This is a genomic window from Pseudomonas sp. CCNWLW23 (genome assembly GCF_037095675.1).
GTDB classification, from domain to species: Bacteria; Pseudomonadota; Gammaproteobacteria; order Pseudomonadales; family Pseudomonadaceae; genus Aquipseudomonas; species Aquipseudomonas atacamensis.
The window spans coordinates 56,937-114,187 of sequence record NZ_JBAWKM010000012.1 but is presented as its reverse complement, the minus strand read 5'-3'; the positions used below and the strand labels follow the sequence as shown (position 1 = coordinate 114,187).

The 57,251-nt window shown below is 60.2% G+C and carries 51 protein-coding genes, 2 tRNA genes, 1 pseudogene and 1 riboswitch (2 of these 55 cut by a window edge); of the genes and pseudogenes, 28 read left to right on the top strand and 26 right to left on the bottom strand.

All coding sequences use genetic code 11. The features are described from left to right. Together V8J63_RS16555 and V8J63_RS16550 are read left to right on the top strand one after the other, a co-directional pair. Positions 1-200 carry the 3' portion of a hypothetical protein gene (locus V8J63_RS16555; RefSeq protein ID WP_071174681.1) on the top strand. It extends 25 nt beyond the left edge of the window, so the window shows 200 of its 225 coding nt (coding positions 26-225); the start codon falls outside the window, past its left edge; the stop codon is at positions 198-200. Positions 201-249: 49 nt separating this feature from the next. Next, entirely contained in the window at positions 250-771 is a 522-nt protein-coding gene (locus V8J63_RS16550; protein ID WP_177433318.1) for a DUF4142 domain-containing protein, read from the top strand. 14 nt (positions 772-785) lie between these two features. Here the strand turns inward: V8J63_RS16550 and V8J63_RS16545 are convergent, their stop codons facing one another. From V8J63_RS16545 to V8J63_RS16535, 3 genes are all read right to left on the bottom strand, one after another. After that, a complete protein-coding gene (locus tag V8J63_RS16545) occupies positions 786-1,763 on the bottom strand; it encodes an SDR family oxidoreductase (RefSeq protein ID WP_197890366.1) in 978 nt (325 codons plus the stop codon). A gap of 19 nt (positions 1,764-1,782) precedes the next feature. Beyond that, positions 1,783-2,013 carry a hypothetical protein gene (locus V8J63_RS16540; protein WP_071174678.1) on the bottom strand — a complete coding sequence of 77 codons (231 nt, stop codon included), beginning with the start codon at positions 2,011-2,013 and terminating at the stop codon, positions 1,783-1,785. Positions 2,014-2,103: 90 nt separating this feature from the next. Next, positions 2,104-3,687, bottom strand: coding sequence for a histidine kinase famiy protein (locus V8J63_RS16535; RefSeq protein ID WP_336464333.1), 1,584 nt, complete (start codon positions 3,685-3,687; stop codon positions 2,104-2,106). Positions 3,688-3,883: 196 nt separating this feature from the next. On the opposite strand from V8J63_RS16535, the gene V8J63_RS16530 reads away from it, so the two are divergent. Continuing rightward, positions 3,884-4,873, top strand: a complete 990-nt coding sequence (locus V8J63_RS16530; RefSeq protein WP_122700043.1) for a ribonuclease Z — start codon at positions 3,884-3,886, stop codon at positions 4,871-4,873. Between the two features lie 48 nt (positions 4,874-4,921). Here the strand turns inward: V8J63_RS16530 and V8J63_RS16525 are convergent, their stop codons facing one another. The 8 genes from V8J63_RS16525 to dapA all read right to left on the bottom strand — a co-directional run bounded on the left by V8J63_RS16525 (position 4,922) and on the right by dapA (position 11,803). Further along, positions 4,922-5,431, bottom strand: coding sequence for a ferritin-like domain-containing protein (locus V8J63_RS16525; protein ID WP_024012005.1), 510 nt, complete (start codon positions 5,429-5,431; stop codon positions 4,922-4,924). Positions 5,432-5,508: 77 nt separating this feature from the next. Continuing rightward, a complete protein-coding gene (locus V8J63_RS16520; protein WP_125925300.1) occupies positions 5,509-6,393 on the bottom strand; it encodes a manganese catalase family protein in 885 nt (294 codons plus the stop codon). Between the two features lie 238 nt (positions 6,394-6,631). Beyond that, positions 6,632-7,987, bottom strand: a complete 1,356-nt coding sequence (gene chrA / locus V8J63_RS16515; RefSeq protein ID WP_130887223.1) for a chromate efflux transporter — start codon at positions 7,985-7,987, stop codon at positions 6,632-6,634. A 120-nt stretch (positions 7,988-8,107) separates the two neighbouring features. Then, positions 8,108-8,197 (bottom strand) — tRNA-Ser (locus V8J63_RS16510). Positions 8,198-8,281: 84 nt separating this feature from the next. Continuing rightward, the gene (purC, locus tag V8J63_RS16505) at positions 8,282-8,995 is read right to left on the bottom strand and encodes a phosphoribosylaminoimidazolesuccinocarboxamide synthase (RefSeq protein ID WP_016771262.1); all 714 of its coding nucleotides are present in this window, start codon (positions 8,993-8,995) and stop codon (positions 8,282-8,284) included. A gap of 28 nt (positions 8,996-9,023) precedes the next feature. After that, positions 9,024-9,785, bottom strand: a complete 762-nt coding sequence (locus tag V8J63_RS16500) for an MBL fold metallo-hydrolase (RefSeq protein WP_024012002.1) — start codon at positions 9,783-9,785, stop codon at positions 9,024-9,026. Positions 9,786-9,791: 6 nt separating this feature from the next. Next, positions 9,792-10,907, bottom strand: a complete 1,116-nt coding sequence (bamC, locus tag V8J63_RS16495; protein ID WP_016771264.1) for an outer membrane protein assembly factor BamC — start codon at positions 10,905-10,907, stop codon at positions 9,792-9,794. Between the two features lie 17 nt (positions 10,908-10,924). Further along, positions 10,925-11,803, bottom strand: coding sequence for a 4-hydroxy-tetrahydrodipicolinate synthase (gene dapA, locus V8J63_RS16490; protein ID WP_016771265.1), 879 nt, complete (start codon positions 11,801-11,803; stop codon positions 10,925-10,927). Positions 11,804-12,131: 328 nt separating this feature from the next. Between dapA and V8J63_RS16485 the strand changes: the two genes are divergently transcribed. Next, complete coding sequence (locus tag V8J63_RS16485) at positions 12,132-12,692, top strand: glycine cleavage system protein R (protein ID WP_071174673.1); 561 nt, start codon at positions 12,132-12,134, stop codon at positions 12,690-12,692. A gap of 10 nt (positions 12,693-12,702) precedes the next feature. Continuing rightward, on the top strand, positions 12,703-13,176 hold the full coding sequence (locus tag V8J63_RS16480; protein ID WP_041478861.1) for a peroxiredoxin: 474 nt from the start codon (positions 12,703-12,705) through the stop codon (positions 13,174-13,176). Between the two features lie 120 nt (positions 13,177-13,296). On the opposite strand, the gene V8J63_RS16475 is transcribed toward V8J63_RS16480, so the two are convergent. Beyond that, positions 13,297-14,367: an AI-2E family transporter gene (locus tag V8J63_RS16475; RefSeq protein ID WP_016771268.1), complete on the bottom strand. Its 1,071-nt coding sequence runs from the start codon at positions 14,365-14,367 to the stop codon at positions 13,297-13,299. A gap of 31 nt (positions 14,368-14,398) precedes the next feature. Continuing rightward, entirely contained in the window at positions 14,399-14,638 is a 240-nt protein-coding gene (locus tag V8J63_RS16470) for a sulfurtransferase TusA family protein (RefSeq protein ID WP_016771269.1), read from the bottom strand. Between the two features lie 98 nt (positions 14,639-14,736). Here V8J63_RS16470 and V8J63_RS16465 point away from each other — a divergent pair, with 98 nt between their 5' ends. Further along, on the top strand, positions 14,737-16,170 hold the full coding sequence (locus V8J63_RS16465) for a M48 family metalloprotease (protein ID WP_024011999.1): 1,434 nt from the start codon (positions 14,737-14,739) through the stop codon (positions 16,168-16,170). Positions 16,171-16,252: 82 nt separating this feature from the next. On the opposite strand, the gene V8J63_RS16460 is transcribed toward V8J63_RS16465, so the two are convergent. The 4 genes from V8J63_RS16460 to rpoE all read right to left on the bottom strand — a co-directional run bounded on the left by V8J63_RS16460 (position 16,253) and on the right by rpoE (position 20,068). Further along, positions 16,253-17,686: a DegQ family serine endoprotease gene (locus V8J63_RS16460; RefSeq protein WP_125925297.1), complete on the bottom strand. Its 1,434-nt coding sequence runs from the start codon at positions 17,684-17,686 to the stop codon at positions 16,253-16,255. A gap of 208 nt (positions 17,687-17,894) precedes the next feature. Beyond that, entirely contained in the window at positions 17,895-18,860 is a 966-nt protein-coding gene (locus tag V8J63_RS16455) for a MucB/RseB C-terminal domain-containing protein (RefSeq protein ID WP_197890362.1), read from the bottom strand. An 8-nt stretch (positions 18,861-18,868) separates the two neighbouring features. Continuing rightward, a complete protein-coding gene (locus V8J63_RS16450) occupies positions 18,869-19,456 on the bottom strand; it encodes a sigma-E factor negative regulatory protein (RefSeq protein WP_008077804.1) in 588 nt (195 codons plus the stop codon). Positions 19,457-19,486: 30 nt separating this feature from the next. Then, on the bottom strand, positions 19,487-20,068 hold the full coding sequence (gene rpoE / locus V8J63_RS16445) for an RNA polymerase sigma factor RpoE (protein ID WP_003172477.1): 582 nt from the start codon (positions 20,066-20,068) through the stop codon (positions 19,487-19,489). Between the two features lie 557 nt (positions 20,069-20,625). On the opposite strand from rpoE, the gene nadB reads away from it, so the two are divergent. Next, on the top strand, positions 20,626-22,242 hold the full coding sequence (nadB, locus tag V8J63_RS16440) for an L-aspartate oxidase (protein ID WP_125925295.1): 1,617 nt from the start codon (positions 20,626-20,628) through the stop codon (positions 22,240-22,242). Here the strand turns inward: nadB and V8J63_RS16435 are convergent. Together V8J63_RS16435 and V8J63_RS16430 are read right to left on the bottom strand one after the other, a co-directional pair. Next, positions 22,211-22,663: a protein YgfX gene (locus V8J63_RS16435; protein WP_125925294.1), complete on the bottom strand. Its 453-nt coding sequence runs from the start codon at positions 22,661-22,663 to the stop codon at positions 22,211-22,213. The two genes, nadB and V8J63_RS16435, sit on opposite strands and share 32 nt — an antisense overlap. After that, a complete protein-coding gene (locus V8J63_RS16430) occupies positions 22,647-22,901 on the bottom strand; it encodes an FAD assembly factor SdhE (protein ID WP_007911418.1) in 255 nt (84 codons plus the stop codon). The genes V8J63_RS16435 and V8J63_RS16430 overlap by 17 nt, the downstream gene beginning before the upstream one ends. Positions 22,902-23,051: 150 nt before the next feature. Here V8J63_RS16430 and ygfZ point away from each other — a divergent pair, with 150 nt between their 5' ends. Beyond that, entirely contained in the window at positions 23,052-23,993 is a 942-nt protein-coding gene (gene ygfZ / locus V8J63_RS16425) for a CAF17-like 4Fe-4S cluster assembly/insertion protein YgfZ (RefSeq protein WP_197890361.1), read from the top strand. 34 nt (positions 23,994-24,027) lie between these two features. Continuing rightward, positions 24,028-24,849: an HDOD domain-containing protein gene (locus tag V8J63_RS16420; protein WP_016770675.1), complete on the top strand. Its 822-nt coding sequence runs from the start codon at positions 24,028-24,030 to the stop codon at positions 24,847-24,849. A gap of 128 nt (positions 24,850-24,977) precedes the next feature. On the opposite strand, the gene V8J63_RS16415 is transcribed toward V8J63_RS16420, so the two are convergent. Then, complete coding sequence (locus tag V8J63_RS16415) at positions 24,978-26,363, bottom strand: sensor histidine kinase (RefSeq protein WP_024011993.1); 1,386 nt, start codon at positions 26,361-26,363, stop codon at positions 24,978-24,980. After that, complete coding sequence (locus V8J63_RS16410) at positions 26,356-27,027, bottom strand: response regulator (RefSeq protein WP_024011992.1); 672 nt, start codon at positions 27,025-27,027, stop codon at positions 26,356-26,358. The genes V8J63_RS16415 and V8J63_RS16410 overlap by 8 nt, the downstream gene beginning before the upstream one ends. 444 nt (positions 27,028-27,471) lie before the next feature. Here V8J63_RS16410 and V8J63_RS16405 point away from each other — a divergent pair, with 444 nt between their 5' ends. Genes V8J63_RS16405 through V8J63_RS16390 form a run of 4 tightly spaced genes read left to right on the top strand, consistent with a single transcriptional unit; the run spans position 27,472 to position 31,509 of the window. Further along, entirely contained in the window at positions 27,472-28,449 is a 978-nt protein-coding gene (locus V8J63_RS16405) for a Bug family tripartite tricarboxylate transporter substrate binding protein (protein ID WP_130903196.1), read from the top strand. A gap of 55 nt (positions 28,450-28,504) precedes the next feature. Continuing rightward, on the top strand, positions 28,505-28,963 hold the full coding sequence (locus V8J63_RS16400; RefSeq protein ID WP_130903197.1) for a tripartite tricarboxylate transporter TctB family protein: 459 nt from the start codon (positions 28,505-28,507) through the stop codon (positions 28,961-28,963). Position 28,964: 1 nt separating this feature from the next. After that, positions 28,965-30,479: a tripartite tricarboxylate transporter permease gene (locus V8J63_RS16395; RefSeq protein WP_336464332.1), complete on the top strand. Its 1,515-nt coding sequence runs from the start codon at positions 28,965-28,967 to the stop codon at positions 30,477-30,479. After that, positions 30,472-31,509 (top strand): AbrB family transcriptional regulator, encoded by a 1,038-nt coding sequence (locus tag V8J63_RS16390; protein ID WP_123442926.1) that lies wholly within the window; start codon positions 30,472-30,474, stop codon positions 31,507-31,509. Before V8J63_RS16395 ends, V8J63_RS16390 begins: the two co-directional genes overlap by 8 nt. 112 nt (positions 31,510-31,621) lie before the next feature. Here V8J63_RS16390 and ung read toward each other — a convergent pair whose 3' ends face one another. Beyond that, positions 31,622-32,317, bottom strand: coding sequence for a uracil-DNA glycosylase (ung, locus tag V8J63_RS16385; protein ID WP_016771280.1), 696 nt, complete (start codon positions 32,315-32,317; stop codon positions 31,622-31,624). A gap of 132 nt (positions 32,318-32,449) precedes the next feature. Here ung and V8J63_RS16380 point away from each other — a divergent pair, with 132 nt between their 5' ends. After that, a complete protein-coding gene (locus V8J63_RS16380; protein WP_206420905.1) occupies positions 32,450-33,562 on the top strand; it encodes an enoyl-CoA hydratase/isomerase family protein in 1,113 nt (370 codons plus the stop codon). Positions 33,563-33,626: 64 nt separating this feature from the next. Here V8J63_RS16380 and V8J63_RS27825 read toward each other — a convergent pair. The 4 genes and pseudogenes from V8J63_RS27825 to V8J63_RS16355 all read right to left on the bottom strand — a co-directional run bounded on the left by V8J63_RS27825 (position 33,627) and on the right by V8J63_RS16355 (position 41,861). Further along, positions 33,627-39,157: pseudogene (locus V8J63_RS27825) on the bottom strand (calcium-binding protein). A gap of 2 nt (positions 39,158-39,159) precedes the next feature. Then, positions 39,160-40,014 (bottom strand): hypothetical protein, encoded by an 855-nt coding sequence (locus V8J63_RS16365; protein ID WP_125925290.1) that lies wholly within the window; start codon positions 40,012-40,014, stop codon positions 39,160-39,162. 1 nt (position 40,015) lies between these two features. Continuing rightward, positions 40,016-41,260 (bottom strand): glycosyltransferase family 4 protein, encoded by a 1,245-nt coding sequence (locus V8J63_RS16360; RefSeq protein ID WP_125925289.1) that lies wholly within the window; start codon positions 41,258-41,260, stop codon positions 40,016-40,018. A 196-nt stretch (positions 41,261-41,456) separates the two neighbouring features. After that, a complete protein-coding gene (locus V8J63_RS16355; RefSeq protein ID WP_039760873.1) occupies positions 41,457-41,861 on the bottom strand; it encodes a hypothetical protein in 405 nt (134 codons plus the stop codon). Between the two features lie 349 nt (positions 41,862-42,210). Continuing rightward, a riboswitch (guanidine-I (ykkC/yxkD leader) is annotated at positions 42,211-42,311 on the top strand. Between the two features lie 63 nt (positions 42,312-42,374). Here V8J63_RS16355 and V8J63_RS16350 point away from each other — a divergent pair. From V8J63_RS16350 to V8J63_RS16285, 14 genes are all read left to right on the top strand, one after another. Beyond that, entirely contained in the window at positions 42,375-43,442 is a 1,068-nt protein-coding gene (locus tag V8J63_RS16350) for a putative urea ABC transporter substrate-binding protein (RefSeq protein WP_016771287.1), read from the top strand. A gap of 18 nt (positions 43,443-43,460) precedes the next feature. Next, a complete protein-coding gene (locus V8J63_RS16345; protein ID WP_336464329.1) occupies positions 43,461-44,276 on the top strand; it encodes an ABC transporter permease in 816 nt (271 codons plus the stop codon). Continuing rightward, positions 44,273-45,061: an ABC transporter ATP-binding protein gene (locus V8J63_RS16340; RefSeq protein WP_336464328.1), complete on the top strand. Its 789-nt coding sequence runs from the start codon at positions 44,273-44,275 to the stop codon at positions 45,059-45,061. Before V8J63_RS16345 ends, V8J63_RS16340 begins: the two co-directional genes overlap by 4 nt. Positions 45,062-45,074: 13 nt before the next feature. Then, positions 45,075-45,800, top strand: coding sequence for an urea amidolyase associated protein UAAP1 (locus tag V8J63_RS16335; RefSeq protein ID WP_336464327.1), 726 nt, complete (start codon positions 45,075-45,077; stop codon positions 45,798-45,800). An 11-nt stretch (positions 45,801-45,811) separates the two neighbouring features. Beyond that, entirely contained in the window at positions 45,812-46,453 is a 642-nt protein-coding gene (locus V8J63_RS16330; protein ID WP_130903204.1) for an urea amidolyase associated protein UAAP2, read from the top strand. A 283-nt stretch (positions 46,454-46,736) separates the two neighbouring features. Beyond that, the gene (gene uca, locus V8J63_RS16325) at positions 46,737-50,384 is read left to right on the top strand and encodes an urea carboxylase (protein ID WP_336464326.1); all 3,648 of its coding nucleotides are present in this window, start codon (positions 46,737-46,739) and stop codon (positions 50,382-50,384) included. Between the two features lie 25 nt (positions 50,385-50,409). Then, positions 50,410-52,182, top strand: coding sequence for an allophanate hydrolase (gene atzF / locus V8J63_RS16320; RefSeq protein WP_130887233.1), 1,773 nt, complete (start codon positions 50,410-50,412; stop codon positions 52,180-52,182). Positions 52,183-52,462: 280 nt separating this feature from the next. Next, positions 52,463-53,950 carry a sensor domain-containing diguanylate cyclase gene (locus V8J63_RS16315; protein ID WP_016771292.1) on the top strand — a complete coding sequence of 496 codons (1,488 nt, stop codon included), beginning with the start codon at positions 52,463-52,465 and terminating at the stop codon, positions 53,948-53,950. Beyond that, the gene (locus V8J63_RS16310; RefSeq protein ID WP_016771293.1) at positions 53,943-54,173 is read left to right on the top strand and encodes a cysteine-rich CWC family protein; all 231 of its coding nucleotides are present in this window, start codon (positions 53,943-53,945) and stop codon (positions 54,171-54,173) included. The genes V8J63_RS16315 and V8J63_RS16310 overlap by 8 nt, the downstream gene beginning before the upstream one ends. A gap of 33 nt (positions 54,174-54,206) precedes the next feature. Then, positions 54,207-54,899, top strand: a complete 693-nt coding sequence (locus V8J63_RS16305; protein ID WP_123442935.1) for a pseudouridine synthase — start codon at positions 54,207-54,209, stop codon at positions 54,897-54,899. 316 nt (positions 54,900-55,215) lie between these two features. Then, positions 55,216-56,100 (top strand): alpha/beta fold hydrolase, encoded by an 885-nt coding sequence (locus tag V8J63_RS16300; RefSeq protein ID WP_016771295.1) that lies wholly within the window; start codon positions 55,216-55,218, stop codon positions 56,098-56,100. 158 nt (positions 56,101-56,258) lie between these two features. Beyond that, a tRNA-Gly gene (locus V8J63_RS16295) sits at positions 56,259-56,332 on the top strand. 436 nt (positions 56,333-56,768) lie between these two features. After that, complete coding sequence (locus V8J63_RS16290; protein WP_016771297.1) at positions 56,769-56,948, top strand: type II toxin-antitoxin system HicA family toxin; 180 nt, start codon at positions 56,769-56,771, stop codon at positions 56,946-56,948. A gap of 35 nt (positions 56,949-56,983) precedes the next feature. Beyond that, on the top strand, positions 56,984-57,251 hold the 5' portion of the coding sequence (locus V8J63_RS16285; RefSeq protein WP_024011974.1) for a type II toxin-antitoxin system HicB family antitoxin. The gene runs 140 nt beyond the window's last position; the window shows 268 of its 408 coding nt (coding positions 1-268); the start codon lies at positions 56,984-56,986; the stop codon falls past the right edge of the window.

Sequence of the window (57,251 nt, the reverse complement as noted above, 5' to 3'; positions counted from 1 at the left end):
TCAGTTTCATCGTCGACAACCAGCCGCAAAGCCGCACGCTGATCCACGATGGCGAGACCCTTGATCCGGGTCTCGCTGAAACCCTGGTCAAGACCGCTTTCGCCGAATTGAAGACCGCTTCACTGAGCGACGTCCAGGTGCAGAAACGCACCAGGCCCGACGAAGGCGACAACGTCCCCGGCCACTATCAGCAGCCATGAGCCGATCCCGGGCCGCCACCATCCATCGATGCTGCGGAGGTTACGCGCCATGAAATCACTCGCCGCGATCTGCCTTGCGGTCTTGGCTATGAGCGTCCAGCCAGGCCATGCAGACACTATCGACGCCTTCATCGAAGAGGCGGCACAGCAAAGCCTGTTCCAGCACAACAGTTCGCGCATCGCCTTGGAAAAGGCAACCTTGCCCGAAGTCAAAGCGTTCGCCAGACAAATGATCTCCGACCATGAGCGTTTCGATAAACAAATCAGGCAGCTGGGGCAAAGCCAGCATATGGTGGTTCCCGCCGAACCCTCGGTGGCATCCAAAGCCAAGCAGCTACGCCTTGAATCAAGGGATGACTCGTTCGACCGCATTTACATCGACAGCCAGGCCGAAACCCTTGAGCAAAAGCTGATGCTGTTCAAGAAAGAAGCGATGTCATCACAAAATCCGCAGCTCAAGGCTTTCGCCCAATCCGCATTGCCGGACATCGAGAAACAGGCAAAAACTGCCCGCGACCTGCAGGAAAAACTCAAGCCCTCCGCTGGCGCACTGAAATCCGTCAACCCCTGACTAACGGGGAACAATCAAAGCTGTAATAGAACCACGGCCACCAGTACGGCAATTACTGCCGATACCGCCAGCACTTGAGTCGAAGTCAAGGCCAGCGCCGCGTCCTTTGAGCGGCCGATAAAGCGGCCACGGGTCTGATGCCGATCCGGCTGCGCTTCGAACAGGTTGTCCGGGTGCTCGTTGTCTTCAGGCTCATTGGTCTGCTGACCGGACCATGCACTTCGCGCCATCAAACGGTCGAGCAGACCGGGCATGACCGATTGGCCGACAACCGCTTTGATCGTCGACCACCCCAGCCACAACTCTCGCGGCGGGTGCTTTACCACACTGAAGATCGCCCGTGCTGCCACGTCGGGGTCGTGAATCGGTGGCACCGGTTGGGGACGCTTGGGCAATTTGTTGCGTGCCCAATCGAACTGCGGGGTATTGATCGCCGGCAATTGCACCATGCACACGCGAATATTGCGGCGCTCATGCAGCAACTCACAGCGCAATGAATCAGTAAAACCGCGCACAGCGAACTTCGCCCCGCAATAGGCGGCCTGCAACGGAATGGCGCGATAGGCCAGTGCCGAGCCGACCTGGATGATCAGGCCCTTGTTGCGCGGACGCATCAACGACAGCGCCGCCAAGGTGCCATGAACCGTACCGAGATAGGTCACCTGAGTGACGCGCTCGATCTCGGCGGCGGACAATTGTTCTATCGGCGAGAGCACCGTGACCATCGCCGCGTTGACCCACACCGCCAGCGGCCCAAGCGTGGCTTCCAGTTGCTGCGCGGCCTGCTGCACGGCGAGCGCATCGGCGACATCGACGCTAACCGCTTCGACCTGAACGCCATACGCTTGCAGCTCTTCTTGCGTGGCGGCCAGTCCCGCCGGATCACGCGCCAACAGGCCGATACGGTAGCCGCCAGCGGCAAACCGGTGGGCCACCGCGCGACCCACGCCAGCACTGGCGCCGCTTATCACCACCAAAGGTTGCTCCTGCATGAACCGTTCTCCCTGATGCTCAGTCGATCGGCCCGATGTTGATCATCAGGTCATCGCCCAGTCCTTGCACCTTGGCCAGTACGTCCACCGGCGTTTCGCTGGAAAAATGCACGACGTAGCCCATGCCGCTGCCGTCCTCTTCGATTGCACTGACCCACGACTCCACCTCGTCAGCATCCAGCCCCAGCGCCTGACCGAACTGGCGGTTGCGGTGATCGGAATCGGTTTCGTCCATCGGATAATCACTCATAGCAAACATCTCCTCGGGGATCGTCCCCTCACTGGTTGCTCAATGTGGTCTTAAGGATGGACGCCGAACGTTCACTGACAGTTCGTTTTTTCAGCCGAGCATCGAGCGCAGCTTGCGCAACAGATCCACCGGCGCGTAGGGCTTGGCGATCAATTCGAACTCATTGTCAGCCAGCTCATTGGGCGTCGACTCGTCCGCGCAGTAGCCGGTCGTCAGCAGGATCTTCATGGTCGGATAGCGCTGGGTGATTTCCCGCGCCAGTGCCAGCCCGTTCATCTCACCGGGCATGACCAGATCGGTGAAGACCAGCTCAAAGTCGCTACTCTGCAACATCGCCAGTGCCTCGCTCGCGTCTGCAGCGATGGTGGTCCGGTAACCCTGTTCGGACAGTACGAAGCGCGCCAGTTCAGCAACTTCGGCGCGATCCTCGACGATCAGGATGCGCTCCGTGCCCTTGAGATTTTCTGCGGTTTCAGCGGAGCCAGGTGCCGATAGCTGACTGTCATCCGCCGGGAAGAACAGGCGCACCGTGGTGCCGAGCCCCAGTGTCGATTCGATTTTGACCACACCGACGGATTGCTTGACGAAGCCGTAAACCATCGACAAACCGAGGCCGGCACCGTTGCCCTCCTCCTTGGTGGTGAAAAACGGTTCCATGACCTTTTCGAGATCGTCAGCGGCAATGCCCACGCCGTTATCGGCGATTGCGATGCAGACGTAACGCCCCGCCGCCAGTCCGCCCTGGTGCGGATCGGTCGCGTCCGGGACAACGACGTTGCGCGTCTGCACGGTGATCACGGGCTGTTGCTGTTGCTGCTGCCCCAATGCATCGCGGGCATTGGACAGCAGATGATTCAGTGCCATCTCGGCCTGCGCCGGGTCGAGCCGGCAGTTCCACAAATCCTCGGCCAGTTCGAATCGCGGTTCCAGATCGGCGGATTCATGCGTCGGCAGCGCAGAGCGCTCAAGCAAGGCATTGAGATTGATCACCCGGCCTTCGAGCCGCTGTCGGCGGGAGAATGCCAGCAGATGCTGGGTCAGCAAACGTGCTTTTTCCGCCGCCGCGCGAGCGTGGCCGGCGCCGACCACGATGCGTTGCGGATCAATGCTCGGCCGCTTGGCGGTGTGCTGGATCAGCTCGATGTAGCCGATCATCACTTGCAACAGATTGTTGAAATCGTGAGCGATGCCACCGGTCAACTGGCCCAGCGCTTCCATGTTCTCGCTGTAGCGCAAACCGTCCTCGGCGTCGCGTCGGCGGCTGACGTCCATTTGCGAGGCGAAGAAATACACCAGTTGCCCGCGCTCGTTGAATAGTGGCGCGATGAACAGCTCGTTCCAGAACGACGAGCCATCCTTGCGATAGTTGAGTACCTCCACGCAGGTTTCGTGTTGATGTTTGAGCGCTTGCTTGACCTGTTGCAAGACGGAACGATCAGTCTGCTCGCCTTGCAGAAACCTGCAGTTGCGCCCGAGCACTTCTTCCAGCTCGTAGCCGCTGAGTTCAAGAAACGCATTGTTGGCAAAAATGATGGGATCGTCGGGCTGCGCTGGATCGGTGACAATCATGGCCATACGGCTGACCTGCACCGCCGCGAAAAACACATCTTTGCGTTCTTGCGAAAGGGTCGCCGCATCGGCGCGGTCGACGATCGGCCTGGATTTTCTGGGCAAGTTGACCTCCGCTAAGTGACTCCGTTTCGCTGTGACCATCATCAGCGAGCGAAGTGCCAAGGCCGCACACCGCAACGGCGGGTGTCCGATGAATTGTCCCGGTACTTCGATGGATCCGAATCGCCTCGCTGATTGTCGAAAGCTCACCGAGAACTGCACGCAAGATCTGAAATCCGATCCGCCAGGGAGAACCACCGTGGATTTGTTGTTTCTGGGCACGTCTGCCGGCGTGCCGACCCGCCAGCGCAACGTCAGCGCAACAGCATTGATCGCCTCTGCCGGCAAGGGCTGGTACCTGATCGATTGCGGTGAAGGCACTCAGCATCAGGTGCTGCGCACGCCGCTGTCACTGAGTGAATTGCGGGCGATTTTCATCACTCATGTGCACGCCGATCACTGCCTGGGCTTGCCGGGTCTGCTGGCGAGCACCGGCATGTCCGGACGCACGCGGCCGCTGGACATTATTCTGCCGGCGGCGCTGCAGCCATGGCTGAGAATGAGCCTCGAGGTGACGCAATCGCATCTGCCCTTCGAGATCAACCTGCACGCCGTGGAAACGCTTACCGAATGGCGCAACCTCAACGTCCAGGTGCAGACCGTCGAGTTGTCGCACCGTGTGCCGTGTCACGGTTATGTATTTACCGAGTCCGATCCGGAACCGCGTCTCGACGTGCAGCGACTCGACGCTGAAGGCATCGAACGCGGCCCGCTCTGGGGTCAGTTGGCCCATGGTCAGGACGTGGAGGTTGACGGGCGAATGCTGCACGCTCGCGACTATCTGCTGAGCGCGCGACCTGATCGGCGCATCATCGTCTGCGGCGACAACGATCGGCCGGCACTGCTGGCAGAAGTGGCGCAATCGGCGGACGTGCTGGTGCATGAAGCGACATTCGTGCAGGCAGCAATCGACCGCGCTCGAGCCAGTTACGGCCACAGTAGCGCCGCCGCTGTCGCCGGTTTCGCCGAATCCGCTGGGGTGCGCAACCTGGTGCTGACGCACTTTAGCGCGCGCTATCAGGCCAACCCGGCGCTGAGTCCATCCATCGAAGATGTGCGCAGTGAAGCGGCGGCGCTGTATGACGGCCACCTGATTCTGGCGCGGGATCTGCAACGCTATCACTTGGATCGGCTGGGTCATTTGCAACCGGTGGAGATCGAGCGCAAGCCGCTGCAGGTCGCACCGTAATTTGATAGCGCGTCCGCCCGTCTGGCAGGCGGACGCCGGTGGCAAGGGTTACTTCTTGGCTTCTTTGTCCGGATCCGCCGAGCGTTCCAGAAACGCGTCGGTCAGTTGCGGCAAATGCTTGAGCAGCCATTCAGCCATGGCCACTTCCTGCGGCAGAATCTGTTCGCAGGCCTTCTGCGTCTGCGTGTCCCCCGCCGCTTTCGCCGCTGCGATCAGCACGGTATAGCTGGCGACCTCCATGTTCTCGAAAACGTAGCCGGCCATGGCGCCCTTGATCACTTCATCGCTCATCAAGGAGCCGCCGACAGCCTGACCGAACGCCATCAATTTGCCGCCCAGGTCTTTCATCGTCGAGGATTCACCGCCCAGACGTTGCAGGCATTCGTCGATGAGTTTCTGCTGGCCGAGGGTTTCTTCGATGTGCTGATCGATGCGCGCCTTGAGCTGCGGGTAATGTTCCAGACGCTTGGATTGTGCCTTGAGCATTTGCTCGGCCTGTTGCTCCATGGCATGGGCATCACGCAGCCAGTCGAGCAGGTTTTCCTGTGGAGTAGCCATTGTCGAGTCCTCTTCTTGATGATTTCACAGTGATCAACCGGGGCGCGCCGCTCGATGTCCGGCGCGCCCCACGTGCCTTACAAACCAGGCTTGGCCTGCGCGCCGGAGCCCAGATCCGCACCGGTGACCGGCTCGCTGTTGGGGTCGGACATGGTGCGCATCTTCATGTTTTCCAGCAGCGCTTCGTCGGCGCTGTCCAGTTGCACGGTGGCCAAGCCATCGCCGCCGTCGACCGCTGGCGTCGGGGTTTCGACGAACTCCCAATCGTCGCCCTGATTCCACGGGCCGCGCATGCTTTCGGTGCCTTGCGACATGTTGAAGTAGACGTTGGTGAACTCAGGCATGCCGGGCAGCTTGCCTTGCGGGAAGTTTGGCTGAATCGAATGCAGGGCTTTTTCGAACGACAACTGGTGGGCGATCTCACGGGTCATCAGAAAGCCCAGAGCCTCTTTCACGCCGGGGTCATCGGTCACGTTCATCAAGCGCTCATAAACAATCTTCGCCCGTGCCTCAGCAGCGATGTTGGAACGCATGTCGGCGGTCGGCTCACCGATGGTATCGACGTACGCCGCCGTCCATGGCACACCGGCAGAGTTGGTCAGCGGCGAACCGGCACCGTAGAGCAGGCTGGTGATGTGCGAGTCATTGCCGTTGCCATTGAGCGAGCGATACAGCTCGCCCTCCTGCTCGACGCCTTCGGCCATCCGGCCTTTCGCGCCCTTGTTGAGCATGACGATGATCGAGCCAATGATTTCCAAATGGCTGAGTTCTTCAGTGGCGATATCCATCAGCAAGTCCTTGCGTCCCGGATCGTCCTCGGCCAGGGCTTGAGTGAAATAGCGCGAAGCCGCCGCCAGTTCACCTTGTGCGCCGCCAAACTGCTCGAGCAACAGATTGGCCAGCCCCGGATTGGGCTCGGCGACACGAACGGTGTATTGAAGTCGCTTGTTATGTAGAAACATGACAAATCTCCTCAGTCGGGTAAGCGTGGCAAGTTCTGGGTAAAAGTTTGCCTACCCTTTTGTGAAGCATTGTCGTTGCGGAAATTTCAAAAAATTTGCGGCGACAGGACAAATGGTTTGAACCGCGCGAACAAGCGAAACGGGGTTATACCGCTGGGGATATTCGCACTGGAATGACCGGAACTTATTGCCGGAATCGAGTCTCCAGCGCGCGATTCGATTTCCGGCGCCGCGATCACTAACGCAGCAAATGCACCACCAACCCAACCAACGCACAGCCCAGCAACACCTGAATCACTCCGCGCTTGAAGCGAAACAGGGCAATGGCCGCGGCAAGCGCAATCAACGCCGACGGCCAATCCAGGCTGCCACTGAAGCCTTGCGGCCAGAGCACGTGGTAGCCGAAGAAACACGCCAGATTGAGAATCACCCCAACCACCGCAGCGGTGATCGCGGTCAGTGGGGCGGTGAATTTGAGTTCGTCGTGCGTCGACTCCACTAGCGGACCGCCGGCGAGGATGAACAGGAAGGAAGGCAGAAAGGTGAACCACGTCACCAGCGCGGCGGCGACCGCTCCGGCGAAAAACACCTGATCGGCGCCGAACACCTGCGACACATAAGCCCCGACAAAACCGACAAACGCCACCACCATGATCAGCGGCCCCGGTGTGGTTTCGCCCAGCGCCAAGCCGTCGATCATCTGCGTCGGGGTCAGCCAGCCGTAGTGACCGACCGCACCTTGATAGACATAGGGCAGCACCGCATAAGCTCCACCGAAGGTGAGCAGCGCTGCCTTGGTGAAGAACCAGCTCATCTGCGTCAGTGTGCCCTGCCAGCCGAATAGCGCGGTCAACACGCCCATCGGCAACGCCCACAGCGCGGCGCCAATCACGGCGAGCGTGGCCAGTTTCGTCCAGCTGAAACGGGCATGGGCCGGGGTTGGCGTGTCGTCGTCGATCAACGCCGCGCCGAAAGACTTCTTCGCTGCGCTATGCCCGCCGGCCCTGAATTTCTCCGGCGCCAGTCGACCGCCGAAATAGCCAATCACCGCCGCACCCAGCACGATCAACGGGAACGGCACATTGAACGCAAAAATCGCCGTAAACGACGCCGCCGCAATCGCCCACAGCCAATTGTTCTTCAGCGCCCGCGAACCGATGCGATGCGCCGCCTGCACGACGATGGCCGTCACCGCAGGCTTGATCCCGTAAAACAGCCCGGCGACCATCGGCACTTCACCGAAGGCGATATAGAGCCACGACAGGAAAATCAGGATGAACAGCGAAGGCAACACAAACAACGCCCCGGCCACAATCCCGCCCCAGCTCCGATGCATCAGCCAGCCAATGTAAGTCGCCAACTGCTGCGCCTCAGGCCCGGGCAGCAACATGCAATAGTTCAAGGCATGCAGAAAACGCCGCTCGGAAATCCAGCGCCGCCGCTCGACCAACTCCTGGTGCATGATCGAAATCTGCCCGGCCGGCCCGCCGAAACTGATGAAGCCCAGCTTCAACCAGAACCAGAACGCCTCGCGCAGACTCACGGCCTGCGGCCTAACGTCGTCATCACTCACCAACGGCTGAACTTCACTCATCGAGCTGTTCCTTTTATGCAGTCGGCAGGTTGTACCCGAAAAGCCTCACGAACGAAACGCCAGAAACGAAAAAACCCCCGTAATCATCAATGATTACGGGGGCTTCGTCTTGTTCAATAATGGCGGAGAGATAGGGATTCGAACCCTAGGTACCGGTGAAGGTACAACGGATTTCGAATCCGTCCCATTCGGCCACTCTGGCATCTCTCCAACGGCGCGCATCATAACAACACTTTCGTTGGTTGCGAACCCCCCAAACGAAATTTTTTCCGTGCTATCAGATGCTTGCGTCGATTAAAGCGGTACGCCCAGACGAGCGGCGACTTCTTCGTAGGCTTCGATGACGTCACCGAGGCCTTGGCGGAAGCGGTCCTTGTCCATCTTCTTCTTGGTGTCCTTGTCCCACAGACGGCAGCCGTCCGGGCTGAACTCGTCGCCGAGGACGATGGAGCCGTCGCTGAACACGCCGAATTCAAGCTTGAAATCGACCAGCAGCAGGCCGGCGTCGTCGAACAGTTTGCTCAGGACTTCGTTGACCTTGAGCGACAGTTCTTTCATGCGCGCCAGTTGCTCGGCGGTGCCCCAACCGAATGCCACGACGTGGGATTCGTTGATGAACGGGTCGCCCTTGGCGTCGTCCTTCAAGAACAGTTCGAAGGTGTACGGGTTGAGCTTCATGCCCTCCTCGACGCCCAGACGCTTGACCAGGCTGCCGGCGGCGTAGTTACGCACGACGCATTCGACCGGGATCATGTCGAGCTTCTTCACCAGGCATTCATTGTCGCCCAGCAGTTTGTCGAACTGGGTCGGCACGCCGGCCGCTTCGAGTTTTTGCATGATGAAGGCGTTGAACTTGTTGTTCACCATACCTTTGCGATCAAGCTGTTCGATGCGCTTGCCGTCGAACGCCGAAGTGTCGTTGCGAAACAGCAGGATCAAGCGGTCAGCGTCGTCGGTCTTGTAAACCGATTTGGCTTTGCCGCGGTAGAGTTCTTCACGTTTTTCCATGATGGGCTCCGCTTGCTAAGTAGGTGGGCTAGGCGATGTGGCGCCAGTCGAGCCCTGAATCTTGATCGGCCAGTTGCAGCCAGTCCGGGTCGCACCCGAGGGTGTCGACAAAACATTGCCGGGCCAGCTGCGGCAGGTTGTTCTTGCTGCTCAGATGGGCCAGCACCAGGTGTTGCAAACCCTGCCAGCCCAACTCGGCCACCAGGAATGCCGCCTGATGGTTGTTCAGATGTCCGCGTTCGCCGCCCACCCGTTGCTTGAGAAAGTACGGGTAGTGACCACGGGCCAGCATGTCGCGGCAATGGTTCGACTCGATCATTAATGCATCGAGGTCCCGATAGCCATCCAGCACCCGCTCGCAGAACGATCCCAGGTCGGTCAACAGGCCGAAGCGCCGCTGTTCCTGATCGCTGAAAACGTACTGGGTCGGCTCCTGCGCGTCATGGGCCACGGCAATGACCCCAACGTTCAGTGCGCCGATCTGCAGTTGCTCGCCGCCGGCCAGAAAGCCTGCCGGTTCAAGCGGTTTGCGCATCCCGCGCAACGTGCCACGACTGAGGTAGACCGGCAGATTGTAGCGCCGAGACAGTAAACCCACGCCATGCACGTGGTCGGCATGTTCGTGGGTCACGAGTATCGCGCTCAGTTGCGCCGGGTGAACACCCAGGCGCAACAGACGTCTTTCGGTTTCCCGCAGGGAAAAACCACAATCCACCAGCACGTACGTATCAGCACTGGCGATCAGCGTGCCGTTCCCTTGGCTACCGCTGCCGAGAACGGCAAAACGCATATCGGATCAGCCCAGGTTGTCCTGAATCACGCTCAACACTTTACGCGCGACATCGGCCGGCGCGACGGTGTTGATGTTCTTTTCGACGGTAACCTGGATGTTCTCGCCCACCTTGCTCAGGCGAACCTGATAACGCTCGGCGCGGGCTTCGACTTCTTCCTTGCTCGGCGCACTGCCGAACAGGCTGCTGAAGAAGCCAGGCTTGTCGTCTTTCTTCTCGGCTTTTTCGGCCAGGTTGATGTAGTACAGGCCCAGGCTGCGGTTGATGTCTTCAACGCGCCATTCGCCCTGTTCCAGCGCACGGCCGACGCTCGACCAGGCGCGGTCCAGATCGGTACCGACGTTCAACACCGGGTTGCCGCTGCCGTCTTCGTTCAGGCTGACACGGCTCGGCGCATCGAAATCACGCGAGGCCAGCATCGACACCGAACCGCCCTTCTCGGAGGTGCGGCTCATGCTCGCGAGCATGTCGTCGACCAGCGCAGCGTCCAGGCCAGTGTTGACCGAACGGTTGGTGAAGGCCACGTCGGCCGTACTGCCGGCAGGACGCTCGGCGCTGACCACGTAGATTTCACTGGTGTTGCGCTGCACGCCCGGCTCGATGCGCACACGCACGCGGGTTTCGCTGTCGCTGGCGATACCGGCCGCACTCAGGCGCTTGGCCATCGACGCGGACAACTCGTCGGAGTGCTGCCAGGTGGTGGTGAACTCACCGGTCTGCGGACGCTGTTCATCCAGACGGAAACCGTTGTCCTGGAAGAACTGCAGCGCCACTGGCCAGACTTCGGCCGGCGGGTGCTGGGCCACGACCCAACGCGAATCACCGCTCTTCTGCAGCGAGTAATCCGTGGCATCGGCAACCGCCGAAAGCGGCTGAGGACGCGGCACGACGTATTCGCCCGTCGCGGTGTCATCGGCCACGTTGCGCGGGATCGGCAACAGCGGATCGAGACGTTTGGCAGTGCTCACATCCGGTGGCAATTGCATCGGTGCAGTCTGTTGCGCTTGCAGGTAATCGCTTCCACGGTCGCGGAAATAACCTTCCGGCCCCCAGACCCATCCGCAGCCACTGGTGCTGGAGATAATCAAGGCAAGTGCGGAAAGTCCGGCCATTCGCTTCATGCGTTGTACTTCCTCAATTAAACCAGGACGTTGCACTGGCGCAGGGCCGAGCGCAGCGTTTCATGACAAGGGGTGCTCAGCCAGGTCAGTGGCAGGCGGATGCCTTCGTGCATCAGGCCCATTTCGACCAAAGCCCACTTCACCGGAATCGGGTTGGCTTCGATGAACAGGTCCTTGTGCAGCGGCATCAGTTTTTCGTTGATTGCGCGTGCGGTATCGGCGTCGCCCTTGAGCGCGGCCTCGCACAGGTCAGCCATTTCGCGCGGGGCGACGTTGGCGGTGACCGAGATGTTGCCTTTGCCGCCCAGCAGGATCAGCTCGACAGCGGTCGGATCATCGCCGGACAGGACGATGAAATCCTTGCTCACGCCATCGATGATCGCTTTGGCGCGCTTGAGGTCGCCGGTGGCTTCCTTGATGCCGATGATGTTCGGCACGGTGGAAAGGCGAATCACCGTCTCGGCCTGCATGTCGCAGGAGGTGCGGCCGGGAACGTTGTAGAGAATCTGCGGAATGTCGACCGCTTCAGCGATGTGCTTGAAGTGCTGGTACAGGCCTTCCTGGGTCGGCTTGTTGTAATAAGGAACCACCAGCAGGCAGGCATCGGCGCCGGCGGCCTTGGCGTTGCGAGTCAGCTCGACGGCTTCGCGGGTCGAATTGGCGCCGGTGCCGGCGATGACCGGAATGCGCCCGGCAACCTGTTTGACCACGGCTTTGATGACGGCGATGTGCTCTTCTACATCAAGGGTGGCCGACTCGCCGGTTGTACCGACGGCGACGATGGCATGGGTGCCGTTCTTGAGGTGGAAGTCCACGAGTTTGCTGAGGCTGTCCCAGTCAAGACGCCCTTGTGCATCCATGGGAGTGACCAGTGCCACCATACTGCCCGCAATCATGAAACCGCTCCTGCCGGAAAAAGAGAGCGGTAATGGTACTGGCGCCAAGATGCTTGCACAAGCGAAGTACTGCGCCGCCGCCATTCCCCTTGGCGCCGCTTTTCGCTACCCTTCAGACTTTGATCGGTACAGATCAGCTTGTACGCCGGGTTTCAGCCTCCCCTTTCGGCCTCCCAGGCCCCGTTCCTGCGTCGCATCGACGCGCTCCCGCACAGCGGAGCGAGCCGCGAACGCTGGCCGGGGCTCTTTATACGGACCGCCAGAACAGGCACTCCCGGCCGCCAATGCCCGTCAACCTACCGACCGCTCATCGCTTTAGGAATGCTGCATGTCCACCCCCACAGTTCGCGAACAATTCCTTGTCATCAGTGCCCTCGGCGCCAACCCCATGGAGCTGACCAACGTCCTGTGCCGCGCCAGCCATGAAAACCGCTGCGCCGTCGTCACCTCTCGCCTGACCCGCCACGGCGAGTGCAGCGCCCTGGTGCTGGAAATTTCCGGCAGCTGGGACGCCCTCGCGCGCCTCGAAGGCAGCCTGCCATTGCTGGCCAAGCGTCACGCATTCACCGTCAACGTGGTGCGCAGCGCCGCTCTGGAAAATCGCCCGCAAGCGCTGCCTTACGTGGCTTACGTCAGCTCGGCGTATCGCCCGGACATCATCAATGAGCTGTGCCAGTTCTTCATGGACCACAACGTCGAGCTGGAAAACCTCACCTGCGACACCTATCAGGCGCCACAGACCGGCGGCACCATGCTCAACGCCACGTTCACCGTGACCCTGCCGGCCAACACCCAGATCAGCTGGCTGCGCGATCAGTTCCTCGATTTCGCCGACGCGATGAACCTGGATGCCCTGATCGAGCCTTGGCGCCCACAAAACCCAATGTAAGGAAGCTTTCATGGCCGTTGTCATCGACCAACCGGTTGCGGATTTCACCGCACCTGCGACCAGCGGGCAGACCGTCAGCCTGTCCGAACTCAAGGGCAAGCAAGTGGTGATCTACTTCTACCCGAAGGACAGCACCCCGGGCTGCACCACTCAGGGCCAGGGCTTTCGCGATCAATATGCGGCGTTCAAGGCTGCCAACACCGAAGTCTTCGGCATTTCCCGCGACAGTTTGAAGTCGCACGAAAACTTCAAAGGCAAACAGGAGTTCCCCTTCGAACTGATCAGTGACAAGGACGAAGCGGTTTGCCAGTTGTTCGACGTGATCAAGCTGAAAAAACTGTATGGCAAGGAATACCTAGGCGTTGATCGCAGTACTTTCCTGATTGATAAGGACGGTGTGCTGCGTCAGGAATGGCGTGGCGTGAAAGTGCCGGGGCATGTTGATGCCGTGCTGGCGGCGGCTGAGGCTCTGAATAAAGCCTGATGTTTTTGCTGCGTCTGTAAAGACGCCTTCGCGAGCAGGCTCGCTCCCACAATTGAAATCTAATCACCGTGGGAGCGAGCCTGCTTGCGAATAGCCTCTCTGTAAAATCCGGATCAACCGCTAAAGCAACGGCGCCACCACCGGCTCCTTGCGAGGCCACGCATCCAGCACAGCCTTGAACAGCGTCGCCAGCGGGATCGCGAAGAACACACCCCAGAATCCCCACAACCCACCAAACAACAGCACCGCGCAGATGATTGCCACCGGATGCAGATTCACTGCTTCCGAAAACAGCAACGGCACCAGCACGTTGCCGTCCAGCGTCTGAATGATTCCGTAGACCGCCATCAGGTAGATGAACTGATCGCTCCAGCCCCACTGGAACAGCGCAATCAGCAGCACCGGTACGGTCACCACTACCGCACCGACATACGGCACCACCACCGACAAACCGACCAGCAACGCCAGCAGCGCCGCGTAGTTCAGGCCCAGCGCGATGAAGGCGATGTAGGTCACGCCGCCGCAAATCACGATCTCGATGCCTTTGCCACGTATGTAATTGGCGATCTGCCGGTTCATTTCCTGGGCGACGCGGGTGATCAGCGCGCGCTCGCGAGGCAGATAGCCGCGCACCCACTCGCCGATCATCGCCCGATCCTTGAGGAAGAAGAACACCAGAATCGGCACCAGCACCAGGTAGATCATGATGTTCACCAGCAGTGGCAAACTCGACAATGAGAAAGTCAGAGCCCACTGACCGAACTTGCCAATCTCGCCCCGCGCCGCTTCGATCGCTTGCAGGACTTGCTCGTCAGACACCAGATGCGGATAGCGCTCGGGCAATAGAAGCAGCAGCGATTGCCACTTGGCGAGCATGCCCGGCAACTCGTTGAACAGGGTGATCAACTGATGCCACAGCAATGGCAGCACCACGACGATAAACAGCATCAGCGCGCCCATGAACAGCGCAAACACCAGCCCCACGGCCACCCCGCCGGGCACACGCAGCCGCTCGAGCGTCACTACCAGGCCCTGCATCAGATACGCCAGCACCATCCCGGCCAGAACCGGCGCAAGCATGCCGCCGAGGGTAAGCACGGCGGTGAAGGCGAGAAACAGCAGCACTGCCAGCACCACCGCTTCTTCATCGGAGAAGTAGCGCTGAATCCAGTCGCGTAACACTTTGAACATCAATAATCCCTTCGATTTTAGGCGCGGCGCTTCAGGCTTTTTTCAACCAGTAACGGTAGACGCCAGCCTCGTCTTCTTCGCGCAACAGCGCATGACCGGCGAGTTTGGCAAAGGTACGGAAGTCGCGTTGCGAGCCGGCATCGGTAGCGATCACCTTGAGCACAGCGCCACTTTGCAGTTTGTTGAGTTCCATTTTTGCCTTGAGCAACGGCAACGGACAGTTCAGGCCACTGGCGTCCAGTTCCACGTCATGGGCTACAGCGTCAGTCATTGCGTCACTCCGGTTCGGGTTGTCGAGCTGCCTAGAATATCTGGTCGCGGCTTCGGTGTCCGGCTACAGTAAGGTCTTTGTCCTCCAAGGCTTTGTGCATGACTTTTCTGCGCCCTACCCTGCTGACGCTCGCTTGCCTGCTCGCCTCACCAGGCTTTGCCGACGATCTGCCGTCACTCGGCGACGCCAGCTCTGCCATTGTCTCGCCGCAACAGGAATACCAGCTCGGCCGTGCCTGGCTGGCCATGCTGCGCAGTCAGGTTTCCCAGCTCAACGATCCGCAGCTCAAGGATTACGTCGAATCCAGCGTGTACAAGCTGGTGGAGACCAGCCAGGTCTCCGACCGCCGCCTGGAATTCATCCTGATCAACAGCCCACAACTCAACGCCTTCGCAGCGCCGGGCGGCGTGGTCGGGGTCAACGGCGGCCTGTTCCTCAACGCCCAGACCGAAGGTGAATACGCCTCGGTGCTCGCTCACGAACTGGCGCACTTGTCGCAACGTCACTTCGCTCGAGGCGTCGAAGCCTCACAAAGAATGCAGGTGCCGATGATGGCCGCGTTGCTGGCGGGTATCGTCATCGCGGCGGCAGGCGGCGGTGATGCCGGCATCGCCACCATCGCTGGCACCCAGGCTGCGGCGTTGCAGGAACAACGGCGCTTCTCGCGGCAGAACGAACAGGAAGCGGACCGCATCGGCATCCTCAACCTGGAAAAGGCCGGTTACGACCCGCGCTCGATGCCGACCATGTTCGAGCGCCTGATGCGCCAGTACCGTTTTGACGCCAAACCGCCGGAATTCCTCCTGACTCACCCGGTCACCGAATCGCGTATCGCCGACACTCGCAACCGCGCCGAGCAGGCGAAACCGGGCGGCATCGAAGACAGCATGCGCTACCAGTTGATTCGCGCGCGGGTGCAGTTGATCTACGAGGAAACCCCGGGGCTGGGCGCCAAGCGTTTCCGCGCCCTGCTTGATGAGAACCCGAAAAACGATGTGGCGCGTTACGGCCTCGCCATCGCGCAGATCAAGGGCGGCCAGCTCAACGAAGCGCGAGAGAACCTCAAGCAATTGTTGGCCAAGTCGCCGAACGAGATCATCTACAACCTCGCGCAGGTCGATCTGGACATCACCAACAATCGTCTGCCCGATGCGCAGTCACGGGTCGACCGCATGCTTACGCAGTTCCCGGGCAACTACCCGCTGAATCAGGTGCGCGTCGATCTGCTGTTGAAACAGAATCGCGCTGCCGATGCCGAGAAGGCACTCGACAGCCTGCTCAAGTCACGCCCGGATGATCCGGACGTCTGGTATCAGGTTGCTGAAACCCGCGGCTTGTCGGGCAACATCATCGGCCTGCATCAGGCGCGCGCCGAGTATTTTGCACTGGTCGGCGATTACCGCCAGGCCATTCAGCAGCTGGACTTCGCCAAGCGCAAGGCGGGCAACAACTTCCCGCTGTCCTCGCGCATCGATGCCCGCCAGCGCGAGTTGATGGAGCAGGAGCGCATGGTCAAGGACATGATGGGCTGAGTCTTTCCCGACAAAGACAAAAGCTGCAGACACAAAAAAACCGCCTCTTTCCGAGGCGGTTTCTTTTTACCTGCCTGCTGGCTTATTCAGCCAGTTTGAAGGTGATGAAGCTGGCACGGCCCTGACGCAGCACGCGCATCGACACCGAACGGTTCTTCGGCAACGCCTTGGCGATGTCGGTGAACTCCTTGGCCGAGCCGATGGCTTGATTGTTCAGGTGGGTGATCACGTCACCCGGTTGCAGACCGATCAGGGCCGCAGGACCGTCCTGCACTTCCTTGATCACCACACCACCTTTGAGGTCGTAGGTTTTCTTCTGCTCGTCGGTCAATTCACCGACCGCAACACCGAGGCGGTTGCTGCTGCTTTCAGCGCCGGATTTCGGCAGACCTGCCAGCTCCTTGTCCTCGTCCGGGATTGCGCCGACGGTCAGCTCGACGTTCTTGCGCTTGCCTTCACGAATCACTTCCAGATTGGCTTTGGCGCCAGCCTTCAGCGCGCCGACCAGATGCGGCAGATCGGCGGACATGACGATCGGCTGACCGTTCATGCTCAGGATCACGTCGCCAACCTGCAGGCCGCCCTTGGCCGCAGGGCCGTCATCCTGGATCTGCGCTACCAGCGCGCCAGCTGGCTTGTCCAGACCGAACGACTCGGCCAGATCCTTGTTCACTTCCTGAATGACCACGCCCAGCCAGCCGCGGCTGACTTTGCCACCGCTTTTGAGCTGATTGGAAACATCCATCGCCACGTCGATCGGAATGGCGAAAGACACGCCCATGAAGCCACCGGAGCGGGTGTAGATCTGCGAGTTGATGCCGACCACTTCACCGTTCAGGTTGAACAGCGGGCCACCGGAGTTGCCCGGGTTGATCGGCACGTCGGTCTGAATGAACGGCACATAGTTTTCGTTTGGCAGGCTACGACCGACGGCGCTGACGATGCCTTGGGTCACGGTGTGGTCAAAGCCGAATGGCGAACCGATCGCGACGACCCACTGGCCGGCCTTCAGGTCCTGGGACTTGCCGAGCTTGAGCACCGGCAGATCCTTGCCTTCGATTTTCAGCAACGCCACGTCAGAGCGTGGATCGGTGCCGACCAGCTTGGCTTTCATCTCACTGCGGTCAGCCAGACGGACGAGGATTTCGTCAGCATCGGCGATCACGTGGTTGTTGGTGAGGATGTAGCCATCCGGCGAAATGATGAAACCCGAACCCAGCGATTGCGCTTCACGCTGGCGGCCATCGCCACGTGGCGAGCGCTGCTGAGGCGGCATGCCGCGCTCGAAGAATTCGCGCAGCATCGGTGGCAGGCCTTCCAGATCCGGCATCTGCTGGTTGACCCGACGGTCCGGCAGTTTCTGCGTGGTACTGATGTTCACCACCGCTGGCGACGCTTGTTCGACCAACTGGGTGAAATCAGGCAGATCGGCCGCTTGCGCAGCAGGCACCGCCTGACCGAGCAACAGCACGGTGGCGAGGATGGAAAGATAAGACTTCAAACTTGGTATCGACATACAGCTCCCGTTACGACGAGCAGGGTTAAGCGATATGGAGCAAAGGAACACCGGAAACCACAGACCGGCATTTTTGTTCCGGGAACAACAAACAAGGCCAGAGCCGTGAGGCTCTGACCTATAAAAAATTTTCAGGGGTTTTGCAAATGAAAATGCTCAGCAAACATTTCGACGTCTCGACGACGAAGTGGAAATGACTGAAATCAGCTCACTGCTTGCTGGTCGCAGCGCCATCGTTGTTACGCATCGATAGAGCGATTCGTTCGGCGGTGCCAATCGGGATTTCGCCGACCACCGTGACCATCATTTCGCCTTGCGGCGTGGTCAGGCGCCGGGATACCGCGACGGTCGGGCCCAACTGAGTGCGGGTGTCAGTGGCCGTTGCGCCATTCAACGGTTCAAGGAACACCGAGAAACGCGCCAGACCATCGTCATACATCAAGCTGCTGACTTGGGTCTTGGTCTGCGCATCCTTATGCGAACTGCTGCTGGTCAGCTCAAAGCCTGGCGGGAGCCAGTCCGAACGCCAGTTTTGCACGGTTTTAGCTGCAGAAGCCTTGTTGCTTGCGATATTGATCGGCTTACAATCCGGGTCCGCCAACAAGTCCTTGTCCGACGGGATTTCATCCGTGTCGAGGCTGGTGAACTGGAAACGCTCGAGCAACTGCCCTTTGTCGTTCAACAGTAACGACTTGAGCGGCAGCCCGGTTTTCTTGTCCAGATGCAGCTCGAAGCCGTAACGGTGCTGATCACGAGGGGTCAGCGACACGATCACTGCATCACGACCGGCCACGCGCGACTTGCCAATGACGGCAAGGTCATACCAATTCTTCAGCTTTTTGGGATCCAGCGCACGGGCGGCAGCGTTGGGTGAATCACCCAATCCCGCAATCAGGGTGCCGCTGACGCATTGAGTACGTCCATCAATGCGCACGACTTCCTGAGCCGAACCGTCGAGCTGCAATAACCGCTCGCGGACCTGGCCATTCTGGACGCGATGCCAGATGTTGTGCGTGGAAAAACTGCCGTTGCGCTCGTAAACGAAAGTACCGTGAAAGCTTTGCTGCTGCTCGGCCTGGCCCAGACGGGTCAACCAGTCCTGGGCCTCGTCAGCGTGGGCTGGAACTATGAACCAGCCACTGAGCAGAAGCGAAAGTAGAGGGATGGCGCGCATGATCCTCCTTAACGGTTTTCCAGGCTTGCGGCACGTGCGTATGGCAGCGCGCTTTCAGTTCCTTTGAGTGCAGCCTGCTGAGCATGCTGACGCAGGTAGCCTGGCAGACGCTGATCATGCCAGCCTGGCTGACCTTGCAGAACGCCGTTGGCCATAGGGCCAGTCGCTTCCGAGCTTTCGCTATAACCAGCCAGAACTGCCGGACCCTTGACCTGTGGAGTAGCCAGAGTAGGCTGATTCGACTGCTGCGCCAGCTCAACACCAGCGATTTCGTCCTGGTTGTACAGGCGAACACCGGCCAGAACGGCCACGGTTACCGAAGCGGCAACAGCGAGGCGACCCAGGTTACGCCATGGGCTGCGGGATACTTTGGCCGGAGCCGTTTCGTCTTCCAGCGCAGCGGACACTGCCGCAGCGATATCCAGACGCGGAAGCAGCAGATCCTTGTGCATGGCTGCCCGAGCGATCTGGTAACGAGCCCAGGTCTCACGGGTATCAACATCATCCAGTGCGCTGAGCACTCGACGCAATTCCAGTTCGTCCGCTTCGTTATCCATCACTGCGGACAGCGATTCCTGCAGGGCTTCACGACTCATGGCGTTCCTCTCTTGGCTGTCGCCGCTGTCTCAGTTTTCCTGCAACAACGGTTGCAGGGCTTTGTCGATGGCCTCCCGAGCGCGGAAAATCCGGGAGCGCACGGTACCCACCGGACACTGCATGACGCTCGCAATGTCCTCGTAACTCAGACCATCGAATTCACGTAAAGTTAAAGCCGTACGCAAATCCTCTGGCAGTTGCTGGATGGTCCGATGGACAGTGCCTTCGATCTCATCCCGCAGCAATGCACGTTCTGGTGATTCGAGATCCTTGAGGCCGTGATCGCCATCGTAGAACTCTGCATCCTCCGAACTTACATCGCTATCCGGCGGCCGACGGCCGCGGGAAACCAGGTAGTTCTTTGCCGTGTTAATGGCAATACGGTACAGCCACGTATAAAACGCACTGTCACCGCGGAAATTTCCAAGTGCCCGATACGCCTTGATAAAGGCTTCCTGAGCAACGTCCTGGGCTTCATGGGTGTCGTGCACAAAACGCACGATCAACCCGAGAATTTTGTGCTGATATTTCAGCACCAGCAGATCGAAAGCTCGCTTGTCGCCACGCTGTACGCGTTCGACCAGCTGCTGATCCTCTTCCTGGGTTAGCATGAACACTCCTCGATAAGCCCGGAGGAGACTTGCATTACTAAACGACCAGACTTGCAAACATAGACTCGGGCTTTTCGCAAAAGTTCTCCCCCTCCAAGCAAGTTTCCTGCGGGCTCTGATTTGGCACGCACGAAAAACGCAGCGCGGGATAAACCGGCTGCGCGAATAATCTTGTTATCGGTTTCGCCGGCAGGAATCCAAACGCAGATTCCGCACTGAAGCCGACACTGTCCCTGGTTTCTGGCACCGTCTATTGATCTTGGGCCTTTGGCAAAAGTTCCAATTATTTATAGCCGTACCCACCTGACATTGCGCAACCCTGCTCGGAAAAGACTGTTTCAGCGCCGATACAGGTGTCATTTTTCAAAACCGATGAAAAAAACTTCCGACGAAGCACTGCGCTTTTTACTGCGCAGTAGTCTCACAATGCCATCTGGGCCCGGCTATTGTGCCGCCCAACCCCTCTATATACTAGTGGGCTGTGTGGCTGTCTTGACTCGCCGATCCAGCTGTCTTGCGCCAACCCCGACCCGGGTCGCTTTGAGCGGAATCCTGAAATGAGCCAACAGTTCCAACACGATGTTCTGGTGATTGGCAGCGGTGCTGCCGGTTTAACTCTCGCTTTGACCTTGCCCGGTCATCTGCGCATTGCCGTATTGAGCAAAGGCGATCTCGCCAACGGTTCGACCTTCTGGGCCCAAGGCGGCGTCGCTGCGGTGCTCGACGATACCGACACTGTCGAATCCCATGTCGACGACACCCTAAATGCGGGCGGCGGCTTGTGCCATGAAGACGCCGTACGCTTCACCGTCGAGCACAGCCGCGAAGCCATTCAATGGCTGATTGACCAGGGCGTGCCGTTCACCCGCGACGAACAGTCCGGCACTGAAGACGGTGGTTTCGAATTTCACCTGACCCGCGAAGGTGGCCACAGCCATCGACGGATTATCCATGCTGCCGACGCCACCGGCGCTGCGATCTTCAAGACCTTGCTGGCCCAGGCCAAAGAGCGCGATAACATCGAATTGCTGGAACAGCGCGTCGCCGTCGATTTGATCACCGAACGCCGCTTGGGCATGGAAGGCGATCGTTGCCTGGGCGCTTACGTGCTGAACCGCGCCACCGGCGAAGTCGACACCTACGGCGCACGCTTCGTGATTCTGGCTTCAGGCGGCGCAGCCAAGGTCTACCTTTATACCAGCAACCCCGACGGCGCCTGCGGTGACGGCATCGCCATGGCTTGGCGCTCCGGCTGCCGCGTAGCCAATCTGGAATTCAACCAGTTCCACCCGACCTGCCTGTATCACCCGCAAGCCAAGAGTTTCCTGATCACTGAAGCGTTGCGTGGCGAAGGCGCGCATTTGAAGCTGCCCAACGGCGAGCGCTTCATGTATCGCTTCGATAAACGTGCCGAGCTGGCGCCTCGTGACATTGTCGCGCGGGCCATCGACCATGAAATGAAGCGTCTGGGTGTCGACTGCGTATATCTCGACATCAGCCACAAGCCTGAATCGTTCGTCAAAAGCCACTTCCCGACTGTTTATGAGCGCTGCCTGGGCTTCGGCATCGACATCACCAAACAACCGATCCCGGTGGTCCCCGCCGCGCACTACACCTGTGGCGGGGTGATGGTTGATCAGCACGGTCGCACCGATGTACCCGGCCTCTACGCCATCGGCGAAACCAGCTTCACCGGCCTGCACGGCGCCAATCGCATGGCCAGCAACTCACTTCTGGAATGCTTCGTTTATGCCCGTTCGGCAGCGGCGGACATTCTTGCGCAACTCGATGACGTCGCGGCACCAAGCGCCCTGCCCGTCTGGGACGCCAGTCAGGTGACCGACTCGGATGAAGACGTGATCATCGCGCACAACTGGGACGAATTGCGCCGATTCATGTGGGACTACGTCGGCATCGTGCGCACCAACAAACGCCTGCAACGGGCGCAGCACCGGGTGCGTCTGCTGCTGGATGAGATCGATGAGTTTTACAGCAACTATAAAGTCAGCCGTGACCTGATCGAGTTGCGCAACCTGGCACAGGTTGCCGAATTGATGATCAGCTCAGCCATGGAACGCAAGGAAAGTCGCGGGCTGCATTACACCCTCGACTATCCGGATATGCTGCCCGAAGCGCTCGACACTATTCTGGTGCCGCCCACCTACGCCGGCTGAACTTGAGCCGCACTCGCAGGCGTCGGTGCAGATCCGCCGCTTGCGAGTCACGTGGCACGCAGATTGACCTGACCCGCCACTCTCCGCGCAGGCGAAAGCGCAGCACTACGATCAATGGCAGCGCCAGACTGTCCGGTCGTAACTGCGCAGCCTGCCAGCCATCAGCCTGATTCCACACCTGCCAGCCATCGCCGTCGCGCCGCAACCCGCAAAATGCTTTCGGATGACTCAGCAGAATCTGCCGTGGCAGCATCCAAAAACCGTGCAGCGCACAGGCGCAAGCGCCGAGCAGACTGGCCCAGAGCGGAATCGACAGCAGACACAGCGAACCCATGGCGAACGCCTGGGCCAACAGATACGCCGCCAGCAACTGCCGTGAGGCATGCCAGCGGCATTCGAACGTATTACTTGGGCTGGACACGATCCAGAATCATCCGGACCATGCGTTGCAGCTCGGGATCTTCCGACTCGCTGCGCTCCATGAACCAGCCGAACATGTCCTGATCCTCACAGGTCAGCAAACGCACGTACAGATCGCGATCCACTTGATTCAACGTCGCGTAAACCTCCTGCACGAACGGCACCAGCAGCACGTCAAGCTCAAGCATGCCGCGACGGCTGTGCCAAAAGAGGCGATTCAGTTCAACTTGTTCGACCATGGAGCCCTCCTCGAATTTGCCGGGCAGTATACAGCCCCGGCGCGGGCCGCACAGTCGGCTTTGGTCGGGCACCCGTGATCCTTTATCAACTACCCATTTCAACCCTGCCCCCTTATGATGTGCCCCAGTCTATTTACCCTGCGATGACCCATGGCCGATTCTGCTTTTTTCTGCACCCTGTCTCATGAAGGCGTACTCGCGGTTCGCGGTGCGGACGCCGGAAAATTCCTGCAAGGCCAGTTGACCTGCAATATCAATTACCTGAGCGACACCCGCGCCAGCCTCGGCGCCCGCTGCACGCAGAAAGGCCGGATGCAGTCGAGCTTCCGCATCCTGCTTGAGGGCGACGGCGTGGTGATGGCGATGGCCAGCGAGCTGCTCGAGCCGCAACTGGCCGACCTGAAAAAGTACGCAGTGTTCTCCAAATCGAAACTGACCGATGAAAGCGCCGCCTGGGTGCGCTTCGGTCTGGCGCATGGCGATGCAGCCCTGACCAGCCTCGGTCTGGCACTGCCCGCCGAAACCGACAGCGTTGTGCGCCATGAAGGCCTGATCGCAATTCGCGTCTCGCCCGAGCGCGCCGAACTCTGGGTGCCTGCCGCTCAGGCGCCAAACATTCAAAGCCAACTGTCGACTGCGCTGCCTGAGGCCGAACTGAATCAATGGCTGCTGGGCCAGATCCGCGCCGGTATCGGCCAGGTCATGCCTTCCACTCGCGAACTGTTCATCCCGCAGATGCTCAATCTGCAGGCGGTCGGCGGCGTGAGCTTCAAGAAAGGCTGCTACACCGGCCAGGAAATCGTTGCGCGCATGCAGTACCTGGGCAAGCTCAAGCGGCGCCTGTACCGCCTGCGCCTCGACGCGGCCGAGTTGCCGGAGCCCGGCACTCAACTGTTCACCCCCAGCCACAACAGCTCAATCGGCGAAGTGGTGCTGGCGGCCAATGCCGAGGGAAACATTGAACTCCTAGCCGTGTTGCAGGCCGAAGCTGCCGAAGCCGGTGATTTGCGTCTGGGCGCCCTCGAAGGCCCCGCGTTGCACGTGCTCGACCTGCCTTACGAACTGGATCGCGACCGCGAAATCCAGCGTTGATCGCAGCATTGTTGCAACACCCTAGAGAGTCCAAATGAGCGAACTGGCGGAAAAGGTCCAACAGGATTTGGTTGCGGCCATCGATAACGATGACCTGGTTCTGCCAACGTTGCCGGAAGTGGCCCTGCAGATTCGCAAGGCCGCCGAGGATCCGGAAATCAGCGTCAGCGATCTGAGCAAAGTCATCGGCCGCGACACCGCGCTGTCGGCGCGCCTGATCAAAGTGGTCAACAGTCCGCTGCTGCGCGCCGCGCAGGAAGTCACCGACCTGCACACCGCCATCACCCGTTTGGGCATCAACTACAGCAGCAACCTGGCGATCGGTCTGGTGATGGAGCAGATCTTCAATGCCCGCTCCGAGGTGGTCGAACAGAAGATGCGCGAAGTCTGGCGCAGCAGTCTGGAAATCGCTGGCGTCAGCTATGCGCTGTGTCGTCGTCACACTCAGCTCAAACCCGATCAGGCGGCACTCGGCGGGCTGGTGCATCAGATTGGTGTGTTGCCGATCCTGACTTACGCCGAAGACCACAATGAACTGCTCTCGGATGCGGTCAGCCTGACCCATGTGATCGAGCAGATTCACCCATTGCTGGGCGAGAAATTGCTGCGGGTCTGGGAGTTTCCCGAGCGCCTGGTGCATTTGCCGTTGCTGTATCAAGACTTCAGCCGCGACTCGACGCGCATCGATTACGTCGATGTCGTGCAGGTAGCCAATTTGTATTGCCGCAAGGACACCGATCATCCGTTTGCGCGGATTGACCCGTTTAGCGTGCCGGCGTTCAGGAAGCTGGGGATTGATCCGGAGAACAAGCAGTTCTGCGCGGATCTGGAAGAATCGCGGTCGATGTTCTACTGACCTGTGGTGAGGGGATTTATCCCGTTGGGTTGCGAAGCGACCCTAGACTCTGCGATCCGAACCGCGACTGCTGCGCAGCCGAGCGAGGATAAATCCCCTCGCCACAAAAACCCCTTGCCACAAAAGTATTACCCGGCAATAAAACTGACCCGCACCTTCAACCCTGCCTGCTCGCCATCATGCAAGGTGATCTGCGCCAGATGCGCGCGACAGATCTCGCCGACAATCGCCAAGCCCAGACCTGAACCGGCAACCTGCTGATTGCGCCGATAAAACCGTTCGAACACCCGATCACGCTCGTGCAGCGGGATGCCCGGCCCGTCGTCCTCGACCTCAAGCACCGCCGGGGCCGTGACCCGCAGAATCACATTGCCGCCCGATGGCGTATGCGCCAGCGCGTTGTCGACGAGATTGCTCAGCAGCTCATTGAGCAGCGTCGGCTCACCGCGCAGCCACACCGGTTCATCCGCTTCAAGCGCCAGCGCCACGCCGCGCTTGTGCGCCAAAGGCGCCATGGCCATGCCCAGCTCTCGGGCCAATTGACTCAGATCGAGCAACTGCGCGCCGCCCTCGGCAATCGCCCGCGCGCCGTTTTCGACCCGGGCCAGCGATAGCAGCTGATTGGCCAGATGGGTCAGGCGATCGGTGCTTTGCGCGGACGATTCAAGGGTGGTGCGCCAGGTCTCCGGCTCGTTCGAGCGCAGGCCCAGTTCCAGGCGTGCCTTGAGTGCGGCCAGCGGCGTACGCAACTCGTGAGCGGCATCGGCGATGAACTGCGCCTGCCGCTCGAACTGGCCGCGCAGACGCTCGGTGAAATGATTGAGCGCGCGGACCAAGGGCCCGAGTTCATGCTGCACTTCCACCAGCGGCAGCGGCCGCAAGTCGTCGGGCTGGCGTTCCTCAACAGCGGTTCTTAACCGCTCCAGCGGGCGCAACGCCGCACTCACCGCGAACCACACCAGCAGCAATGCACCGACAGCCAGCATGCCCAAGCGCAACAGGGTGTCAGCCGCCAGACTGCGCGCCATGCTGACCCGCGCTTCGTCGGTTTCAGCCACGCGGATTTCCGCCATGCCGTTCATGTTCGGCTCGCTTACGGCCTTGAGCAGACTGACCACACGCACGTTCTGGCCGTTGTACTTCGCGTTGTAAAAGCGCGCGAGCGCCGGATAGCTGTCGGTACGCGGCGTGCCGGGCGGCGGCCCGGGGAGATTTTCGTAGCCGGAAATCAGCTTCTGGTGAATGTCGTTGACCTGGTAATAGATGCGCCCGGCGCTGTCGTAGGCGAAGGTGTCCAGCGCCACGTAAGGCACGTCGGCGCTGAGACTGCCGTCGCGCTGCGACAATCCGGCAGCGATGGTGCGTGCCGAGGCCAGCAGCGTGCGGTCATACGCGGTGTCGGCGGCTTCGCGACCGTTCCAGTAAGCGCTCAAACCACTGGCAAGCATCAGCACCACCAGCAACCATCCAAGGTTCCACAGCAACCGCCAGCGCAGGCTGCTGGGCTTATGCATCGCGGCTTTCCAGCAGATAGCCGAGGCCACGGAAGGTGACAATGGCCACGGGCTGGCCATCGAGCTTCTTGCGCAAGCGGTGCACGTAGATTTCGATGGCGTCGGGGCTGGCTTCTTCGTCGAGGCCGAACACCTGCGCGGCCAGTTGTTCCTTGCTCATCACTCGCCCCGGCCGCGCGATCAACGCTTCGAGGACGGCTTGTTCGCGGGAGGTGAGGGTCAGCAGTTCGTCGCCGAGGGTGAAGCGCCGCGTATCGAGGTCGTAAGCCAGCACGCCACAGCGCTGCTGACGCTCGCCGCCCAGCACACTGCGGCGCAGCAAGGCTTTGACCCGCGCTTCCAGTTCCGTCAATTCGAACGGCTTGGCCAGGTAGTCGTCAGCACCGAGATTGAGGCCATGCACGCGATCCTTGACGTCACTGCGCGCGGTCAGCATCAACACCGGCAGGTTCTTGCCCCGCGCACGCAGCCGCGCCAGCACCTCGAAACCGTCCATGCGCGGCAGGCCGACATCGAGGATCGCCACGGCGTATTCCTCACTGCCCAGCGCCAGGTCGGCAGCTACGCCATCGTGCAACACATCCACCGTCAGACCGGTGCTCTTGAGCGCCTGAGCCACGCTTTCGGCCAGTTGCAAATGGTCTTCGACGAGCAGGACACGCATGGATTTGTACCTCGTTCAGGGTTGGCCGACGCCGCGCTTTGCCGCGGAGTTTACAGCCGCAACCGCCGCTGTGAAGCCCGAAAACCGTGAAAGACAACTGAAAGGTTGTTGAAAGGTTAGCCGGTTAGAGTCGGCCCACGGACAGTTTCGACTGTCGCCGCTGCCGCCACACAGCGCAACGAAAAACGCCATGAAGCGTTTTCGACTCATAAGAACAATAACGGAGTACCCCAGCATGCCCTCCATGCGCACCAAGGCTGTAATGCCTGCTCGCCTTGCTCGATTCCACCGTTGCACTGTCGGTTTTTCGCCGCAGTCCTGTTTCCCCTCCGTTGTTTCAGTCGTTGCGCTCGCGCCGCGAGAGAACTGCGCCTGCCGCTAGGTTTTCGCGTTGCCCTTTGGTCATTCGGTCCATCCATAACAACAACTCCTCTGGAGACTCAAATGAACGTATCACTGCGTAAAGTCGCTCTCGCCGCTGGCGCGATGCTGTTTGCCGGCCAACTCATGGCCGAGCCGAAACGTCCGGAATGCATCGCCCCCGCCTCCCCCGGCGGTGGTTTCGACCTGACCTGCAAACTGGTGCAGAGCGCACTGGTCAACCAGAAGCTGTTGAGCAAACCGATGCGCGTCACCTACATGCCCGGCGGTGTCGGCGCGGTGGCGTACAACGCGGTGGTCGCGCAACGTCCGGCGGACGCCGGCACTCTGGTGGCGTGGTCGAGCGGTTCGTTGTTGAACCTGGCCCAGGGCAAGTTCGGCCGCTTCGATGAAACCAACGTGCGCTGGCTCGCGGCCGTCGGCACCAGCTACGGCGCCATCGCAGTGAAAAGCGATTCGCCCTACAAGACCCTCGACGATCTCGTTCAGGCGTTGAAGAAAGATCCAGGCTCGGTGGTTATCGGCTCCGGCGGCACCGTCGGCAGCCAGGACTGGATGCAGACCGCACTGATCGCCAAGGCTGCCGGGATCAACCCGCGCGAACTGCGTTACGTGGCACTCGAAGGCGGCGGTGAAATCGCCACGGCCCTGCTCGGCGGCCACATCCAGGTCGGCAGTACCGACATCTCCGACTCCATGCCGCACATCCAGAGCGGTGACATGCGTCTGCTCGCAGTGTTCGCCGAAAAGCGTCTCGACGAGCCGGAAATGAAGGACATCCCGACCGCTCGTGAGCAAGGCTACGACATCGTCTGGCCGGTGGTGCGCGGCTTCTACCTCGGGCCAAAAGTCAGCGACGAAGACTACGCCTGGTGGAAAGACGCGTTCGACAAACTGCTGGCTTCCGACGAGTTCGCCAAGCTGCGCGATCAGCGCGAGCTGTTCCCGTTCGCCATGACCGGCCCGGAACTGGACACCTATGTGAAGAAGCAGGTCGCCGACTACAAAGTGCTGGCCAAAGAGTTCGGCCTGATCCAGTGATCGTCTCTGTCTAGTGGCTGCGTCTCCTACGCGGGGACGCAGCACAGGAGCTCCCATGCTTATTCAACGCATTTTCGCCTCGGTGTTGCTGCTGGTGTGTGCCGGCCTGGCACTGATGGCGTGGCCGTACCAAGCGGCTTTTTCCTATGAACCGGTCGGCCCGCGCGCCTTTCCGCTGCTGATGCTCGGCCTGATGGGGCTGGCGCTGCTGTACATGGTGTTTCGCCCGGCGCCGATCAAACACAACCCGGATGAGCCGCCGCTGGATCGCGAAACCCTGACCAAGATCGGTCTGTGCGTGGTGTTGCTGCTGGTGTTTGCCGGCACCTTCGAACCCCTTGGCTTCATCATGGCCAGCATCATTACCGGCGTACCGATGGCCCGTCTCTATGGCGGCCGCTGGCTGCCGAGCGTGGTGATCATCAGCCTGATGGCGGTTGGTCTCTATCTGCTGTTCGATCGCTTGATGGATGTTCCGCTGCCCCTCGGCCTGCTCAGCGTCCTGGAGAACTGATATGGATACCCTTGGCTATTTGGGTCAGGGCTTCGGCGTCGCGCTGAGCCCGTACAACCTGGTGACCGCACTGTGCGGCACCCTGATCGGCACCGTCGTCGGTCTGCTGCCGGGCCTTGGTCCGATCAACGGCGTGGCGTTGCTGATTCCGATCGCGTTCGCACTCGGCCTGCCGCCGGAGTCGGCGCTGATCCTGCTCGCGGCGGTCTATCTGGGCTGCGAATACGGCGGCCGGATCAGCTCGATCCTGCTGAACATTCCGGGTGAAGCCTCGACTGTAATGACCACCCTCGATGGCTACCCGATGGCCCGCAAAGGTATGGCCGGTGTCGCGCTGTCGCTGTCGGCGTGGAGTTCGTTCATCGGCGCGTTCATCGCCACCTGCGGCATGGTCCTGTTTGCGCCGCTGCTGGCGAAATGGGCGATTGCCTTCGGACCGGCGGAATACTTCGTGCTGATGGTGTTCGCGATTGTCTGTCTCGGCGGCATGGCCGGTGATCGACCGCTGAAGACATTTATTGCGGCGCTGATCGGTCTGTTCCTTTCCACCGTCGGCATCGACGCCAACAGTGGTGTGTACCGTTTCACCGGCGACAACATTCACCTGACCGACGGCATTCAGTTCGTTGTGCTGGTGCTGGGTCTGTTCTCGATCAGCGAAATCCTTCTGCTGCTGGAAAAAACCCACCACGGCCAGGAAGCGGTGAAAGCCACCGGCCGGATGATGTTCAACTTCAAGGAAGCGGCGTCGGTTTTCGTCGTCAACGTCCGCTGCGGCGTGCTCGGTTTCATCATGGGCGTGCTGCCCGGTGCCGGCGCAACGCTCGCCAGTGCCGTGGCCTACATGACCGAGAAGCGCATCGCCGGCACCAGCGGCAAATTCGGTGAAGGCGATCCCCGTGGTCTGGCCGCGCCGGAAACCGCTATCGGCGGCGCGGCGTGCGGCGCTCTCGTTCCGATGCTGACCCTCGGCGTTCCGGGTTCGGGCACCACGGCGGTGATGATCGGCGCGCTGTCGCTGTACAACATCACCCCGGGTCCACTGCTGTTCCAACAGCAACCGGACATCGTCTGGGGCCTGATCGCGTCGTTGTTCATCGCCAACGTGATGCTGGTGATCCTCAACATCCCGATGATCCGCGTATTCACCCGCATCCTCGCCGTGCCGAATTGGGCGCTGGTGCCGATCATCGCGATCATCACCGGGATCGGCGTTTACGCTGTGCACGCGACCACCTTCGATCTGTTCCTGATGATCGGTATCGGCATCTTCGGTTACATCCTGCGCAAGCTGGATTTCCCGCTGTCGCCGCTGCTGCTGGGCTTCATCCTCGGTGGCCTGATGGAGCAGAACCTGCGTCGCGCCCTGTCGATCTCCAATGGCGCGCTGGAGATTCTCTGGTCGAGTCCGATCACCTTGGGTTGCTGGATCCTCACCGCGATCATGCTGCTGATGCCGCTGATCCGCATCTGGCGCAAGCGTTCGGCGGCACGACGCGTCATTGCCGATGTTTGATCGCTTGTCCCTGAAAGCCTGGTGGGGCACCCCGCTGGTCGGTCTGCTTGGCGGTTTCATCGCCAGCCAGATCGGCTGGCCGCTACCGTGGATGGTCGGCTCGTTGCTGGCGATCATCCTGGTGCGCTGCCTGACGCCGTGGCAACTGGCGGAAATCCCTGGCGGGCGCAAGTGCGGCCAGTGGATCGTCGGCATCGGTATCGGCCTGCACTTCACCCCGTTGGTGATGGAACAGGTGCTCAGTCATTTCGGTTTGATCTTCTTCGGTGCGCTGGTCACGAGCCTGTCGGCGGTGGTCGGCGTGTGGCTGATGCGCCGCACCGGCGAGGATCGCGCCACGGCTTTTTTCTCAAGCATGCCCGGTGGTTCCGGGGAGATGGTCAACCTCGGCGCGCGCAACGGTGCTCTGCTCAGCCATGTGGCGGCCGGGCAGAGTCTGCGGGTATTGGTGGTGGTGTTGTGCGTGCCGGCGGCGTTCAAGTATCTGCTCGGTGACGGCACGCCGATTTCTCACGCCGGCAGTGTCGATTGGCGCTGGCTGGCGATTCTGTTTCCGGCGGGCGCCCTGCTCGCCTGGCTCTGGCAGCGGCTGCGCCAACCCAATCCATGGCTGTTCGGGCCGTTGCTGGTCAGTGCGGCGGTGAGCATTACGTGGGATCTGCACATCGGTTTGCCCAATGGCGGCAGTCAGATCGGTCAATGGCTGATCGGCAGCGGTCTGGGCTGTCACTTCAATCGGCAGTTCTTCCGCCGCGCGCCGTCGTTCATGGGCCGGACGTTGATCGGCACCGCGCTGACCATGTTGATCGCGTCGCTGGCGGCGCTGGGCTTGAGTGCATTGACCCATCTGGATCTGCGTTCACTGACTCTGGGCATGATGCCGGGCGGGATTGCCGAAATGAGTCTGACGGCGGAGACCCTGCAACTGTCGGTGCCGCTGGTGACGGCGATGCAGGTGATGCGGCTGTTGTTTGTGCTGTTTCTGGCGGAGCCGTTGTTCAGGTATTGGAATCGTATTCCAGAGTCCTGACTGACTGATCGTTCCCACGCTCTGCGTGGGAATGCCTCAATGGACGCTCCGCGTCCGCTTTGGGACGCAGAGCGTCCCGGGCTGCATTCCTTTGCTGCGCGTGGGAACGATCTCAGGCGAGAGGTGGCAAGCGCCAGTCGATCGGCGTTTCGCCATTCTGTTCGAGAAACTTGTTGGTCCGGCTGAAATGCCCACAGCCCAAAAAACCCCGATAGGCCGACAACGGCGACGGATGCACCGAGGTCAGCACCAGGTGTTTGGTCGCGTCGATCAGCTTCTGCTTGCTCTGCGCATGGGCGCCCCAGAGCATGAACACCAGATGCGGCTGCCGTTCGCTGACCACTTCAATGATGCGGTCGGTGAAGTGTTGCCAGCCCTTGTCCTTGTGCGCGTTGGCGTTGGCGCGCTCAACCGTCATGGTGGTGTTGAGCAGCAGCACGCCCTGTTCGGCCCAGCTCTGCAGGTAGCCGTGGTTGGGAATGTCGATGTTGAGGTCGCGTTTCAGCTCTTTATAGATGTTGACCAGCGACGGCGGCGCCGGCACGCCCGGTTGCACCGAGAAGCACAGACCGTGGGCCTGGCCCGGGCCGTGGTAAGGGTCCTGGCCGAGAATCACCACTTTCACCTTGTCCAGCGGCGTTGAGTTCAGGGCATTGAAAATCATCGGTCCCGGCGGATAGATCTCCTTGCCGGATGCCCGCTCCTGCTGCAGAAAGCTGCGCAACTCTGCCATGTAAGGCTGGTCGAACTCAGCACGCAGTGCCTCCTTCCAGCTCGGTTCGAGTTTGATACGGTCGTCAGCAGTCATGGTCATTTCCGGCAAAAACAATGGGGCGAACCCTAGGAAAGCCGACCACGCTTGTCAATTGATCTGACGCAGATCCGGCACTTTCCCCCATAGCGATCATACTGTTCGCTCAAATTCCCGATCGAGGTCACGATGAATCTGCACTTCGAAGAACTAACCGGTACCGACGGCGCCCGCATCGGCATCGCCAGCCTGGATGCCGAAAAATCGCTGAACGCACTGTCCCTGCCGATGATCAATGCGCTCAGCGACAAATTGAACGCCTGGGCCACTGACCCGCAAATCGTCTGCGTGCTGCTGCGCGGTAACGGCAGCAAAGCCTTCTGCGCCGGTGGCGAAGTGCGCAGCCTGGTCGAAGCCTGCCGCGCTCACCCCGGCGAAGTGCCGCCGCTGGCCGCGCAATTTTTCAGCGCGGAATATCGCCTTGATTACAGCCTGCATACCTATCCGAAGCCGCTGATCTGCTGGGGTCACGGTTATGTGCTTGGCGGCGGCATGGGCCTGTTGCAGGGCGCGAGCACGCGGATCGTCACGCCGAGCAGCCGTCTGGCGATGCCGGAAATCACCATTGGACTGTATCCGGACGTTGGCGCCAGCTGGTTTCTTGCGCGGTTACCGGGCAAGCTCGGCTTGTTTCTCGGTCTGACCGGCGCGCACATCAACGGCCGTGATGCGCTGGATCTGGATCTGGCCGACCGCTTCCTGCTCGACGAACAGCAACCGCAATTGATCGAAGGCTTGCTGCAATTGAACTGGCAGGAACAGACCGCCATGCAGCTCAACAGCCTGCTCAAGGCTTTGCAGCAGGAAGCACTCGAACAAATGCCCGAAGCGCAGTGGCTGCCGCGTCGTCAGCAGATCGACGAACTGCTTGATGTCAGCGACGTTGCCTGTGCGTGGAAAGCCATCAGCCTGCACCGCGACAGCAGCGATCCGTTGATTGCCCGCGCGGCGAAAACCATGGCCGAGGGCTCGCCGCTGACCGCGCATCTGGTCTGGGAACAGATCAGCCGCGCGCGGCACATGTCGCTGGCCGAAGTATTCCAGATGGAATACACCCTGAGCCTCAATTGCTGCCGTCATCCGGAATTCAGCGAAGGCGTGCGCGCGCGTTTGATCGACAAGGATCAGAAGCCGCACTGGCACTGGCCGGATATCAATAACGTGCCGGATGCAGTGGTCGAGGCGCACTTTCATAAAGTCTGGGAGGGGCGGCATCCGTTGGCGGATCTGACCCAGTATTGAGGTGACGCGAGGCCCGCGCTGGCGACTGGATTGCCATCGCGGGCCGGCTCAATCGGTCATCTTGTCAGACATTCAGTTCGTAGAACTCAATGATTTCCTTGATTGCCCGCTGCGCTGCATCGTCGCCCTTTATCAAAATATCCTCGACATCCCTCAGTGGCGGAAGCGGGTGCAGACGCTCGGCAATCTGCGTCGCGCTGTAGTCTTGAATCGCTGTTCCTTCGCTGACTCTTATGAAGCCAATAGCGCTTTCACCAGCAGCAAAATGACTGGAAACCCGGATTTTCGGCGCCATGCCGTAATCCACCACGATCACCAGATCATCGCGCTCACGATGAAACTTGAGGTTGTCGATCGTCAGCCTGCGCTCGGAAAAATCGATTCCGTCCAGGCCGCCTCCGTTGTTGATGATCACGTCTCTGCCGAGGCCATCGTATCGGTAGATATCATTTCCAGCACCGCCGGTCAGCGTGTCATTGCCCGGCCCACCCAACAGCAGATCATCACCGAGGCCGCCGGTGAGCACGTCATCCCCGTGCATGCCTCGGATCTCCCCCGCGCCGCTTATCGTGTCGTTGCCGCGACCGCCCACGAGTGGCAGCGCTCGTCCGTCTCGCAAGGAAGTTGAAAGGGTGGGATGGTTGACGATGACACCCGTACGAAAAGTCTCGGGCGCAGGGCCGAGCTGACTTGATTCCAGGAGCTGCTTCAAATTTTCGACCGACCCATCGGCGAACTTGACGAGCTCAATACCGGCGCCCTCAAGTTCACCGTTGAGGGGCAAGACGATGCGGACTTTCTGTGTCCCGCCCCATTGGATATCGAGTGTCGGGTGAAGCATTTTCGCTCTCGGCGGGTTGCGGTAAGCCCCGCGACCCGGGTTGGGCTCCAGCTCGACATGGGTGCTCTCTATCAGCGCAGCACCCCAGCTCAATTGCAGTGCATCGCGCTGCGCATCTGCTGGAAGAACGACCGTGTCCTGATCGATCAATCCGTACTCGTCTTTCCACCCCGCTACGCCAACTTCTGCTCGGTGGAAAACAGGGTTGAGCACGTCCGCAATCGTGGTTGTCGCTCCGGCATGCGCTTGCACGATGTAGGTGTCGGCGCCGTCTTCACCGTAGAGCCAGTCATCACCCGAGCCGCTGAGCAGATAGTCGGCGCCCTCGGAGCCGAGCAAGGTATCGTCACCTGCCCCGGCGGATAAAAACGCGCCCGGTGTTCTGTCGCCGACAGTGCCGTAGTCAAGTGGGGAGCCTGCATAAGCGACGATCAGATCATCACCCGCGCCGCCGTGGAAAACGTTTTCCACTTCGACGTTGACTCGCCCGCCGGCATCGTTGCCATGGACGATTTTGCGTTTGATCGTTTCAGTTGTGACATCCCAGCGAAACGCCTTGGGCACTGTTGCGCCCGAACTGAAGCTTGCCGCCGGATAGACGTACCAGCCTTCAAGCGCGCCGGATTCCTTTCGGTCTTCAACCAATACGTCGCCCGTATTGAAGGAAAACCCGTTGGCCGAGCCGGATCGATAATAGCGAGGCGCCTGACTTGAGGAGGCGACTGCTCCCTCGGCTTTCACCGGTTTATGTTCGACACGGGTTGTGGTTGTCGACTGCCTTTCACTGACTACGGCTTGCCTGCCATCAGCCTTCATCCATGGCGGCGTTTCCGACAGTGTTCCTGCGTCGACGCTGTCCTCGCTCAGCTCGGTGTGAGTGGTGTAACCGGTGTCGCTGGTGGTGACATGACTGCGCACCCAAACGCCTTGCTCATTCAAGGTAAAACCTGTGGCGTGTTTGCGGGCGGAGCGTTTTGACTTGGTTTGCGCGAGGAACTCATCGGTCCAGTTGACCGTTTGAACAGACGCCACCGGGCCTTGCGCCGCAGCGGTGACATCGTCTGGCTGAACCGGATCCTCAACTTTGCTTTCAGGGGCTGCCGAGGCGGTGACAGGTTCCGGTACGGGTGGCTCGGACATCTCTATCGGTGGCAATGTTTTGCGCAGGATATCTGCGTAATCCAGTACCCCGCCGTCGCTGAAACTGAATGTGGAATCCTTCCACTTCTCGTGATTCTTGATGAGTATCGCGTCGCCCGTGCCATTGGCCAGTCGCAACACCGTGCCGACGGTAGCGTCGATAACGTCGGCCTTCAGACTTTGGGCGCAAAACCCTGCACCGAACTTGATGATGTTGCGGCCGCCGGCATCGGTGACGATATCCAGGCCGTCGCCAGCGCCGAAATAGTAGATGTCGGCGCCATCCATGCCATCCAGCACGTCAGCACCGGGACCGCCATCAAACACGTTGTCGCCAGAATCGCCGCGAAGGTAGTCCGTCCCTTCCCCGCCCAGCAGGGTGTCGTTGCCACCGCCTCCGAGCAACGTGTCGTTACCTGAGCCACCGTGCAGATAATCGGCATTGTGCTCGGCCTCAGCGCTGTTTTCGTAATCGCCGGCAAGAATGTCGTCACCCGTACCGCCGTCCAGCGTGTCGGCACCGAAACCACCCTGTAACGTATCGTTTCCTTCGCCGCCCTGAAGCACGTCATTGTTGCTTCCGCCCGGCTGCAGGTCAGACACATCGCCATCGAGAAAATCCGCCCCTGCGCCACCCGCCAGCGTATCCGCGCCGCCCATGCCGCGCAGGGTGTCATCCCCCGCGCCGCCATCGAGAAAGTCGTTGCCGTGATAGCGAACCGGATGCTCAGGGCTATCGCCGATCAGATCGTCATTACCTTCGCCGCCGAAGAGCAAATCATCGCCACCGCCACCCCAGAGCGTGTCATCGCCGGAGCCACCGTCCAGCAGATCATCGCCAAAAAAATGCGCGGCATCGCCTTCGACGCCATCCAGTACGCCGTCATCACCCTGCAAAATGTCGTTGCCAGGGCCGCCATACAAAGCGTCGCTGCCACCGTTACCGCCGAGTGAATCATCACCACTGCCGCCGTCCAGCACATCGTTGCCATGGTGTCTGCTGGGCAGGCCACCGCCCCAATCGAGGTTGTCACCAAGTATCACGTCGTCGCCGCTGCCACCGGCCAGGGTGTCGTTACCTTGATCGCCTTTGAGAAAATCGTCGTCAGCGCCGCCGTCAAGCAGGTCCTCACCCCAGCCGCCGTTGATAATGTCCTTGCCACCCTGCCCGTACAGCACGTCACTACCGCCCTCGGGCGCACTGTTTATCGAGGCCTTTGAATAGACCGCTCGGTGACTGGTCACACCGCGAGCAATCGTGACGGCAGCGCGCTTGACCGACCAACCTTGTTCCAGCGCACCGGTGGTTCGTCTCCTGACAAGACATCGTCACCAGCACCGCCGATCAAGGTATCCCGGTCATTGCCACCGAGCAGAACGTCTCGCGATGCCGTACCGATAAGCAAATCGTCACCTTGTCCGCCGTCGAGCCAGTCTCCGCGATTTGCCTTGCCTTTGGCGTCACCGTCGGCCATGGCCTTTTCGATTGTCGTCCGCTTGTCGCCGAATAACCGATCGTCTCCAGCCTTGCCGAACAATCGATCAGAACCACCCAGGCCGAGAATGACGTCGTCTGCTGCGGAACCGTAAAGTACGTCGGCCTTGTTGCGCTGTTTGACCTTGGGCAGCAGCACCGCGTTGCCCAGCTCATCAAAGGAGGGCTGATCGCCAGGGACGGTGGGATCAGCGTCTTTGGCTTTCCAGTCGCCCTGAAGCGTCAAATCCGCAGCAGTGAGCGGCTGCCCCTCATATTCAGGGAGGCGGATGCCAAGCATCCCGGGCTGAAAGTTCTTGATGACCACCAGATCGCTCTGGCCATATTTGATGTTGAGGGTGTGTTCAACAAGCGTCAGGGTGATGGACCGATCCTCGGTAGACCAGATATTGCTCAGAGGTGCGCGGCGTTTGAGTTGGGGAATCGGCGCGCCGTTGATCCACAGTTGCCCATCGGCGTTGGCATCAAGAATCTCGTCGATGCCATCGCCGCTGGCGAATTCATAACGGTCGTTGCCTTCGCCCCCGATCAAAGAATCGTTACCCTTTCCTCCGAGCAGAACATCGTCACCGGCCATCCCGTACAACTCATCATTGCCGTCACCTCCGGTTAGCGAGTCGTTACCGCGACCACCTTCAATGACATCGTGACCGGCCATCCCATGGATCGAGTCATTGCCCACGCCGCCATACAGATGATCGGCATTTGCGCCGCCGGCGAAAGATCGCCCACCGTCATCACCGAACAGGGCCAGCGGGTTCAGCACTCCGGTGGTCATCGGCGCCTGTTTGCCTGAGGCGAGATCGAAGTAGGAAAACTGCTGCAGCGAGTGTTCGCCAAACGAGCCCTGGGTTCGGGCAATCAACCGCGCCAGCATTTGCGCTCGATCCGCCAGCCACTGCGCGGTGATAAAGCCTTCGCCAGTGTGCGGATCGTAAAGCTCGAGGTTGCGATCGGGATAACCGTCGGCTCGTTCTATGACGACTTCACTGAGTTGCTGCAAAGAGTTGCGCAACGCCAGCCCGAGCGGCGTCGCCTCGCCTGCCAGTTTTGCCCATGCATCGGCATTGCCGAACTCGCTTATTGTCCGGGTGACGATGCTTTGCGACTGCTCTGGGGAGAATGCCGAGAAGAAGGCGTAAGCGTTGCTGGCGAAGGTGTCGTTGGTGGTGGGTATGGCAGCAGAATCGCCGTCGTAAGTGCGCTTGCACATGTCGAGAAATTCGTTCTGGCCGTAGCGCAATATCAGCTCGACCACGGCGGCAACAGGCGTGCCTTTGACTACATGCTGAATCAGCGGATTCACACTGCCACTGGCCAGCGCGATGTTGATTTGCTCGGGTACGACCGAGAGCAGACTTTGCAGTGGATTGATGCCGAAATTGCTGATCGCCGCTCGCAGGCCGACGCTGTAGGCGTCGATGGCGAAGAGAATGTTTTTATAGTCGTCGAGCCGGTTGGGTTTTGCCTGAGTGGGTGGGCCGTCATCTTCCGCATCCGGGTCGCCCGCAGAGATCAGTCTCCACGTTTCATAGGGAGGTTTACCGCCCAACAGGCTGAATCCGACTGTTCCAGACCAACCAGAGTTACGTTTCACGGCGGTGTCGTCCTCCCCGCAAACCTCCTTGAACAAGGCCTCGCCAATCGCGCTGGCGTCGATTTCTGCGATCTGGCTGATTGACGGCACGGTCCAGGGTGCCAGTTGACCGGCAAGGGATCCGTTGATCAGGGTATTGATGAAGTTGACGGCAACCTGGTTGGATGAAAGCTGCATCAGGTCTTCACTGAAAATTGTATTCAGTCTGAGTTCACCCTGGCGGGAGGTGTAACCACGAATCAGGGCAGAGTAGGCACCGTTTCCACCGTTGGCATCAATGGCCACGGCAAGCCAGAGTCTGGCGCTTTTCAGCACCTCTCCAGCCTCTTTATCGGCAGCTGCATCGTCAGAAACTTTTTCACCAATAATGTCGAATAGCTTTTGGTACAGGGGTGCGCAGCTTGCCCCTGCTAATTCCAATGCAATGTACTCCACACCCTCAGAATTTAATGTCATGCCTTTGCAACTATTTGCCGCATTGAAAATTTCGGATTTTTCCATATCGTTAAAAACATAACTCATTGTTACTTCCTTGTAATAACAGAGCGTGAAAGATAATCACTGAGATACTTGAGCATCTCAGGTGCTTCGCGTAATGACGACAGACCAAGACCTACACTACCGTGCCCTCCAGCGAAGTCGAAGTTATCCAGATTGACCGTGCAGAAGAAATTCAGCTTGCCGAAATCCAGATTCTCCAATTCAGCCCTACCAAAACCTGCCAGCTTTTTGTCAGTCAGTTGCTCTTCGGAAGCCGGGCGAATCAAGCCGTCACACTTGATCAGCCGAGGGGTTCCGTCTCGCCGCGGCCAACCTGCAATGACAAAATTTCGTACGGATGACACATTCTTGAAATGCGGTGGCGGAGCATTCAGCCAAACTTCCAGCCCCGGATAATTCTTAAGTTTCACAATCAACTCATCCGGCCAGTTGACGTGCCGATAACCCCGTTCATGGGGCTCGGTAGTTTCCTTCCTGGTAAAAAGCCCGGCATTCAATTTATAGAGCCGCCAGCTTTCGGGGATCGGTTCCAGGCGCTGATTCTGGTGCCGATGCAGCCCCGTCCCGGTCCACCAGAAAAGCCCCTTCAGAGCAATCGCCAGACACGCTTTCTTGTTCACCATCTCAGGCATGCCAACGTAAAACTCAGGGACTAGCGTCTTATCTATATAGGCGCCGCCTAATATCGGCACTTGCTGCATGCTCGCCAGCTTGTTCTGGCAAGCTTTCTCGTTTGCCTGGTGAATAGCCGCCGACTCGGCAGATTGTTCTTTGCGAATGTAAAATTCCGCTACGCAATAACAGACATAAAAGAACAATCCATACTTCGATAACCTTTTAAACCACTTGATCGCCTGCTTACGCGACTTCCTGGACATTTCAAACCTCCCGCTCGAACGGCGGAACGGTTGGTATGTCGTTATGCCCGGATATCGCGCTTGCAAAAATCTCAAAATATTGGCTCACGCCCGATTCCACACTGAACCGACCTGCCGTCAACTTCGCGGCGCTGGCAAGACCATCGAACTCACCTGCCGACTTCAAAACCTTGCTGACACTTCTGGCAATTCCTTGATGGTCGAAGAAATCCACCAACACGCCATTAGCCCCATCGACAATGACTTCCCTTACCGGAGCCGTATCCGACGCAACAACCACACAACCAGACGCCATCGCCTCCAGTAACGACCACGACAAGACAAACGGATACGTCAAGTAAACATGGACTTTGGAACATGCGAGAACCGCGCGGTAAGTCTGGTAAGGAAGTTTCCCTGTGAAATGCACTCTGGAGTGATCGAAACTGACCTCCGCCTCCATCCTGCTGCGCCAATCCGGGTACCCGACCGGCTTACTCCCATAACTGACACCATCACCGCCAACCACGATGATCTGCGCATCGGGGCACTCGGCCTGAACAAGCGGGATCGCTCGCATGAAATTGTGAAAGCCGCGATAAGGCTCAAGGTTTCTGGCGACATAGGTAACGATCGGCTGTCCGGCTTTGAGCTCGATTCCATTGGGCAATCTGACTGCCCCGACTTTCGCCAGGTCAGTACTTTGAATCACACCTTCGTGAATGACCCGAATCGCCGACCGGTAAGCGGCCGGAAACAGGCTGCGCTGCCACTGCGTAGGCGCAATCGCGATATCACATTGTTCAAGATTCAACAGATGCAGCGAGTTGAGCACGCGCAGCCGTGACGACTCTCTTGTAGCTCGGCGGAATTCAGGGTCGAACCCGCAATCGGCGCCCTGCGCTCGATAGTAATACTCGCAATAGTGAATCAGCGGCGTATCGGCATAGACGTCCTTGGCAAACAGCGTCTCTCCCCATCCGGGATGGGCAATAATCACGTCTGGCTGATAGCCCGAACGTTTCAGCCTGCCCAGAATTTCAAAAACCTTCTGCCCGTCGATCACCGCTTGTTCGTAGCGGATCAGATAGGGGTGAATATTGCCGGGCGCTCGGCTGGTCGCTCGATATCGATGGATTTGCACACCGGCGACGCCCGGTGCCGTGTCCCGGCCGATCGCCACAACCTCATCACCGCGCTCCAGCGCTGCCAGCACCACATGACGGAACTGACCGGGAAAATTTTGATGAATAACCAGTAGCTTCATAGCGCTGAACGTCCATTTTTCGCCGCTATCGAGCTGAGGATTGCTCGCCTCGTTCGGCATCCACGAACGCTAACAAACACCACGAAATGAAACTGTAGGACGCTTCCGGGATTGTCCTAGGAGATGGCCAACGGAAGGACTTTTCGACGGGCAAAAAAAGCGGCGCATCATGCGCCGTTTTTTTATTTACGGTCAGTTACCAGCGGTTACCACGGCCGTTGTAGTCACGGCGACCGCTGTGACGATCATAGTTGCCGCGACCCCGGTGGTCATTGTCCCAACCGCCGCGACGGTGACCGTCCCAGCGTCCGCGATCGTTGCCGTGCCAGCGCCGGCTTTCGTAGTAACGAGGGGCCGGTTGATAGTGCCGCGGCGCCTGGTAATACCGCGGTTGCTGGTAGTAACGCGGCGCTGGCTGGTAGTAGCGCGGCTGAGTGTAATAAGTGCCGCCGCTGCGGTAATAGGAGCCGCCACCGCTGTAATAGGCCGGTGCGGGTGATGTGTAGACCTCTGACCTGTAGTAGCTGTCTCCATAGGAATAAGGAACGCATCCGCCAAGGGAAAAAAGCATCACGGCAAGCAGTACGATTCGGCGATACATGGCGGCCTCCTGGACCGCGGGTTGGCCACACCAGCGACGCTGGCAGGCGACCGTCAGCAATTGCTGACGGTCGAAGAATCAGACAGCGATTTCAGAATCTGGTGCGTTCCTGCAACAAGTTGAAACAAGTGATTATGAAATCTTGTTTATCCGCAAAATCAGCGACCCGTGAAGCGTAAACGCGCTGCATGACGGTGCAACCACGCACCACCACGATGCGCTATCGCTCGCCCCGCTCCCCCCGGCAATCCAGCACATCCCCGCCGCAGAGGCCTCGCCCCGACTTGGCACGTCTCTCGCTTTAGCAAACCTGTGCAGGAGTCATCACAGGTTCGCGGCACCACAATTTGCAATGGCTGACTAGGGTTCCGGCTCGCAATCGCGAGTGGCTGGTCCGAGAGTTGGCGACCTCCAGTTGAGGTTACACGGCGGGACAAAAGCCCGGGAGACAAGCCACCGTTCGCGGTGCCGCGTTGCCTTCCTGTCCGCCCTCGATCAACTGGAGAATCCGCAATGATCCGACTACGTTTCCCCGCCCTGCTCGCCGCCGCTTTCGCCGCGCTCATCAGCACGCAATCTTCCGCCGCCCAGAAAGACCACTTCAGCGTGTGCTGGACAATATACGCCGGCTGGATGCCATGGGAATACGCCGGCAGCCAGGGCATCGTCGACAAATGGGCGAAGAAATACGGGATCAAGATCGACGTCGTGCAACTCAACGACTACGTCGAATCGATCAACCAGTACACCGCCGGCCAGTTCGACGGCTGCACCATGACCAACATGGATGCGCTGACCATTCCCGCTGCCGGTGGCGTCGACAGCACCGCGCTGATCGTCAGCGATTTCTCCAACGGCAACGACGGCATCGTGCTCAAAGGCGAAGGTAAAAAAGTCGCTGATCTGAAAGGCATGGACGTCAATCTGGTCGAGCTGTCGGTCTCCCATTACCTGCTGGCTCGCGCGCTGGACTCGGTGGACCTGACCGAGAAAGACCTGAAGGTGGTCAACACCTCCGACGCCGACATTGCCGCCGCATTCAACACCGACGACGTCAACGCCGTGACCACCTGGAACCCGATGCTCTCGGATATCAAAGCCAAACCCGGCGTCACCGAAGTGTTCAATTCCAGCCAGATTCCCGGCGAGATCATGGACATGATGGTGGTCAACAGCGCCACCCTCAAAGACAACCCGGCGCTCGGTAAAGCGCTGACCGGCGCGTGGTTCGAAGTGGTCGCTTTGATGAACGCAAAAAATGCTGCGAGCAAAGCTGCGCTGGAACACATGGCCAAGGCCTCTGGCACCGATCTGGCAGGGTTCCAGGCGCAACTGGACACCACAAAACTGTTCGCCACGCCAAGCGAAGCGCTGAATTTCGCCACCAGCAAACAACTGCCGGACACCATGCGCAAGGTCGCTGAGTTCTCCTTCGAGCACGGCCTGCTCGGCGAAGGCGCGAAAGACCCGAGCGCGGTGGGCATGTCCTTCGCCAACGGCGTGACCAGCGGCGACACCGCCAACCTCAAGCTGCGTTTCGATCCGACCTACGTGCAGATGGCCGCCGACGCCAAGCTGTAAGCCACGGAGGATTTGGCCATGCGCCTGATCAATCGCCACCCCGATCGCCCGAGTCGCCTGTTGCTGGTGATCCTGCCGTTCGCGCTGGTGCTGTTCGCCTACTTCACAGGCTCGGCCGAGCGCCTGGCGGACAACCCCAACGACAAACTGCTGCCCAGCGCCGTGCAGATGAGCGACGCGGTAAAACGCCTGGCCTTCAACGCCGACAGCCGCACCGGTGAATATCTGTTGTGGCAAGACACCGCGTCGAGTCTGCGCCGTTTGGCCATCGGCCTCGGCATCGCGGCGCTGGCGGGTCTTTGCCTCGGTATAGCGGCGGGCACCCTGCCGCTGTTCGGCGCGCCGTTGTCGCCGTTGCTGACGGTGCTGTCGATGGTGCCACCGCTGGCGATCCTGCCGATTCTGTTCATCGTCTTCGGCCTGGGCGAGTTATCGAAAGTCATGCTGATCGTGATTGGCATCACCCCGGCGCTGGCTCGGGATCTGGAACAGCGGGCCCGTGACATTCCGGTCGAACTGCTGATCAAGGCGCAGACCCTCGGCGCCTCGACCTGGACGCTGATGCTGCGCGTGGTCTTGCCGCAGTTGTTGCCGCGCTTGCTGATCTCGCTGCGCTTGATGCTCGGTTCGGCGTGGCTGTTCCTGATTGCCGCCGAAGCGATCGCCTCCACCGATGGCCTCGGCTACCGGATCTTTCTGGTGCGGCGCTACCTGGCGATGGATGTGATCCTGCCCTACGTGGTGTGGATCACCCTGCTCGCCTGGCTGATGGACTGGGGCTTGAAACAGCTGACCCAGCGCGCTTTCCCTTGGTACGAGGGAGCACCGAAATGAGCTTCATCACGGTAAAAAACGTCTGGCAGCAGTACGCCGATCAAGTGGTTCTGGAAGGCTTGAACCTGAACGTCAACGAAGGCGAGTTCTGCACCTTGGTCGGCGCCTCCGGTTGCGGCAAATCGACCTTCCTGCGCCTGCTGCTCGGCCAGGAAAGCGCCAGTCGCGGGGAGATTCTGCTCGACGGCCAGCCCTTGGCCGGCGAGCCGGATGCCAGCCGTGGCGTGGTCTTTCAACGCTACTCGGTGTTCCCGCACCTGAGCGTGCTCGACAACGTCGCCCTCGGTCTCGAATTGCCGCGCGCGCCCTTGCTTGGCCGGCTGTTGGGCAACGCCAAACGCGAGGCGCGCGAGCAGGCTGCAGCCCTGCTGACAAAAGTCGGCCTCGGCCATGCGCTGGACAAGTACCCGGCACAGCTGTCCGGCGGCATGCAGCAACGCTTGGCCATCGCCCAGGCGCTGATCATGAAGCCGCGCGTGTTGCTGCTCGACGAGCCGTTCGGCGCACTCGATCCGGGCATTCGCAAAGACATGCACGCGCTGCTGCTGGAGCTGTGGCGCGAGACGCAACTGACGGTGTTCATGGTCACCCACGACCTGTCGGAAGGCTTCAGCCTGGGCACGCGCCTGCTGGTGTTCGACAAGGTGCGCCTCGACCCGCACGCCCCCGGCGCCTATGGCGCCCGCATCACCTACGACATCCCGTTGAACAGCGACCGCCGCGCCCAGCGCGCCGCCGTCGAGGCCCTGCCGCTGCCGCTGGCGGGCACCCTTCGCACTGCTTGAGAGGACTGCTCCCATGACCGATTCAATCCAACTTTTCCCACCCTTCGCTGAAGAACTGCTGCCGGGCGGCGGCCACCGTTCCTTCGTGCTCAAGCGCGGCCAATTGCTGCGCCTGACCGACCTGCGCGGCGGCGCCAATGTCAGCCTGACCTTGCTCAATGCCCATGAAAAAACCGAGCGGCTGAACCTGCCCGACAGCCTCAAATGCCAACACACCGCCAAGCTCACTGCCGGCCACTGCCTGTACTCGGACATGGGCCGCGTACTCGCCGCGATCACCGCCGACACCTGCGGTTGGAGCGACAGCCTCGGCGGTGTGCTTTGCGCACAGGAAGTCGCCGAAAAGTACGGTCAGGGCCGCTACCAGGAACTGCGCAACGGCTTCTTTCGCAATGGCACCGACAACCTGCTGGTGGAGCTCGGCAAGTGGGGCCTGGGCCTGTCCGACCTGCTGATGACCCTGAATCTGTTCAGCCGCGTGAACGTCGATGAGTCCGGGCGTTTCCACTTCGTCGAAGGCAACTCGAAGGCCGGTGACTACATCGAGTTGTACGCGCCGATGGACACCCTGATGGTGCTCACCGCCCTGCAACATCCGATGGACCCGTCCCCCGAATACGCCCCGAAACCCTTGAAGCTGAGCTGGATGAACGCCGACGCCAGCGTCGCCGAACACTGCCGCACTTCGCGCCCGGAAAACGAGCGCGGCTTTATCAACACCGACCGTTTGTTCGCCTGAGGATCGCTGCCATGTCACTCGCAATCGCCACTTCGCACAAGCAAGCCGACAGCGCGATCTACCGCGCGACCATTCCCGCCGGTGAACCCTGGCTGATGGAAGTCAAGGCCGGGCAGACCCTGCGCATCCTCGATCTGGAAGGCAATCAGGCCGTCGACACTTTGTTCTACAGCCTCGCCAACCCCAAGGAACGCTACGACGTGCAACGCACCTTGCGCCGGCAGAACAGCGTCTACCTGAGCACCGGCAGCGTGCTGTATTCCAACCTCGGCCAGCCGATGCTGACCATCGTTGCCGACACCTGCGGGCGCCACGACACCCTCGGCGGCGCCTGCGCGCAAGAGAGCAACACCGTGCGCTACGCCCTGGAAAAACGCTACATGCACAGCTGCCGCGACAACTACCTGCGCGCCTGCGCCCACGACGGCCGATTGAGCAAGAGCGACATCGGGCCGAACATCAATTTCTTCATGAACGTGCCTGTGACGGCGGATGGCGGGCTGACCTTCGAGGACGGTATTTCCGCGCCGGGCAAGTACGTTGATTTGCGCGCGGAGATGGACGTCATCGTGCTGATTTCCAACTGCCCGCAGTTGAACAACCCGTGCAATGCCTACAACCCGACCCCGGCGGAGTTGCTGATATGGAACTGACCATCAGCCGTTTACGCCGTTGGCTTTTTGCCCTGTGCCAGGCGCGTTCCGGGCAGTGCCTGAAATCCACCAGACAACCCTGAACGCTGTGGGAGCGAGCCTGCTCGCGAATGCGCCGTGTCATTCAGCATTGATGTGGCTGATCCACCGCCTTCGCGAGCAGGCTCGCTCCCACAGGGGGGTTGTGGTGGGTTGGAGTGAAGTGTGTTTTTTCCATCCGGGACGGCCCGGATGTCTGTCGAAAAACAGCGGGACGGCCCGCTCCCCCTTCAGGGGTTATGCCATGTTCGAAAAAATCCTGATCGCCAACCGAGGCGCGATTGCCTGTCGCATCCTGCGCACGATCAATGTGCTGAAGGCCAAAGGCATCGCGGTGTACTCCGAAGCCGACGCGGCCAGCCTGCATATTTCCCAGGCCGCTGAAGCGCACAGCCTCGGCGAAGGCGCGGCGTCCGCGACCTATCTGGCGGTCGACAAAATCCTCACGATCGCCAAACAAAGCGGCGCCACGGCGATTCATCCCGGCTACGGATTTCTCTCCGAGAACGCAGCGTTCGCCGAAGCCTGCGAAGCGCAGGGCATCGCCTTCATCGGGCCGACGCCGGAGCAATTGCGGGTGTTCGGCCTCAAGCACACTGCTCGCGCGCTGGCCAAACAGCACGGCGTACCCATGCTCGAAGGCACCGACCTGCTCGACAGCCTCGATTGCGCGCTTAGCGCCGCCGAACAGGTCGGCTACCCGGTGATGCTGAAAAGCACCGCTGGCGGCGGTGGCATCGGCATGCGCGTGTGCCGCAGCGCCAGTGAATTGAGCGAATCATTCGAAGCGGTGAAACGCCTCGGTCAGAACAACTTCAGCGACGCCGGGGTGTTCATCGAGAAGTACATCGAACGCGCGCGGCATCTGGAAGTGCAGGTGTTCGGCGACGGCTGCGGTGAAGTCGTCGCTCTCGGCGTGCGCGACTGTTCGGTGCAGCGGCGCAACCAGAAAGTCCTCGAAGAAACCCCGGCGCCAAACCTGCCAGAAGGCATGGCCGATGAGCTGTGCGCAGCGGCGATCAAACTGGCGCAAGCAGTGAATTACCGCAGCGCCGGCACCGTCGAATTCGTCTTCGACAGCGAGGGCCAGCGCTTCTATTTTCTCGAAGTGAACACGCGCTTGCAGGTCGAGCACGGCGTCACCGAACAGGTGTGGAACGTGGATCTGGTGCGCTGGATGATCGAGCTGGCCGCCGGTGATCTGCCACCGCTGAACGAGCTGTATCAGGGCCTGGAACCTCAGGGCCATGCGATTCAGGCACGTCTGTACGCGGAAGATCCGGGGCGTGATTTCCAGCCGAGCCCGGGCCTGCTGACCGCTGTGCAATTTCCGCCCGCCAACGGCGTTGAGTTGCGTATCGACACCTGGGTCGAGGCCGGCGTGGAAATTCCGCCGTATTTCGATCCGATGATCGCCAAGCTCATCGCCTGGGCGCCGAGTCGCGAACAGGCTCGCGCCGAACTCCATCAGGCGCTGGGCGACAGCCTGCTGTACGGAGTGGAAACCAACCGCGATTACCTGCGGCAGATTCTGCTCGCTGCTCCATTCGCCAGCGGCCAGCCGTGGACCCGTTGTCTGGAAAATCTGCTGTATCACGCCAACACCTTCGAAGTGCTCAGCGCCGGCACGCAGACCAGCGTGCAGGACTATCCCGGACGCCTCGGCTATTGGGCCGTCGGCGTGCCACCCTCGGGGCCGATGGACAGCCGAGCGCTGCGCCTGGGCAATCGTCTGCTCGGCAATGAACAAGGCGCCGCCGCACTGGAGATCACCATGAGCGGGCCGATCCTGCGCTTCAATTGTGACGCGGTGGTCGCGGTGACCGGCGCGCCGATTGCCTTGACCCTTGACGCTGAACCGGTGCCGATGAACACCGCGCTGCTGATCCCGGCCGGCGCGACGTTGCAACTGGGCAGCATCAGCGGCGCCGGCGCGCGCAGTTATCTGTGCCTGCGCGGCGGCTTGCAGGTGCCGGATTATCTGGGCAGCAAAAGTACCTTCACTCTCGGCCAGTTCGGCGGGCATGGCGGTCGCGCGTTGAGGGCCGGTGACGTGTTGCATGTGCCGGCATTGACCGAGCGCAGCGTCGGCCAGCAACTGGCCGAACAGCACATCACGGCGCTGCCGAGCGTGCGCCAGATACGGGTGATCTACGGCCCGCACGGCGCGCCGGAATACTTCAGCGAAAACTACATCGCCACGTTCTTTGTGACCCAGTGGGAAGTGCATTTCAACTCCAGCCGCACCGGCGTGCGCCTGATCGGACCGAAGCCTGAGTGGGTGCGTGAGGATGGCGGTGAAGCGGGTCTGCACCCGTCGAACATCCATGACAATCCGTATGCGATTGGCGCGGTGGATTTCACCGGCGACATGCCGGTGATTCTCGGCCCGGATGGCCCGAGTCTCGGCGGTTTTGTCTGCCCGGTGACGGTGATCGAGGCGGATCTGTGGCAGCTGGGACAGCTCAAGGCGGGCGATAAAATTCAGTTCATTCCCGTCTCTCTGGCTGACGCCCGCGATCTCGCCCTGAAATGGGATGCCCCCTGTGGGAGCGAGCCTGCTCGCGAAAGCGTCGGCCCAGACAAATCGATATTGACTGACACGGCCTCTTCGCGAGCAGGCTCGCTCCCACAGGGTTTAGTGTCGCCTGTGGTGTTGGCGTTGGGTCAAGGCGATCAGCGACTGGTTGCACGGGTTTCTGGCGACACTCATTTACTGCTGGAAATCGGCGCGCCGGAGCTTGATCTGGTCCTGCGCTTCCGCGCCCACGCGCTGATGCAGGCGCTGGAAAGCCAAGCCCTGCATGGCGTGATCGACCTCACCCCGGGCATTCGCTCGCTGCAAGTGCACTACCAGCCCGAGCAACTGCCGCTGGCCGATCTGCTCGGCATCATCGCCGGCGAATGGGACGCGGTGTGCGCCGCCAAGGACTTGCAAGTGCCGTCGCGCATCGTGCACTTGCCGCTGTCGTGGGACGACCCGGCCTGTCAGTTGGCGATCGAGAAATACATGACCACCGTGCGCAAGGACGCGCCGTGGTGCCCGAGCAATCTGGAGTTCATCCGGCGCATCAACGACCTGCCGAATCTCGACGAAGTGCAGCGCACGGTGTTCGATGCGAGTTATCTGGTGATGGGCCTTGGCGACGTTTACCTCGGCGCGCCGGTGGCCACGCCGCTCGATCCGCGCCATCGTCTGGTGACCACCAAGTACAACCCGGCACGTACCTGGACCGCCGAAAATTCGGTCGGCATCGGCGGCGCCTACATGTGCGTGTACGGCATGGAAGGCCCGGGCGGTTATCAGTTTGTCGGGCGCACTCTGCAGATGTGGAATCGCTATCGCGAAGTCGCCGCGTTCGACGGCAAACCGTGGCTGCTGCGCTTCTTCGATCAGATCCGCTTCTACCCGGTCAGCGCCGAAGAACTGCTGCGCATCCGCCGCGATTTCCCCCTTGGGCGCTTCGATCTGAACATCGAACACAGCCAGCTCAACCTCGCCGACTATCAGGCATTTCTCTGTAAGGAAGCCGAGGGCATCAGCGCCTTCCGTGCGCAGCAACAGGGCGCGTTCAAGGCTGAACGCGAACGCTGGATCGCCAGCGGCCAGGCGCATTTCGACAGTGAAGAAGCCGTGCCTGACGCCAGCGAAGAAGCACCGCTGCAAAGCGGTGAACACAGCGTCGACAGCCACATCGCCGGCAATCTCTGGCAGGTGCAGGTCGAGGCTGGTCAGCGTGTCGCGGCGGGCGATGTGCTGGTGATTCTCGAGTCGATGAAGATGGAAATCCCTGTGCTCGCGCCGCTGGCCGGCGTGGTGCGAGAGATCCGCGTGCAACCCGGTTCGGCGGTGCGCGCCGGACAACGGGTGGTGGTGCTGGAACTCGACTGAAGCCATTTTTTATAAGGATCAACCGATGAATCTGCAACTCGATGCACTGCGCCAGGCCTATCGCAATGGCGACACCACACCGCGCCAACTGCTGCTGCAATTGCGCGAAAAAGCCGCTGCGCTGAATCCCGACTATCACCTGTTCATCCACCTGCTCAGCGTCGATGAACTGGAGCCGTATCTGGCCGCCCTCGACGGTCGTGACCTCGACAGCCTGCCGCTGTATGGCGTGCCATTCGCGATCAAGGACAACATCGATCTGGCCGGCATTCCCACCACAGCCGCGTGCCCGGCGTTTGCCTATGTGCCGCAGCAGTCGGCGACCATCGTCGAGCAACTGTTGGCGCTGGGGGCGATCCCGCTGGGCAAGACCAATCTCGATCAGTTCGCCACCGGCCTCAATGGCAGCCGCTCGCCTTATGGTGCGTGCCCGAACAGCGTATTGCCCGAATATCCGTCCGGCGGCTCCAGCGCCGGCTCGTCACTGGCGGTGGCGCTGGGCCTGGCCAGTTTTGCCTTGGGCACTGACACCGCCGGTTCCGGGCGAGTGCCGGCGGCGCTGAATAATCTGGTGGGTTTGAAGGCGAGCAAAGGCCTGATTTCCACCGCTGGCGTGCTGCCGGCGTGCCGCACGCTGGACTGCGTAACCACCTTCACCGCGACCGCCCGTGAGGCCAGTCAGTTGCTGGCGTTGACGGCCAAACACGATCCTCGCGATGAGTACAGCCGAGGCAACCCGGCATGGAACGACGGCTCGGCATTCGGCGCGCCACGGCCGTTTCGCTTCGGCGTGCCACGGGCGCAGGACCTTGAATTTTTCGGCTGCAACGAGGGGCCACAGTTGTTCGCAGCGGCCATCGAACGGCTCAAGGCTCTGGGTGGCGAAGCGGTCGAACTGAACCTGTCGCCATTTCTCGAAGCAGCGCGCCTGCTCTACGACGGGCCGTGGGTCGCCGAGCGTTACAGCGTCGCCGGTGAGCTGCTGGAGCAGAATCCCGAAGCGGTGCTGCCGGTGATCCGAGCGGTGCTGGCCAAGGCTCCGGCAGTGACTGGCGTGCAGACCTTCCGCGCGCAATATCGATTGCAGGCGCTGAAGGCCCTCTGCGACGAGGCCCTGGAAAATCTCGACTGCGTGCTGACACCGACCATCGGCCGTCCGGTGACCCTGGCCGAGCTTGAGGCCGAGCCGGTGCTGCGCAATTCCGAACTCGGTTATTACACCAACTTCATGAACCTGCTCGACTACGCCGCCGTCGCCGTGCCGACCGCGTTCATGGGCAATGGTTTGCCGTGGGGCGTGACGTTGTTCGGGCGGGTATTTACCGATCAGTATCTGTTGAGCGTGGCCGATGCCTTGCAGCGCCAGCAGGACAGCGCCCTGCCAGCTCCGGCGAACTCAGCGCGCAATGACCGCGCTCGATTGGTGGTGTGTGGCGCGCATCTGCAAGGGCTGGCGTTGAACTGGCAACTGACCCAGCGCGGCGGGCGCTTGCTGGAAACCACGTTCAGTTCGCCGGACTATCGACTGCACGCCCTCGCCGGCGGCCCGCCATTGCGCCCGGGGATGGTGCGGGTCAAGGATGGCGGCGTGGCGATTGCCGTGGAGGTTTGGGAGTTGCCGAGCAGCGAATTGGGCTCGTTTCTCACCGGGATTCCGGCGCCGCTGGGACTGGGCAAGGTGCAACTGGCGGATGGGCGCTGGGAGAGCGGGTTTATCTGTGAGCCGTATGGGTTGGAGGGTGCGGTGGATATCAGTCATTTGGGGGGATGGCGGGCGTATCTGGCATCCCGGGGCTGATCCGAAAGCTCGCCCTCACCCTGGCCCTCTCTCCAGGGAGAGGGCCAGGGTGAGGCGATTGTCCATCGGTTGCCATTGGCTGATACCGAGTCGATCACAGATTTTCCATCACCCACAATCCAGCTCCCTCTCCCCTGGGAGAGGGCTGGGGTGAGGGGCTGCGATTTCCCTGACACACCGCTACGTCATATCCCCCGCCATTTCAGGCACAAATCCCGCAGTGTTTTCCCGACCATCCCACTAGAATGCATCCCATCGGGCCACTGCCAACGGATCTGCCATGCCGCTTCGTTCTCCCTTGTACTCGCAACGCTCACTGGTGCTTACCCTGGTCGCCCTGCTCGGCGCCGGGTTTCTCGCCACCTCGCTGTTGAGCTATTTCGCCTCCCGCGAGTCGATCCGCGACAACATCGTCAACACTGAACTGCCACTGACCTCCGACACGGTCTATTCGGAAATCCAGAAAGACCTGGTCCGGCCGATCCTGATTTCCTCGATGATGTCCCGCGATACATTCATGCGCGACTGGGTGGTCAACGGCGAGCAGAATCCCGAGCAGATGACCCGCTATCTCGACGAGGTCATGACCCATTACGGCGCCTACACGGCGTTCTTCGTTTCCAATGCCACGCTCACCTACTACCACGCCAAAGGTGTGCTCAAGCAGGTCAAAGTCGACGAGCCGCGCGACACCTGGTACTTCCGCGTGCGCGACATGCAGGACCCGTACGAGATCAACGTCGACCCGGATCTGGCCAACAAGGACAACCTGACGTTCTTCATCAACTACAAGGTCTACGACTACCACAACCGCTTCATCGGTGCTGCGGGCGTGGGCCTCACCGTGGACGCGGTGATCAAGCTGATCGACAAGTATCAACAGCGCTATCAACGCAGCGTGTACTTCGTCGACACCTTCGGCCGCCTCGTATTGACCGGTGCCGAGGGTGGCCCGGAAGGCGCGCACATCGGCCAGAGTCTTGGCGAACTGGAGAGCATGAAAAGTCTGGTCAGCCAGTTGCCCAAGCCGCACAGCGGCAGCTACGAATATTCCACCCACGGCCAGGGGCATTTTCTCAACGTGCGGTTTATCCCCGAGTTGAACTGGTACCTGTTCGTCGATAAACGCGAGGACGGCGCGCTGAGCGAGATCCGCCAGTCGCTGTATCTCAATCTGCTGATTTGCCTGCTGGTGACGTTGATCGTGCTGGCCTTGCTCAATCGAGTGATCAAGCGCTTCCAGGCGAAGATTCAGGCGCACGCCACCCTCGACAGTCTCACCGAACTGCCGAACCGACGCGGCTTCGACATCCTCGCCGCGCAAGCGCTGCACGAGGCCCAACGGGAAACCAAGCCGCTGACCGCGTTGTTGCTCGACCTCGACCACTTCAAAGCCTTGAACGACACCTACGGCCACATGGCTGGCGATCAGGTGTTGATCGGTTTCGCCCGCGACCTGCAAAGTTGCCTGCGTCACGCCGATATCGTCTGCCGCTGGGGCGGTGAAGAGTTCATCGTTCTGTTGAAAGACACCGACGGTGAGACCGGGCAGAAAATTGCCGAGAAGATCCGCCAGCACGTCGAACAACACAAATATGCCTACGATGGCCACAGCCTGCATCTGACCGTGAGCATCGGCGCCACCACCGTGCAACGCGATGACACCTTGCACACTCTGCTGTCCCGGGCCGATCATGCGATGTACCGCGCCAAGCAAACCGGGCGCAACCGCACCTGCATGGAAATGCCGCACTCGACCTATGCCTGATAACGACGTCAAACCCGACCACTGCCCGGCCTGCGGTGCGCGCAACGACTGCAGCCTCGCCGACCCGCGCACCGCCGACCGCGAATGCTGGTGCTATGGCGTGACCATCGACCCGGCAGTGCTCGAAGCGCTGCCGGCCGAACTGCGCAATCAAGCCTGCCTGTGCCCGCGCTGCGCACAGGTCGAAGCGCAACTGCAAGCAGGCCGGCGGCCGATCCCGTAAGATGCGCGGCCCTTCGTCCGTTGAATCCTGACCATGCGCGTCGACCGCTTCCTCAGCAATCTGCCCCGCTACAACCGTCAGCAGGTTCGCCTGTTGCTGGTGGAAAAGCGCGTGCGGATTGACGGAAAAGTCGTCAGCGACCCGCACAGTGAGGTGCTGGAATTCAGTCGGGTCGAAGTCGACGATGAGGTGCTGCAGAGCGGCAAACCGGCGCGCTATTTCATGCTGCACAAACCCCCGGGCTGCGTCAGTGCCACCCGCGATCCGCAGCATGCGACCGTGCTCGACCTGCTCGATGAACCGCACAAGGACGATCTGCACATCGCCGGACGTCTGGATTTCAATACCACCGGGCTGATGCTGATCACCAATGACGGCGCCTGGTCGCGGCGCCTGACGCAGCCGCAAACCAAACTGGCGAAGGTCTATTACGTCGAAACCGAACAGCACATCGACCCGAGCTACGCGCTTAAATTTGCCGAGGGCATCTACTTCGCTTTCGAAGATCTGACCACGCAACCGGCGCAGCTTGAGCTGCTCGGCCCACGCTCGGCGCGACTGAGCATCGTTGAAGGCCGCTACCATCAGGTCAAGCGCATGTTTGGTTTCTTCAACAACAAAGTCCTGCGCCTGCACCGCGAATCCATCGGCGAACTGACCCTCGATCACGCGCTAAAACCGGGCGAGTACCGCGCTTTGCGCACCGAAGAGATTCATTTGTTCTAAGCCGGCGACCGCTCAGCCGAAGTTGTCGAACAATTCGCCGACGGCACTTGCGTGATCCTGAGTCCCCTGCTTGAATCAGGACGTCGGCCGAAATGTGACCGATGAGTCACCACATACTTCCAAGAAACTTTTTGTCGGTCGTCTGCCCTCAAGGGCTGCGCCTCAGCCGGCAATCTGCCCGCCAATAACAACACCCGTCGACCTGCCGTACCGGATCGACATGGGCCAGCAAATTTCAGGCGTATGCCTACCTGTCACAAAGCTCGTGCAATCTCGATTGCGCGCATACCCGCTTGCTTGCCAGGAGTCTTATGACATGAGGCCAGAAATCGCTGTGCTGGATATACAGGGTCAGTATCGGGTTTACACGGAGTTCTATCGCGCAGACGCCGCAGAAAAGACCATCATTCTGGTCAACGGCTCGATGGCCACGACTGCGTCGTTTGCACAGACCGTGAAAAACCTGCACCCGCAATTCAACGTGGTCTGCTATGACCAGCCCTACGCGGGCCGCTCAAAAGCCCACAACCGGCATGAGAAACATCTGACGAAGGAAGTCGAAGGGCAGATTTTGCTGGAGCTGATCGATCACTTCGCCGCCGAACACGTGCTGTCGTTCTCCTGGGGCGGCGCCGCCACTCTGGTCGCCCTCGCCCAGCAGCCCCGGCGCATCGAAAAAGCCGTGATCAGCTCGTTCTCACCGGTGATCAATGCGCACATGCTCGATTATCTCGAGCGTGGTGTCGATTACCTCGGCAGCCGCGACGGCGACCGGGTCGGCCATCTGGTCAACAACACCATCGGCAAACACCTGCCGTCGCTGTTCAAGCGCTTCAACTATCGCCATGTCAGCAGCCTCGCCGAGCATGAGTACGGACAGATGCACTTTCACATCAACGACGTGCTGCACAGCGATCGCCAGTGCTATCTGAATGCGGCGAAAAAGATCAGCGTGCCGGTGCTGTTCCTGAATGGCGAATGGGACGAATACACCGCTGCTGAAGACGCACGCCTGTTTGGCAATCACGTAGCGCACAGCAGCTTCACCACCCTGCAAGCCACCGGGCACTTCCTCGACATGGAGCACAAAGCCGCCTGCCGCGACAGCCAGAACGCTCTGCTGGGCTTTCTGAAACCTGCGCCGCAAGCCAGCCGAACGCGCTACTCGTTTGTGCAGGATCACCATGCCCTGGCCATTTGAAACAGCGTCATCGCGGGCAAGGCTGCAAGCTTGAAGTGCCTGTTGCACCGGCGCAGCCCTTGCTCGCGATCGACCGATTTCTGCGCGGCAAAGCCCTCGCAGAGAAAAAGAAAACTTCAAATCCGTGGCCGAGTCTGGTACAAAGTCAGCCGCTCTGAGCGGGTATAGTTTAGTGGTAGAACGAAAGCTTCCCAAGCTTTAGATGAGGGTTCGATTCCCTCTACCCGCTCCACCGAATATTGATCTCGCGTTGTGTTGTCCGACGAGGGATGCAGGAATAGAAAAAGCCGGCCTTGATGGCCGGTTTTTTTGTGTCTGGAAGTTGGTGAAAGACAATTTCCAAGGAAAAGCCTTCAGCTCCAAAAAGAACCCCAGCGACTCTGAAAATCATCCAGAGAAGGATCGCTACCAACGTCGCCCTCCTTCGTTGAAACGACGGGTAAGCTCGCTCTATCAGTCGCAATGACTGGCTGAGCGATCTGCTTTCATTTTGCGGCGTAAATGTCACCGCAAAACACTGCAACACAACCATCGTTCCTCCAAACACGCGCGGCCTAGACTGGGTTGACCACCTCGCCGGACGCCACAATGGCTGAACGGTAGCAAGTCTATTGATCTGTAGAATTCAGTAGGTATAGTAACCACCAAGCACACCACAGGGAGGTGTTGTGAACAGCCGTTTTTTAATCGGACAACTCGTCGCGGACGGTTGGTTTCTGGTACGTATTCGGGGCAGTCATCATCACTTCAAACATCCAACCAAACCAGGATTGGTAACAGTGCCGCATCCAAAAAAGGATCTGCTCAAAAAAACGGCCATCAGTATTTTGCAACAGGCCATGCTCTGAATCCGTTCTCAGCGTTGCCTTGGAGGATCACGAACATGCTTTACCCGATTGCGATTTCAATAGGCGACGAGGAACACGCTTGGGGAGTTGAAGTGCCGGACATTCCTGGCTGCTTTTCTGCCGGCGACGACCTTGATGACGCTGTCGCCATGGCGCGCGAGGCGATCGAAGGTCATTTCGAAATTCTGGCAGACGACGGTGCGCCGATTCCATCGGCCAGCAAATTGAGCCTGCATGTCGCCAATCCGCAGTACGCCGGATGTGCGTGGGCGGTAGTGGATATCGACGTGGTCAAATACCTGG

Excerpts from the sequence above, each read along its gene's own strand:
- atzF (WP_130887233.1), top strand. The coding sequence starts at position 50,410 with ATGAATCTGCAACTCGATGCACTGCGCCAGGCCTATCGCAATGGCGAC.
- V8J63_RS16545 (WP_197890366.1), bottom strand. The coding sequence starts at position 1,763 with ATGCAGGAGCAACCTTTGGTGGTGATAAGCGGCGCCAGTGCTGGCGTG.
- V8J63_RS16520 (WP_125925300.1), bottom strand. The coding sequence starts at position 6,393 with ATGTTTCTACATAACAAGCGACTTCAATACACCGTTCGTGTCGCCGAG.
- V8J63_RS16330 (WP_130903204.1), top strand. The coding sequence starts at position 45,812 with ATGTCACTCGCAATCGCCACTTCGCACAAGCAAGCCGACAGCGCGATC.
- V8J63_RS16380 (WP_206420905.1), top strand. The coding sequence starts at position 32,450 with ATGAATCTGCACTTCGAAGAACTAACCGGTACCGACGGCGCCCGCATC.
- V8J63_RS16500 (WP_024012002.1), bottom strand. The coding sequence starts at position 9,785 with ATGCGTTTTGCCGTTCTCGGCAGCGGTAGCCAAGGGAACGGCACGCTG.
- V8J63_RS16450 (WP_008077804.1), bottom strand. The coding sequence starts at position 19,456 with ATGAGTCGTGAAGCCCTGCAGGAATCGCTGTCCGCAGTGATGGATAAC.
- ung (WP_016771280.1), bottom strand. The coding sequence starts at position 32,317 with ATGACTGCTGACGACCGTATCAAACTCGAACCGAGCTGGAAGGAGGCA.
- V8J63_RS16455 (WP_197890362.1), bottom strand. The coding sequence starts at position 18,860 with ATGCGCGCCATCCCTCTACTTTCGCTTCTGCTCAGTGGCTGGTTCATA.
- rpoE (WP_003172477.1), bottom strand. The coding sequence starts at position 20,068 with ATGCTAACCCAGGAAGAGGATCAGCAGCTGGTCGAACGCGTACAGCGT.
- V8J63_RS16525 (WP_024012005.1), bottom strand. The coding sequence starts at position 5,431 with ATGGCTACTCCACAGGAAAACCTGCTCGACTGGCTGCGTGATGCCCAT.
- V8J63_RS16335 (WP_336464327.1), top strand. The coding sequence starts at position 45,075 with ATGACCGATTCAATCCAACTTTTCCCACCCTTCGCTGAAGAACTGCTG.
- V8J63_RS16430 (WP_007911418.1), bottom strand. The coding sequence starts at position 22,901 with ATGGTCGAACAAGTTGAACTGAATCGCCTCTTTTGGCACAGCCGTCGC.
- V8J63_RS16355 (WP_039760873.1), bottom strand. The coding sequence starts at position 41,861 with ATGTATCGCCGAATCGTACTGCTTGCCGTGATGCTTTTTTCCCTTGGC.
- V8J63_RS16395 (WP_336464332.1), top strand. The coding sequence starts at position 28,965 with ATGGATACCCTTGGCTATTTGGGTCAGGGCTTCGGCGTCGCGCTGAGC.
- V8J63_RS16465 (WP_024011999.1), top strand. The coding sequence starts at position 14,737 with ATGACTTTTCTGCGCCCTACCCTGCTGACGCTCGCTTGCCTGCTCGCC.
- purC (WP_016771262.1), bottom strand. The coding sequence starts at position 8,995 with ATGGAAAAACGTGAAGAACTCTACCGCGGCAAAGCCAAATCGGTTTAC.
- V8J63_RS16315 (WP_016771292.1), top strand. The coding sequence starts at position 52,463 with ATGCCGCTTCGTTCTCCCTTGTACTCGCAACGCTCACTGGTGCTTACC.
- V8J63_RS16470 (WP_016771269.1), bottom strand. The coding sequence starts at position 14,638 with ATGACTGACGCTGTAGCCCATGACGTGGAACTGGACGCCAGTGGCCTG.
- V8J63_RS16475 (WP_016771268.1), bottom strand. The coding sequence starts at position 14,367 with ATGTTCAAAGTGTTACGCGACTGGATTCAGCGCTACTTCTCCGATGAA.
- V8J63_RS16400 (WP_130903197.1), top strand. The coding sequence starts at position 28,505 with ATGCTTATTCAACGCATTTTCGCCTCGGTGTTGCTGCTGGTGTGTGCC.
- V8J63_RS16550 (WP_177433318.1), top strand. The coding sequence starts at position 250 with ATGAAATCACTCGCCGCGATCTGCCTTGCGGTCTTGGCTATGAGCGTC.
- V8J63_RS16310 (WP_016771293.1), top strand. The coding sequence starts at position 53,943 with ATGCCTGATAACGACGTCAAACCCGACCACTGCCCGGCCTGCGGTGCG.
- V8J63_RS16300 (WP_016771295.1), top strand. The coding sequence starts at position 55,216 with ATGAGGCCAGAAATCGCTGTGCTGGATATACAGGGTCAGTATCGGGTT.
- uca (WP_336464326.1), top strand. The coding sequence starts at position 46,737 with ATGTTCGAAAAAATCCTGATCGCCAACCGAGGCGCGATTGCCTGTCGC.
- dapA (WP_016771265.1), bottom strand. The coding sequence starts at position 11,803 with ATGATTGCGGGCAGTATGGTGGCACTGGTCACTCCCATGGATGCACAA.
- chrA (WP_130887223.1), bottom strand. The coding sequence starts at position 7,987 with ATGAGTGAAGTTCAGCCGTTGGTGAGTGATGACGACGTTAGGCCGCAG.
- V8J63_RS16420 (WP_016770675.1), top strand. The coding sequence starts at position 24,028 with ATGAGCGAACTGGCGGAAAAGGTCCAACAGGATTTGGTTGCGGCCATC.
- V8J63_RS16365 (WP_125925290.1), bottom strand. The coding sequence starts at position 40,014 with ATGTCCAGGAAGTCGCGTAAGCAGGCGATCAAGTGGTTTAAAAGGTTA.
- V8J63_RS16360 (WP_125925289.1), bottom strand. The coding sequence starts at position 41,260 with ATGAAGCTACTGGTTATTCATCAAAATTTTCCCGGTCAGTTCCGTCAT.
- V8J63_RS16485 (WP_071174673.1), top strand. The coding sequence starts at position 12,132 with ATGTCCACCCCCACAGTTCGCGAACAATTCCTTGTCATCAGTGCCCTC.
- V8J63_RS16345 (WP_336464329.1), top strand. The coding sequence starts at position 43,461 with ATGCGCCTGATCAATCGCCACCCCGATCGCCCGAGTCGCCTGTTGCTG.
- V8J63_RS16480 (WP_041478861.1), top strand. The coding sequence starts at position 12,703 with ATGGCCGTTGTCATCGACCAACCGGTTGCGGATTTCACCGCACCTGCG.
- V8J63_RS16460 (WP_125925297.1), bottom strand. The coding sequence starts at position 17,686 with ATGTCGATACCAAGTTTGAAGTCTTATCTTTCCATCCTCGCCACCGTG.
- V8J63_RS16340 (WP_336464328.1), top strand. The coding sequence starts at position 44,273 with ATGAGCTTCATCACGGTAAAAAACGTCTGGCAGCAGTACGCCGATCAA.
- V8J63_RS16305 (WP_123442935.1), top strand. The coding sequence starts at position 54,207 with ATGCGCGTCGACCGCTTCCTCAGCAATCTGCCCCGCTACAACCGTCAG.
- V8J63_RS16410 (WP_024011992.1), bottom strand. The coding sequence starts at position 27,027 with ATGCGTGTCCTGCTCGTCGAAGACCATTTGCAACTGGCCGAAAGCGTG.
- V8J63_RS16390 (WP_123442926.1), top strand. The coding sequence starts at position 30,472 with ATGTTTGATCGCTTGTCCCTGAAAGCCTGGTGGGGCACCCCGCTGGTC.
- V8J63_RS16415 (WP_024011993.1), bottom strand. The coding sequence starts at position 26,363 with ATGCATAAGCCCAGCAGCCTGCGCTGGCGGTTGCTGTGGAACCTTGGA.
- ygfZ (WP_197890361.1), top strand. The coding sequence starts at position 23,052 with ATGGCCGATTCTGCTTTTTTCTGCACCCTGTCTCATGAAGGCGTACTC.
- V8J63_RS16540 (WP_071174678.1), bottom strand. The coding sequence starts at position 2,013 with ATGAGTGATTATCCGATGGACGAAACCGATTCCGATCACCGCAACCGC.
- nadB (WP_125925295.1), top strand. The coding sequence starts at position 20,626 with ATGAGCCAACAGTTCCAACACGATGTTCTGGTGATTGGCAGCGGTGCT.
- V8J63_RS16405 (WP_130903196.1), top strand. The coding sequence starts at position 27,472 with ATGAACGTATCACTGCGTAAAGTCGCTCTCGCCGCTGGCGCGATGCTG.
- bamC (WP_016771264.1), bottom strand. The coding sequence starts at position 10,907 with ATGAAGCGAATGGCCGGACTTTCCGCACTTGCCTTGATTATCTCCAGC.
- V8J63_RS16350 (WP_016771287.1), top strand. The coding sequence starts at position 42,375 with ATGATCCGACTACGTTTCCCCGCCCTGCTCGCCGCCGCTTTCGCCGCG.